Source organism: Shewanella sp. 3_MG-2023 (genome assembly GCF_030548765.1).
Taxonomy (GTDB): domain Bacteria; phylum Pseudomonadota; class Gammaproteobacteria; order Enterobacterales; family Shewanellaceae; genus Shewanella.
The window spans coordinates 1-55,465 of sequence record NZ_JAUOSH010000030.1; the positions used below are offsets into that span (position 1 = coordinate 1).

Consider the following 55,465-nt stretch of genomic DNA (forward strand, 5'->3'; position numbering starts at 1 on the left):
GGAGCGGTAGTTCAGTTGGTTAGAATACCGGCCTGTCACGCCGGGGGTCGCGGGTTCGAGTCCCGTCCGCTCCGCCAACATAAAGACGAAAGCCTCATCGAAAGATGAGGCTTTTTTCGTTGCGTCGAATAAATATCATCATTCTATGATGATATTTAGTTTTAATATTAAGCATTTATTCCAGATGTCAGCAATGATGATATTTTTTACTTTTTAGATTAATTAAAAAACTATGAAGTATTTTAAAATCATTAATTTGAGTGTTTATTGTTCACTTTGTTGATGTTACTACTGTTGTAAATTGTTATATTTCCTCTCACTTATGCTAAATCGTAAATTCTTAGCTGGTTTCTCAAACTCGAAGCGTTAGGTTTTAACGATATCTAAAGCCGTTTCACCTAAGCCGTTATGACCTATTAAAGACTTTAGTTCTAAACTGGTGAAGGGCAATAGCTCTATATGCAGTTCATATCACTTGTAAGTGTTTATAAGCGACTATTCGTTGCGATTGGTAATTGTGCTGCTTGTACTCAGCAAGTCATTTGTAAGTCTCCTTAAGCTCAGTTACGTAACTGTTTAAGTAGAGTATGTGATCCGACATCATGTAAATACCGTATGTAAGTGAGCTTCGCATTGCCAAAATAGCAAAGTAGATTATAAATTGCTTAATTTGGCTGAAAAACCCACAGTCAGTACGTTTGTGATAAATAATGCTTTACCTTTCGCAGTGGTTTTAGCATAATGCATTCCGTCAACAGGGGTATAGTTCCAATTGGTAGAACAGCGGTCTCCAAAACCGATGGTTGCGAGTTCGAGTCTTGCTACCCCTGCCAAATTTAGAAGGCCTAGCAGAAATGCTAGGCCTTTGTCTTTTCTGGCTTTTAATCAATTTAATTATTTTTGAATATTAACAAAAGTGATATGTTGATTGCTATTTAACGTTCAAAGTCCAACATCAATAAGTTAGTTTAAACATTTATTCGATTAACGTGTCAGCCTTCAATTTCAATTACCTTTCTTAATTAATATTTGCTATGAGTTAAGTTGCTTGATGCAGAAATACAATATATCTTGCTGCTTATGGTAGTCTGTTGAAAATTGCTTATACAATCCAAGCCTATGATAAATAACTTTTATAACATTAATGCTGAATCATTTTATAATGATACCGTCAATGTAGATTTATCCCTTTTGTACGAAATCTTCATTCCTCTATTAAAGCCGAATGGGCATATTATTGATGCTGGCTGCGGAAGCGGACGAGATAGCTTGTATTTTTTAAAGCAAGGCTTCGAAGTGAGTGCATTTGATGCAAGTGAGAGTTTAGTGCTAAAAGCATCTGAACTAACGGGGATTGATGTTGAACTAAACACTTTTGATTGTTTTAAAGCTTCATCATTGGCTGATGGTATTTGGGCTTGCGCCTCTTTATTACATGTAGCTAGTAATTTACTGCCAGCTTCATTCGCTAATTTATCTAGAAGTTTAAGGGATGGTGGTTATCTTTATTGTTCTTTTAAGTATGGTGTTAGTGATGTAGAGAGAGGCGGGCGTTATTTCACGAATGCAGATGAAAAAAGGCTTAACGATTTCATAGATGGAAGTGATTTTAATGTTGTAAAAAGTTGGATCACTGATGATGCTCGGCCTGACCGACAGGATGAAAAGTGGCTTAATGCAATTCTTATTAAAGGCGATCGCAATGGGGCTTGATGGGATTGCAGTTGATCAGGTTTTAGCTAGTTTTGGGTATAAGTTAGAAAATGTGGTTGATGTTGGCCGCTTATATACTTTTATCGGCAATAATGATTCTAATTTGCGGAATCAGCCTTCAGCAATTTTGGTCGATAATTCATTATATTCCCTTCAACCTTCTGATTTTCATTATGTTGATTACACTAGCTATCAGAATCAGCTGATGCACCATTATCAAGGGTTACTCCGTTTTTGTGCACTTGAAATACAGCAGTTAATTGATGATATAAGCCACTTTTTATCCTCCGAAATTGAGAGCATAGAACTAAAAAAGTTTGGCTCGAATCGTGAGGAACAACATATCGATCCTACTCCCCCCGAATTTAAGTTTGCAGAAATATTTGAGAGTGTGTTTGGGCCAGCATCTATACATGCTTTGCAAGCGGAAGCTCCTTATATTGATAGGCAAGGACATAAGCGATTTATTGATTACATTTTGCATCGTAAAACATCACCTATAGCGATAGAGCTAAATGGTGAAACCTATCATCATCCCTTATCTCGGATAGTCTCTCAGAAGCAATATCGATCGCAACTATTTAAACAAAACTCATTAGTAAATGATGGTTACCTTGTATATCGCTGGTCAGATAGGGGCATGAGTGATTCTTTTAAATTTGAAGACCAAATGAAAGATTATTTTGGCCAATCTGAACATTTCTTAAAATCTCCATTATATAGAGCTGAACGTTCCGTTGATTTTAGTTTATATGCCCATCAACAGGATGCTGTAAACACCCTAATTGAAAAAAGAAAAGCAGGCCAGAATAGATTTTTAGTAGTACTGCCTACTGGTTCGGGTAAAACAGAAGTGTTTATTGAAGATGTTAGGCAGCAATTACAGCAATCCAATGCCAAACAAGTGTTAGCTGTTGTGCCGACAGTTGCGCTAAAAATGCAGCTAATTAGAAGGTTAGAGGCACAAATTCCAGAGATAAGAGTTGGTGAGTTACTTAACAATTCACAACTCGATATTACAGTGCAAACTAGTGCCTATGTATTACGGCATTATCGTAAACTCGCTAGAAACCATTTCGATTATATTCTTATTGATGAAGCGCACAGAGCTGCTGCAGATGGTTTACGCCAAGTTTTAAATTACTTTTCTCCTAAGAGTCTTTTGGGCTTAACTGCTACGGATGAGCGTCTTGATAAGCGCTCTCTGAGCGATATTTTTGGTCATTACGAAGTTGAGATGACCTTAGAACAAGCTATTTTGAAAAAGTTAGTGCCGCAAATTCGAGCTTTCAGATTAGAATCAAATATTGATTTTTCGAAGGTAAGATTTAACGGCAAAGAATTCGTTAAAACCGATTTACAGAAAACTGTGATCATCCCTTCGCGTGACCAACTGATTGCAGATGTTTTACTTAAATACTTTTTTAATCAACAAGCACAATCTATCAGCACACAGCAGGGCATAGTGTTTTGTGTCGATATTAAACACACCCAAAGAGTGGCCAAGCTATTAAATCAATCAGGTATAAAAGCGGCTTCGGTAAGTGGTAAGGAACGTACTGGCCTAGATTTATATCATAGGGGTGAGGTTCAAATGCTATGTGCTTGCGATTTAATAAACGAAGGCTGGGATTCGCCTCAAACCAGTATTCTTGTTATGGCTAGGCCAACAATGTCGAAAGTACTTTATACCCAGCAATTAGGACGAGGAACACGAAATTATCCAGGCAAAGAAGCGCTATATGTAATTGATGTGGTTGATAGTTATGGAGCAGCTATTACACCTTGGTCATTACATGGCTTATTTAATTTGAGTCACTATCAACCTTTTGGTGATCTGGTAAAAGATGTTCAAGGGACATCTCAGAATGAATTAATTATTTTAGATGGATTATGGGAGTCGGAGCGAAGAATCGAACCGATTAATATCTTTAATTTTGAAAAAGAGTTTAGAGACCTACTAAATGAAGAGCAGCTAGCTAGAGAGCTATTTATTTCAACAGGTACAGTAAAAGCTTGGATGAAAAAAGGTGATTTGGTTGCCGATAAAACGATTCCATTTGGTAGTAAAAATCTTAATTACTTTAGCTTCGAACAGCTAGAAAAAATAAGAATCACCAAAAATATTCCACTTAGAACACAGGATACTCGAAAGGCTGACTTTATCGAGTTTATTGAAAAACGTGATTATACTTTCTCATACAAAATTATTTTGCTTATTGTCATGGCGAACCACTGTAATAAACAAGGCGAATTGGATTTAGATGTAGTTGCTGGTTTATATGCAGGTTTCTATGAATCTTTATTGAGTAAATATGGTAAAGCAGAGAAAGGCGGTAACCCACTTAATATCAGTGAAAATTTATTGGATTCGGCGTATATCAAGCGTAATATTCTTATCAATCCATTTGAAAAATTCGAACGTAAGCGTTTCTTTTATCAGTGCCAAGAGTTGAATTTGATCGCATTTGATACAGTGTTATGGGACAAACTCAAACAATCAGATTTGAGCGCGATTACCACTCAAATGCGGGAGGATCTTAGCCATTATTACAATAAGCTTGATATGACAATCACCAAAGAAGATATCGCTACTTTAAACCTGCCAAATCTTGAGGCAGAACTCGACAATCAAAACCTAGTTTCATTACCGTTTTTTGAAGATCTTAAAATTGCTTGCGGTCACTTTAAAACCAGTACGGCTGATAAGGTAAGTTTTATACAAATCCCCACAGAATACGGAAGAAATAACCCAGATAAACACTTCATTGCAAAAGCATCAGGTAACTCAATGAATGGTGGGAAATCCCCCATACTTGATGGTGACCTATTGCTATTTGAATGGATCACGCCAGTTAGTGCTGGCTCAATCTCAAATCAAATCCTAGCAATTGAGTTACTAGATGATATAGGGGAACCGCAGTATTTACTTAGAAAAGTAATTAAGCAATCACAAGGTAAATACACATTGATCGCAAATAATAAAGACTATCATCCCCTTAATGCGTCCGAACAAATGAATACTTTCGCGCGTTTTAAAGGAGTTATTAAGAATTAAACTTGCCTGTTTTGTTATATTTAACAAGATAAAAGCAGAGTGGTTTTATATCTATGAGGCTTTAATTTGAGGGCATTTTAAGGCTACAATTTTCTTTATTTCTCCTCCTCCCTCACTAACGCTGAATTGCACCTATACTCATTTGATGGTTTATTTTGCTCGCAAATGATATGTGATCAGCTAACAGCTATCAGCAAACATGCCCATCTCAACACCGGCCTTTGTGTATGACTCCTGTGCATGTGTGGCATGCAAAGTTTGCAGTGTATTCATGGTGGTTTTTACACTATGATAATTTTATCTAAAATGTAAGGAGCGCCACCATGTTTAACGCACTTGTATTAACCCAAAATGATAAGCAGACCCAAGCTGAGGTTCGCCAATTATCTGTTGCTGATCTTCCTGAAGGTGAAGTGTTAGTTGATGTAAGTTATTCATCGCTAAATTACAAAGATGGTCTAGCGGTCACTGGGTTAGGCAAAATTATTCGTAATTTCCCAATGGTACCAGGGATTGATTTTGCGGGTGTGGTAAGTGAATCTGCAGATCCGCGTTATAAAGCTGGTGATGAGGTAATCCTAACGGGTTGGGGCGTTGGTGAAAACCATTGGGGCGGTATGGCCCAGAAGGCTCGTGTTAAAGCTGATTGGTTAGTACCTATACCTCAAAATGCTGATGCTGCTAAAGCTATGATGGTTGGCACTGCAGGGTTAACTGCGATGTTGTGTGTGCAAGCATTACAGCAGGCTGGTGTTACACCTGAACAAGGTGAAGTGCTAGTAACGGGTGCCAGTGGCGGTGTTGGCTCTGTTGCTGTGACGTTACTGTCAGCGCTTGGCTATCGCGTTGTGGCAAGTTCTGGCCGTGTTGAGTCTAATGGTGAGCTACTTAAACAGCTTGGCGCTAGTGATGTTATCGACCGCAGCGAGTTTGAACAAGCGGGTCGCCCTTTAGATAAACAGCGCTGGGCAGGGGTGGTTGATACCGTCGGTAATCAAGTGTTGGCTACCGCGTTAACCCAAATCAATTATGGTGGTAGTGCCGCTATTTGTGGTTTAGCGGGTGGCTTTGCCTTACCAACCACAGTGATGCCGTTTATTTTACGTGGAGTTAACTTGTTGGGTGTTGACTCTGTTGCTTGCCCGTTTGAAAAGCGCGTGAAGGCATGGGAGCAAGTTATTGCCTTGTTGCCAGAGAGTTTTTACCAGCAAGCCTGTCAAACTGTTGCTCTTGAACAAGTACCAGAATTTGCACAGCAGATTGTTAAAGGTAAGGTGACGGGGCGGGTATTAGTTAATTGCCAATAATTTATTAGCTTGAAGCTATTCATTAAAGATTAATTTTTTAGCTCAAGCATTTATTTAAAAGATCGTAAAGCGGCTTTAATAGCCGCTTTTTAGTGTCTTTTTTTAGTGCTCATTATTGCCTGTTACTGATAAGCAAAGGCTTAATTAAGTCGACTATTTTATCCCTTAGCCAGCGCTGACCTTTATCTAATTCACAGCGTGCATGCCAAAATAAATTGTAGTTTAGTGGCGCTATTGCAAACGGCAGTGGCTTTACAATTAAACCGTGTTTGGCTGCGGCGATTTCAGCCATACCCTCTGGCAAGGTAATAATTAATGGATGCAGGTCAAGCAGTGCCAGTGCACTGTCTAAGTTTGGCGCCCTTAATAACTCTTTACGTTGTGGGAATTGCGCGATAGATGAGTCGACAATGGCTTTAACACCATCACTAATGGCAATGGTAGCGTGGGGAAAGTGTAGGTAATCTTCTAGAGATAGGGCTTTATCTGCAACAGGGTGGTTATTAGAAACTAAACAGCTAACGCCCACTAAACCTAACCTTGTTTGTTGTAATTGCTCTGTTTGATCTATGGCGCGGCAAATTGCCATGTCAGCGCCTTGTAAACTTAGTTGCGATTGAAGGTATTGATGCTGCACCGGAATGACCTCAATGCCAATATTGGGTGCTAGTTGATAGAGCTTAGGTAACACCAGTGGCAGCAGACCTTGTGCGGCAAAGTCAGTGGTAGCTATGGTGAATTTTTGTTGGCATTCTTTGGCAATAAATTCACTGGGGGTAAGCAGTTGTAGTAATTGACCTGTAGGGCCTTGCAGCTGTTGATAGCAATCTAGAGCATATTGGGTTGGTACTAATTGTTGGCCGACCCGTGAAAAGAGAGGGTCGTTGAGCATTTCCCGCAAGCGACTTAAGATTCGACTGGTGGCAGATTGACTCAAGTGCAGCCGTTTTGCTGCTTTTGTAACACTGCACTCTTCGACTAAGATTTGTAAGGCGATAAGTAAACTAAGGTCTTGTCGGTAAATTTCTTCAAGTTTCATAAGATTATTAGCAATTATTAGTCGATTTAGGTTTGATGGTTAAGCTATCACGTTAATGATTTACTGGTTTTGAAAGACTTCTATAGATAAGCAAGAAATAGCTTAATTTACGCCTAATGACGGCTTAATACATTGTATTACTATGTTTTGATTCAGCGGGTATTTGTTGAATAGAGTCCCAATGTTCGACTATCTTGCCTTGGTCATCAAATCGAAAGAAATCCATGGTGACATACTGATCGTTACCAGGCCACACTTGATGGGTATGCAGCGCCACTAAATCATCTTCTGCTATGGCCCTGACAAACTCAATCGTTTTTCCTTTATATTCAGCCATCTCAATGAAGTAATCGATGAAAGCCTGTTTACCATCTGCCACAATCGGATTGTGCTGAATGTATTCTGCGCCAACATATTTTTCAACGGCCTTAACAGGGTCGCCTAAATAAGCGCTGCGGTAAAATGCGATAGCATTGTGTTTATTGGCTTGAAGATCTTGGGGCATTGTTCGCTCCTGAGTTTGAATGGTTTTAAGTCTCTTTCATGCAAGGTATTAAATCGCCACTGCCACTGCCACTGCCAAAGCCTAGTTTGCCGCGGTTGTTATCGCAAGATGACGTCATAGTATTAAAATAGGGTGGTTACTTGTTAACTTGCCACAATGAATCAATGAAATAGTCGCGCTCATCTGAAAAGTGTTTAATGACCTCAAAACCGGTATGTTGGCTAATAAAGTCAATATCACTTTTGAGAAACTTAAAGGAGTACTCTAAATGAATCGGTTCAAAGGCGTCGAAATGAAATTGTCTTTTTAGCGCCGAAATATAGACATTTTGTGGCTTTGAGGCGATGACGTAGCTTTCCATAGCGCCCAGAAGGGGGCTGTAAATGCCAAAGTGCTGAAAATTATCCACTACAAAGTTAGCCCCAAGCTCGTTGTTGATCCGCGTTAATAAATTCAGGTTAAAGTCTTTGGTGAGTCCACTGGAGTCGTTATAAGCTCGGGTCAGTATATCGACATCTTTTTTTAGGTCAAAACCCACCAGTGCATAGTCGCCAGCATTCATGCTCATCCACAAACGACGTAAAAAGCCTTGGTTTTGAACTCGATCAAAATTGCCAATATTGGAGCCTAAAAACAATACCAGTTGTTTGTTGGTCGATTTTTCTCTCACCAGCCTTAAGCCTTCAAAGTATTCCGCTACTATGCCGTGACATTCAACATTAGGGTGATCGCAAATGTTGTCTTCTAACATCAGCATGGCTTCTTCTGAAATGTCGATGGGGTAGTAATTGACTTTACAGTTGTGATCCACGAACCCATCAATGATTAATTGGCTTTTATGACCGTCGCCTGCTCCGAGTTCGATAATATCAATTTCCTGTTCACCTATAAGCTCCGCCAGTTCATGTTTGATGGTGTTTAAAATTTCAAACTCAGTGCGAGTGGGGTAGTAATCTTCATGTTGGGTAATTTGCTGAAAAATCTTACTGCCAGTATCGTCGTAGAAGTATTTAGCTTGTAAGGTTTTTGGGCTAGCGCTAAGGCCAGTTAATACATCAATCGCAAATTGCTCTTTATTTATTGCGTCAATATTGTCACTTTTATAATCAATTTTAGAAATCTTCACACGATATCCTTTGCTAATCTGATCCCTGAAAACATCCATTGCTGGTGTGGTTGATAAAAATTTCTATAACTATGTCGATAGTGATGTGGCGGTGTGGCAATACAGCCGCCTCTAAGCACAAACTGATTACACATAAACTTGCCATTGTATTCTTCTAACTTGCCTTCAAAGGGCTTATAGCCGGGGTAGGCTGAATAATGGCTTTGGCTCCAACACCAGACTTGACCTGAAGTATCACCTGCATTGATGGGGTGTAACTGAGGTTGATGATAACTTGCTGGTGGCAGGCCTTGGGCTGAGATTAAGGCTTGATTGTCGCTACTGCGTAAATAATGCTCTAGCTCTTGCTCTGTGGGTAAGCGGCATTGGCGCCAATTGGCAAAGGCGTTGGCCTCAAAATAACTGACATGAACCACAGGGGCACTTAAGTCTAAAGGTGTTAGGCCATGAAGGGTGTATTCAAACCATTTTCCATCGAGATTTCGCCAATACAAAGGCGATGTAATACCGTTCTCGTTAAGCCAATCCCAGCCCATGCTTAACCAGTATTTTGGCGTTTGATAGCCTGCTGACTCAATAAACGCTAAATACTCACCATTAGTGATAAGAGTGTCAGAGATTGAGAAATCTGTCAGGTAAGTTTTATGAGGCGGTGATTCATTATCAAATGCGTAGCCTTCGCCACAATGACCAATTTCCACCAGTTGCTGAGTATAAGTGTGCCATGAGCCAGTGACCGCTTGTGCGCTCATTAACGGTGTTTTGCTGTAGCGAGGACTGCTGGGATTGCAATGCAGAATATACTTAATGTCCATATACAGAAGCTCTTGATGCTGCTGCTCATGATGAATACCAATTTCAATAATGGTAGCAATTTCTTCTGATATCCCAGCATTGAGTAAGCTTAGAATTAGCTCATCAATTTGCTGACGGTATTGGGCTATTTGCGCTACCGTAGGCCTAGACAAGTTACCGCGATCTTTTTGGGTCCAATGCAGGCCTGCTGATTTATAGTAAGAGTTAAAAATTAAGCTAAAATGCTCATCAAAGCGCTGATAACCTGCAACAAACTGGCGTAATATTAGCTCTTCAAAAAACCAAGTAGTATGTCCCAAATGCCATTTAGGTGGACTGACGTCGGCGCAGGGCTGAATACACAGATCTTCTATTTCTAACGGGGCGCATATTTCGGTTGTGGCGGCTCTGGTGGCAATATAGCGTTTAATTAACTGGTTACACTCTAAGCTCCCCTTGATATCCATCTATAAATCCCTTTCTGCAACGATATACTTAGAAGCACTATGACAATAATTTCTTTCAAGCTGATGACAGGCAACAGCAATAGGCATCTATAATTCATCTTTTGGCTTTTATGTGTCTTTTAAGACTTATCAACTGAGCTGGTTGTTTTTAATTTTTTCTAATTGGTTAAAATAACTACTAATGTTAAGCCTAGTCAAAATAAACCAAGATGAAAGTTTTTTATCATAAAATCATCTAGGTAGCATTTTACTAAGTGGTTAAGTTAAATCTGAAAATATTGGCTATAGGCTGTTGACGCGTGCACATTAAAAACTAAGGCTGAAGTTTTGCTACTAACACGACAAAGGTTTACTCCCTAATTAAAATAGCCTTAGCAATGGCTACTTTGCGATCTTATTCAGTGTAAAATAAGTCATCATATTTTTTTAAGGTTGTTGCATGCAGTTAATGAAGGTTGATAAGGCGCTATATCGTCAACGTTTGAATGTGGTTCTAGTGTCATTAGTGGCGAGTTTAACCCTATTATCCCTCGGTTTTGGTACCGTGCTAATTGAATTTTTTGGTAATAAAACGGTGGCCAGTGGTGAATCTACTGGGCACTTTCACCTAAACTTGTTAGGCGTTATCCTCGCGGTACTCACCTGCAGCTTAGTAATGAACTTTTATAAGAAGCATGAATACCTAAAAGAGATTTACTGGGTATGGAAGTTAAAACAACTGCATAATCGAATTTATCGCAAACTGGCTAAAATCAAACTGGCCGCTAGGGACAATGATCCAGATGCGTTAACGGTTTTATTGTTTTATTTGACGACTCAAAAGCAAGTGTTTGAGTTAGACAATAACACCCTGACACTGGCCACACTTCAAGCTGATATCAGTGCTATCGAATCAAAACTTGCCGATTTAAACCTTGAAATAACGACAGCGGACTTCTCTGAAAATTTACTCGAAAAGTTCTAAATCATTTAAACAAAAAGCCCCTAATTACGCTATAAATGAGTAATTTGGGGGCTTTTTGATCAGTGTTTAGAGCAATAGTCTCAACAGCTGTTTATGCTTAAACCAGTGACAGCTCAACGCGAATGTTACCGCGAGTTGCATTGGAATAAGGGCAAACTTGATGAGCTTTTTCGATTAAGGCTTGCGCTGCTACTTTATCCATTGCTGGTAAATCAATGCGAAGTGCCACCTCAATGGCAAACCCAGCGCCTTGGGTATTTGCGCCAATGCCCACGGTTGCTTCTACTGACAAATCAGCACTGAGTATTTTCTTATCTTGGGCCGCAACAAATTTCATCGCGCCAATAAAACAGGCTGAATAACCAGCAGCAAAAAGTTGTTCAGGGTTGGTTCCTTCTCCGCCTGCGCCACCTAATTCTTTTGGCGTGCTTAACTCAACAGAAAGTTTATTGTCTGAAGATACTGAGCGTCCATCACGACCGCCGGTAGTTTTTGCTGATGCTGAATAAATGATGTCCATTATTACTCCAAATTACATAATTAAAATCATTATCTTGATATGCACACTTGAATTTAGGTTGTGCGCAACTTAACTGGAAGTAACAATAAACTTAAATTAAATTGCGCGCAACCTAATTGTGGTTTGTTTATTTTTCCCAAGATTATTTTGAAAATGATATGGCGCTAAATAGCTGGCGCTAGATTTACTCACAGTGGGTGGATGACTTGAGTATGCTTGAGATAATTGATTCGAAAGTCGTTGAATCACGAGCTGGTTTCAAGTAGGTGGCTAACTCTTTCTAGGTATAGGGTAAATGTTGAAAGCCTATAATTTTATTGGTTTTTATTAAAACTGAACATTTCTACATGTTTGAATAAATGTAGCTTGCGTGTTAATGTTTTTAGGCTATCTTAAAGTATAAACATCAGGGAGGATTGACAATGACTTCAACATTAACCAAAGAAGAGTTAGCCTGTTTCAGTGAACTTTTTGCCAAGCAGTCTCCTATTGTTAGTAAAAGTGATACTGATTCCGTTGCTGTGACCACTGAAATGCCCGAGGCTTTAGCCAGCCTGTTAGGGAAAACTCAGATGACGTTACTAGCTGAAATTGGTCACTACCGTTTATGGTTTCCTTTCTCTTTAAAAATGGATGAACTGGGCCAATTTGTGTCTCAACTGGGGATCCCTGAAGTCGTGGATACCCGAGGTGCAGATAGAAGCTGGCGCATGAAAGAGCTAGATAATGTCAGAATTATTGATTTTGATACAAATTTAGCCATTGATGTGTTGTCGCTTTCAAGCACTGGCGTCACTTTAGATGCACCGCAGATTATCGAGTCAAGCAAACCTAGGCGTGGCACCTTGGTGCTTACCCATGAAATTAGTTTTGATATTGAATATAAAAAAGTTCGCTCAGACAATGGCGTTATTGCAGCAACAATTATTGTCGGAGAAGACTCAAGAGAAACCCTCAGACAATTTTTATTTTCGATGCATAAAGCTCAGCATTCTTCTCTTTATGAGCATGGTGAGACGCAAGCGGATGTTCAAGCCACAGTCGCCTCAACTAAAGACTTTAAATAGTCTCGCATCTATATAGCTGCTATTAACTTTCTACCTTAAAGTCTCTGCTAAGTAGTGCGGTTAAATCCTTTACAAAAGCACTATCAACCTTAGGATGAACCAATTGGCTGAGTTCATCTCCAATGGGGGTAAAACGGTAATAACTGAATAGTAAGTTATTGCTATTAGGCTCAATAGCTATTTTGTTGTCTATCATATTTAATTGAATTTTAACGCCTTTGTCTAAGGTGCCAGTTTCAAATTCACTGCTGTGAAGTATTCCCGCATCAATTAAGGTCAATATACTCGAATAGGGCAAACCATATTTCGATAGCCCGAAATTCATCAGAGTCGATTTTCTAAAATATTGTTTGATACCGCCATGTATACGGTAGCCACTGAGCAGTTTATAACGGCTTTCGTGATTAAGTTTTACTGACATTCCCAAGGCTTTTTCAAGAATATGGGCTTCTCTTTGGGTCAGTTGTTTAAGGGTTGCCAATGTTCTTAGGCTAAAATTACCCGGTTTAACTATTTCACTGGCTAAAATGCGTGCCCATAAATCTTGCATTCTGCGGCTATTAATTTGCTCAGCCATTTGAAAAAACTGGTAACTCCAATCAGGGTCTAAATCTTCTCCTGTCACATCTGTAGGCGTATAAGTGAGAGCCAATTTAAAGATGGTTTCCAGATTAAGCTGATGCTGAGAGTGTAGTTTTCGTAGTCGAAACTCAGCTCGCTCAGCAATGGATGCACTGGAAGGGCGATAATCTTCTTCACTGGCTAATCCCAGTACTTTACCCAGCAAAAGCGCTTTTTTACTTGCTGAAACCTTAGCGCCGTTGTCGTTTGCCTGTGCTGAGTTTAGCGGCTTAGTCGAAGCTTTAGTTGAGGCCTTAGTTGAGGCCTTAGTGGAGACTTGGGCTTCAGCGATTTGCGGTTGAATGTTTGCCATTTTTTTATTCTTATTGTTTATTCTTATTGTTTATTCTTATTGTTTTATGGTGTTTTGAGTTTTGATGTTTTTGTTACAAAACGCCAATTAGTTTCATTGCCAGCAGCAGGAGATGTCGGGATGTTTAATGCCAATATTAACGAGCATATAGCAAAGCCGACTCCAATCATAAATACCCATTGAGGCGAGCTTAACCATAATATGCCTAACAGTGCCGGAATAATCACTGCGGCAATATGATTAATGGTAAAGCTTACCGACATACTAGCGGCAATATCTTTAGGATCGGCAATTTTTTGAAAGTAGGTTTTCATGGCGATAGCCATAGCAAATAATAGATGGTCAAAAACATACAGCGCAGCAGCTATGGTGGCATGTTCAACTACGGCGTAGCTAGCAAAAACAATAATTAAGCCAAGGTACTCAATTACTAAGGCGTTACGTTCACCTATGCGGCTAATAAAGCGGCCGATAGCTGGGGCAAATAGCAAATTAACCACGTAATTGATTAAAAACAGTGAGGTGATTTGGGTGACTGAATAGCCAAACTTTTCCACCATCATAAAACCGGCAAAGACCATAAAGATTTGTCTTCTGGCGCCTGATAAAAACGTCAGTGCGTAGTAAAGCCAGTAACGCTGTCTAAAGATAAGCTTTTTGTGCTGCGGCTCAGCAATAGGGAAATGTGGGTAATACAGACTCATCATGATAACCGCAATTAAGCCTAAGCCGCCAATGATGGCATACATCCACACATAATCGAGTTTAAGCCAAGTCATTACCAGCCAAATACTGCCATAACCCATTAACGCAGCCGCAGATCGCCATGCTAATGCCTTACCTAAAAACTCTGCGGTGTGTTGTTTATCGACCCATTGTAGTGTCAGTGACTGATTGACGGTTTCAAAATAATGAAAGCCAATCGACATTAAAACTGTGGTGATATAAAGCCCTAATACACTGGGGAAAAAGCCAGTTATAGCAATGCCAATGGCTAATACCGCCAGTGACAACAGTGCGAAGGTTTGCTCTCTAATTAGCAGTAATACAAATATAGCGGTAAAGGCTAAAAAGCCGGGTACTTCACGCAAACTTTGCAGCATGCCAATTTCAGCCCCAGTAAATGCCGCTTTCTCGATAACAAAATTATTGAGTAAGGCTTGCCATACGGCAAACACCATCGACATGATGAAGGTCATCCACAATAATAATTGCTGCGGATTTTTGTCTGAAACTGCGGGCATTAAGGTCACTTTTCCTTGTCTCTCAATCTTAGCCACATAGTTACATAATTTGCCGTTTAGCGCTAAGTGTAAAATGCTCTCTATTAGGAAGCTATCGCTTGGGCTTTAGCGATATGCGTGCTTTAGGTGGTCAGTTTGAATAGGCGTCGTAGTGCTAATTGCAGCTAACTTCGATTTGTATTTTTTACAAATTAAAAAACATAAGTGAGTGAAGCTTAGACTTTATCCCGCATTTTGTGAGCCAGCCAAAAGTCTTGATTATTAATGGGTGTTGCGACTAATTTGTCGTGATCTGATCCATGTAATTGTTGCGCCAATTCAATTAAGATGAAGTTAATGACAGATAACACTTTTTAAAATTGAGGTTAACGTGAGTAGCATTTTAATTATTTATTCAACGGTTCACGGTCAAACCCGTAAGATTTGCGATTACATGCAGCAAAAGCTCATCGCTAAAGGCAACACAGTCACCTTAGCAGCGCTGCAAGATACGCCTGATATCAGTGCATTTGATAAAGTATTTATTGGTGCCAGTATTCGCCATGGTAAGCATAGAGCAGAGTTATATACGTTTACGGCGAACAATAAAGCGATACTAGATAGTAAACCTAATGGGTTTTTCTCAGTGAGTTTAGTGGCGAGAAAGCCAGGTAAAAACACCCCTGATACCAACATGTATATGCAAGCCTTTTTGAAACAAAGTGACTGGCAACCCAAAGTGCTGGAAGTGTTTGGGGGGAATTTAGATTATCAAGGTTATGGCCCAATGGATCGTAATATTATTCGCTTTATCATGTGGATGACCAAAGGGCCTACCGATCCGAATACCCAAGTTGAGTACACCGACTGGGAAAAAGTAGATGCCTATGTAGACCAAATTCATAGCGCTTAACGAGCTTAAGACTGAGAATAAGTTAAGTGCTTATCATTGCAAAAGGAAGGTAAATTCATGAGTCAAAAGTCATCTGCTTTGGTTAGTGCTATTGCCGAAAAACTGCATGTCATTGTGATAACCCTAAGCGTATTTTTGGTGGTAACTAGCCCATGGATCCTAATCGGTCGGCAATTAAGAGCCAATGCCAGTATTTGGGACAGTTTGCATGTGTATCTAGGCTTAGTGGCAGCTATATTTGGTTTGTTATTTATGCTGAAGAATCTGTTAAATGGCCACTGGCGTCAGTTCTTTCCGTGGTTAAGATTAGACTTTTCCCAATGTGTAGATGAAGTTAAACAGTTAAAAAAGGGCACTTTACCGAGTTCTGGTGGCAAAGGTATCTTCAGTATTGTTGAAGGAATAGGGCTGATTTTAATGGCGCTAGTGAGTATTACCGGCATCGCATGGTTTGCCACTCAAGGTAGCAGTGATGCGTTAATGTGGCGTAAATACCACATTCTTTTTGCCCAAGGCTTTGTGGGTTTCTTGATGGTACATATCGTGTTTGCCATGTTCCATATTATTGATATGGTCAGAAACTCTTAAGACTGTATAAATGCCATAATTTATTAAAGATAATAAAAAGCCCAAGCATGATTATCATGATTGGGCTTTTTAATACGCTAAATATCATACTTAGAAATGATACTTTTCTAGCTTATTTCTTTTCTAACGCTAGGTAATTCATCACGTCAATTAGATCGTCAAGAGTACGCATTTCATTCATGTTGATAGCATATTTATCGTTAACGATGAAAGTCGGTACGCTTTGAACGCGGTACATGATTTGCTGTTGGCGCCATTGAGACAATTTCTTATCTGTAGCTTCGCTGTCAGCAATCTTGTCATAAGCGGCGCTATCGATACCGTGAGCTGCAAACACTTGTTTGATATCGTCACGATTGTTGATTTCAGGCTCGTCATGGCTATGACCTGGAGCACTGTGGTCGTGGTGTCCACCTTCGCCTTGAATCGCTTGGAACATGGCTTTATTTAATACATCCGCATTACCCACTTCATGAATAACGGCTAAGGCGCGCATGACTTCAGTACCAATATCACTGTTCATAAAGTCAACGTGCTTTGTTTCAAAGTTAATCTCTTTATTCAAGTTACCTTTAATTTCTGGCAGGTACTGGGTTTCCATGTTGTAACAGTTATGGCAGTAAAAAGAGAAAAATTCAGAAATCTTAGGTTCACTTGATGCTGGTGCATCAGAAACTTGAGTGTAATGTTGACCTTCAACAAACCTAGATGGAGTTACAGCAGTTTTTTCAACAGTTTCTACAGCCGTTTCAACAGCAGTTTTTTCTGTAGTTGTAACCGTTGTATCAGCAGGTTTGCCACAGCCCGTTAGGGTTAATGTGAATGCAGCAACAGCCAGCGTGAATGCAATATGTTTAATCTTTACCATGTATGCCTCGACAAAGTGGGGTGATGTTGGCGATATATCGCGAGAGATAATTAAGCTTACGCAACTTAAATAACTCAAGCAACTTAAGCACTTGCTTAATTGCCATAAAGTTAGCTGCGATTATGACTGAATCCGTTAGCAGTGTCAGTGCTAAAACTGTGATGGCCTAGTGCTTTTTAGTAAAAAGCACTGCAATTTAAACTAGCTTTTATAACGACTCAGTACGCAGAATTTGCCAAGCTTCACAAACTTGCCGAAATCGCTCACTGTCGTCACTATTGTCTCTTTGCCACTTTTGCCACTATAGCCCGCTTAATTGTGACTATTTACACTGGCACTTTGATGAGTGGCAGTTGAGACTTATTCTATTTTGGTGATTTTATACCAAGTCGTCATTGTGCGGTTTGAGGCTTATTTGATAAATATTTCTCTTCCTCACAGACAAGTTACCTATAATTGGTATAAAATCCGCCGCAATAAAATAATAGGGGCCTTATCCAATGACAGAGAAACATTATATTAGCGCACAGCAGTTGCTTGAAGACTCATTCAAATTAGCAGCACAAGTGTACGATAGTGGCTTTAGACCGCAATTTATTGTGGGGATTTGGCGTGGCGGTGCTCCAATCGGTATTGCAGTGCAAGAATTTTATGATTTTAAGAATGTTGAAACCGATCATATCGCAGTAAGAACGTCATCTTATTACGGTATTGGCACTGATAAGCAAAGCAAGAAAATCAAAGTTCATGGCCTACATTACATCATTGAAAATGCAAATGCTGACGATGGGCTATTAATTGTGGATGATGTATTTGATTCTGGCCGCAGTGTTGATGCATTAATTGATAAATTGCAAAAATTTATGCGCAAAAATATCCCGACAGATATTCGAGTGGCTTGTCCTTATTACAAACCAAAAAATACCGCAGTTGATTTAAAGCCGGATTATTTTATCCATGAGTCTGAAGAATGGCTTGTTTTTCCTCATGAAGTGTCAGGTTTAAACCCGCAAGAAATCGCTGAAGGTAAAACAGATTTTAAGAATATTCAGCATTTGTTTAAGTAAAAGCATCGATATTGGTTATTTTTTGCTAAACTAGCAGCTCAACAGTGCGTCAAGAGAGTGCCTGACACGTGGTTATTGTCCGTGTTTAATTCACCTTCTTGATGCATTTTTTATTATTACCCTGAAAAGATACTGCCCATTATGAGCTCTGTTGAGATATTTTCCCCACAACAAACCACTGATAAGCCTCTAGATACTCAATCTCTAGGTTCTCAATCTTTAGCGAGCAAGTCGCAAGAGAAAAAGCAGCTTGAACTACTGGCACCCGCTAAAAATGCTGATTACGGCATTGAAGCTATTCGTCATGGTGCTGATGCTGTATATATTGGCGGACCTGCATTTGGTGCACGCCATAATGCCGGTAATAGTGTGGAAGACATTGCCAGACTGGCAGAGTTTGCTCATCGTTATCATGCTCAAGTGTTTGTAGCGTTAAATACCATTTTAATGGATGACGAAATTGCCAAAGCGCAGGCACTTATTTGGGAATTATACGAAGCAGGTGTGGATGCATTAATTATTCAAGATATGGGCTTGTTGCAGTTAGATTTACCGCCAATTGCACTGCACGCGAGTACCCAAATGGATAATCGCACCCCAGAAAAAGCAGTGTTTTTAGAACAGGTCGGTTTTTCACAGGTGGTATTAGCCCGTGAGCTGAATTTACCGCAAATTAAAGAAATTGCAGCCAGTACGCAACTTAAGCTTGAGTACTTTGTTCATGGCGCATTGTGCGTCAGTTATAGCGGCTTATGTAATATCAGTCATGCGTTTTCTAATCGCAGTGCTAACCGTGGTGAATGTTCACAAATGTGCCGTTTGCCTTGCGATTTATCCACCCGTGATGGTGAAGTGTTAGCTGAAAATCAGCATTTGTTGTCATTAAAAGACAACAACCAAACTGAGAATTTAGAAGCATTAATTGATGCAGGCGTAACATCATTTAAAGTGGAAGGCCGTTTAAAAGATATTAGTTATCTTAAAAACGTCACCGCCCATTATCGCCAGCAGTTAGATGCGATTATTGATCGCCGCAGCGATCTTGAGTCAATGTCTCATGGTCGAAGCGAATTTACTTTTACGCCAGATCCTGAAAAAAGCTTTAACCGCGGTAAGACAGATTACTTTATTAATCAACGTACTGAGCAAATTGAGCATTTTAGCTCGCCAAAGTACATTGGTGAAAAAGTGGGGGTTATCACCAGTGTTGGCCGCGATTTTATTAAAGTCGATAGCAGTAAAGCGGGTAAAGCCGTTGAGTTTAATAACGGTGATGGCTTGTGCTTCTTTATTGATGGTTATCAAAAGCAGCGTTTATCTGATAACAAAACCAAAGGCTTAAGGGTTAACCGCGCTGATGGTAATACTTTATATCTGACCGATGTGTCGAAAGACTTAAAAGTCGGTGTGGAGTTATTTAGAAACTTCGATCATCAATTTGATGCTTTGCTATCAAAAGACTCTGCTAGCCGTAACATTGCGGTTGATATGGTATTGGCTGATACGCCGCAAGGCATTTCACTGACCATCAGTGACAAGCATGCCCATAGCGTTACAGTAGAGCTTGAGTGGGTAAAAGAGCCGGCGAAAGATTACGCTAAAGCAGATGCAAGCCTGCGAACGCAGCTCGGCAAACTGGGTAACAGTGACTATCAGTTACAGCAGTTAACGATTGAATGTGCTAATCGTTGGTTTTTACCAGCGTCAGTGATTAATGGTTTAAGGCGAGATGCCATTGCCGCCTTTGATGACGCCAGAGTAAAAGGCTACCAGCGACCACAGCGAGCTGAGCATGATAAGTCAGCGCGTTTCCCGCAAAAGTATTTAAGTTTTTTATCTAATGTTGCAAACGATAAGTCTCGTGAATTTTATGAGCAACACGGTGTGGTTCAAATTGAAGACACTTACGAGAAAAACAAACTATTAACCGATGCACCATTAATGGTGACTAAGCATTGCTTACGTTACAGCTTTAATTTATGCCCTAAAGAAGTTGAAGGCATTAAAGCTGACCCAATGGTGCTCGATATTGGCAAAGACCGCTTAAAGCTGGTTTTCGATTGCCTAAAATGTGAAATGATGATCGTTGGATCAAATCAATTAGTAAAGTAATCAGGTGATGTCATCTTATTACTCAATAACCATTATCACGCGCGATGCGTGGCGATAAATTTGTAGGAAAAAGCCCAAAATGACTAAAGCAAAAAAATATGATTTTAGAGTAAAACAAGTTGGTACAACTTGGAAAACTGAAATCACTCGTCGTATGACTGCAACTAAGACTATTGTGTCTAAAAGTCATGACGGATTTGCATCAGAAGCCGAGGCTGAAGCTTGGGGTAAGCAAGAGCTTCCCGCTTTTTTAACCACGCAAGCTGAACGCAATAAACGTAAAACAGAAAAACAACTTAAGGCTAAATCAATTGCAGATGCAATTGCTGCAGAAGCATTAACCGATGAAGCAGATGCATTATCAGATGATGCTAAGCAAATAGATGCTGCCGATAGCGCAGATGTTGTTGAAGATTAAGCGTTAAAACATTACAGTAATGCAACAACTTGGTGACAAGGTTTGCCGTATTTATTTTTGAATAAACCAAACTTCACCTTTCAGCACCAATACCAAGGACGAATTAGGTATGAAAGCTTGCTTTACGACAATAATATTTTCAGGGCTGTTGTTATTAGGCCCTGGAAATAAAGTAATGGCCAAAGAGTCACAGTCTTACCTCAATAGCACCACCAATCAATCAGCAGATGCAACTAACGCTGCAAAAAGAGAGTTATCAATATTTTCCAAAAGTGTGTCTTTTGAGCTGCCTATTGGCTGGAATATGGCATTTAATTCTAGCAAAGGGAATATGTATAAAGCTGAGTTTGTTCCTGCTGGAGAAAGTTTAAATAATTGGTCTGATTTATTCTGTATTCAAGGCTTTGAGGGCTTGGCAGAAAATATCGAGCCTGAGCGATTTTTAAATAATTTTGCTAGCACCTACCAAGACAGCTGCCAAGGTGAGGTGGTTTATGAGCAACTTGGAAAAACCCAGATGGGTGGTCAAGAAGCGTATCACGGCATTATCGGCTGTACCGTTATGGCTAACTTTTTACAGCAAGGTGGCTCAGTTAAACAGCAAGGTGAAATAGGTTATTACGCCGTAATTAAAGGCGTTGAAGACTTGTACTTTATGCATAAGTCTATGCGCGGCGATGTTTTTAATAAAAACTCAGCGCCATTAAAATCGACCAATCATCGTCAATTTATGTCGAATTTTAAGCAGTTACGATTCTAGAAATTTTCTTTTTATCAATAATTGGTTTATCAACAATCCGCTTATCAGTAAGCGAGCTATTAATGAGTAATCATATTATTCAGACTATTTTTCAATAAGTTGAATAATATGATTGATTCATTTTCGTTATATCAAAAATCCCCATAAGCACGTTATACTATATCAGCTTGTTATATGGCTGCTTTAAGTCGTAGCAATCAAAAATTTATATAATTTATCGTCAATTTATAGTGGTGCCTGTGTATGACACGGGATAATCGGGAAACTAGTGAAAATCTAGTACTGCCCCCGCAACGGTAATGGTGAGGACTGAGTGCGATAAAGCTTGTAGCTGTGAAATTTAAGCTGCTATTTAACGTTAAAAATTCATGTTCGTCAGTAGCTTTGCTACTTTAACCTAAGTCCGGAGACCGGCCCTATAGATGATTTTGAGATTTCGGTGGGCAGATCTCGAAATGTAGCTCGTTGCTTGTAAATAATCATGGCTTATCGCTAACAGATAAATTTACGAGTACGATGCGCTGCGGCAAATATGCCCCATTTTTCCTTTCAGGAGTTAAAGGTAAATGGGTACAAATCTAACAAAAATCGCATCAGCATTAAGCCTAGTATTTGGTCTAGCTGCTTCAACAACCTCAGTTGTTTACGCTGACACCACAACAGACAATTCTGCCAATGCAGAGGTTGAAAAAATTGTGGTTATTGGTCGTCAAGATGCAAATCCTCTTAATATTGCAGCGAATGTAAATGTGATCGACCAAGCTGATATTCAGCTTAGTGGTGCGGTGAGCTTAACGGAGTTATTACGTTCTCAAGCGGGTATTCAAGTGTCTGATAACAACTCAGGTACGACTTTTGCCATGCGCGGTTTTTCAGCGTCTCAAGCCGCCAGCAATACCTTAATTTTGATTGATGGTCGCCGCTTAAACAATATTGATATTGCGGCTCCTAGCATTAATGCAGTGCCGTTAAATCAAGTTGAGCGGGTGGAAATATTATCAGGTAGTGCTGGGGTACTTTATGGCGATCAAGCTGTTGGCGGGGTGATTAACATCATCACTAAAGCGCCTAATAAAGACGGTGGCGGACTGCAATTAAGTGCTGGCAGCTTTGATACTTATGAAGCTAAAGGGGATATTTCAGGCAAAATTAATGACGCTTGGCATTATTACTTGGCCGGCAGTTACAATCAAAGTGATAACTATCGCGATAATAACGACAGTGAAACCGGCTCAATTCTAGGCCGTTTGCAATATCAAACTGATTTACAAAATTTCTTTGTTGAAGCCAGCTACTTCGATAATGATCGCCAGGCCCCTGGTGCGCTAACACTGGAGCAGTATCTGCAAGATCCAACTCAGGCCGCACCTTTTACCGATGATGATTATGTTCATGAAATGACCACAGCGCTGCGCAGTGGCTATGAGTACCAATTAACTAAAGAATGGGCTTTGGCCACTGATTTAACTTACTCTGATACTCTAACCACTAACTTTATTTGGGGCAGTGCTGGGCGTATCGAGCGAAGTTTATTAAGCTTTTCACCCAAAGCCACAGCAAATTATCAGCTAGATAATGGTGATTTAGACATTATTGCTGGGGTTGATTTAAGTATCGGTGAGGCCGATTTTGATACTGCTTACATTCAACGTAATAATGAACAGAAAGTGACCAGTGCTTATGTGCAAGCCTCAGTGCCATTAACGCAGTCATTATCCTATGTAGTTGGTGGGCGTTACAGTGAAGTGACAGATGACTTAACAGATCAATTATCATACGCAAATGGTGTTGAGCTTGATAATGATGCCCATGCATTTGAGTTAGGGTTAAATTATCGTCCAAGCCTTGCGCATCGTTTTTATATTCGCGCCAATGATAATTTCCGTTTTGCCAAAGTGGATGAGCAAGCCTATACCCCAATTACCACCCTTGGTCTTGATCCACAAACCGGCCGCTCATATGAAGCAGGTTGGGACTGGACCACTACAACACAAACCTTCAAATTAAACCTTTACCGTTTAGATTTGGAAGATGAAATTGTATATGACGCAGGGCGCACTGATGGTCCACAGGGCGGCGGTGCTAACGTTAATGCTGATGCTTCAACTCGTTTTGGCGTTAATGCCGCTTATGATGTGCAAATCGCTGCAGATTGGTTGCTGGGCGCATCATATGATTACATTGATGCTGAATTTACCGAAGGCGAGAACGAAGGCAAGGCGCTTTCTTGGGTTGCGGAGCATAATGCCCGTGCGTATGTGAGTTATGATATTGCCCAACAGTGGCAGGTTTTTGCTGAAGGTATTTATACTGGCGAGCGCTTTATTGAAGGTGATAATGCCAATGTTGACCCTAAGTTATCCAGTTATGTATTAGCTAACTTAGCCATTAACTATACCCGTAATGAGTGGAGTGCCAGTTTACGTGCTGACAACTTGTTAGATAAGCAATATGTCAGTGCTGGCTATTATGTTCCTGAGGAATGGGGCGGCAGCGGTTATTACTCGGGTAATGGTCGCTCAATTCGCTTAACCTTAGGTTATCGTTTTTAAAATCCCTTTGTAATGAACTAACAGATAATAAGCGAAGCGTCTGATTTTTAGACGATAATAACTTGTTATCTAGCTAATTACACTGAAGATACTAAAGCCGACAAAGCACTTGTCGGCTTTTTGTCTTAATCAGCATTAATCACTTGACCTTTGTAGGGTTTCTATGGATAAATTCGTTAATCGAGAACGAAGAATTATACAGGGAAGCATCGCTTTATGACCTACCTTGAGCAGCAGGTACTCACTCAAGTAAAAGCTATTATTGGCAACGAAGAACAAGTCATTGGGCGCCGTGGTATTTTGATCCCTTTAAAAAAGGCCTTAATTAATGAAGCAGATATCCGCATTATTATCGATATCATTGCCAGCGATCCCGCGCTTGCCGCTCATTTACTTTGGCGCAGTAATACCGCTCAAGCTGGTGGCGTAATCGCGACAAAAAATCGCAGTATAAAAGATGCGCTTATCCGTTTAGGCCAAGTCAATATTTACCGCTATAGCTTCTCATTTTATCTAAAAGAACGCTTAGATGAATTACCTGAACCATATTGTAAATTAGTTAAGGGCTATTGGGCGCTTACTGAAAATATCGCTACCGATGCAGTGCATTATTTACGTGAGCTTGAAGACAATAAACAAGCTATAGATATTGATGCAGATGAACTGCAAACCTTGGCGCTATTTAGTGTATTTGGTCAAGTGATTACCTTAAGTGCGTTTGCATTTTTAAATGCCGCCTCAGAAAAACCCATAGCATTACAGGTGATAAAAAAGCTCATTGATACCCAGCAACAAAGTTTATCTATAGAAGCATTTGAGGCTCTTGGGTTAGATGATGAGTTACGCAATGAATTTATGGTGGCCCATAATATTAACCAAACGAGCAATGTAAACTCTGCAGGCTTAGTGCTTAGAGCTGTGCTGAGCAAACGTAATGTATTGATAAACCCAATTAATGAATCTAATTAATGAAGCTAGTATAGCGAGTTGATTTAATCCCATGACATAAAAAATGCCACCTTAATCGTGGCATTTTTTATGGATTTTTCACAACTTGTTTATGCACATTCTAAGAGCGATTGGTGCTTTTGACTTAATCTTTGTAACTTTAGCCCTTCAGCAGCCACTAAGGTTAGCCATTTTTGAATTAAATGGGTATTGGATGTATTAAGGCGGTAGGCTGCAAATAACGGCCTTTTTAAGCCTTCGCTGCCAAGTTTTACAGAACTTAAGTTAAGTCCATGGCCTTCATTAATTGACCAGCTTGGCAGCGCCGCTACGCCATCATTACAGGCAATACGTTGAAGCAGCATCGCTGTTAAGTCACATTGCTTTTGTTCACCCACCTCAACACCAGCAGGTTCTAAAAAGTGCTTATAAATATCAAGGCGCTGCAATGGAACAGGGTAAGTGATCAGTGTTTGCTTGGCGAGCTGCTCAGGTTTAATGAATGGCTGTTTTGCTAGAGGATGCTCATTTGAAACGACTAACTTCACTTCAAAATCAAACAAATGTTGATAGGCAAGTGCATGCCCTGGTACTGGATCTGAAGTGAGTACAATATCCAACTCACCAAGCGCTAAGGCATTTAATGAATCAAATAAATGACGGCTAGATAAATCAATACGGCCATCTGGTGCGATTTGTTTAAAGGCCTCGGTCACCGGCATTAACCAGCGAAAGCAGCTATGGCATTCAATGCCCAATTTTAAAGATTGCGCCTCTCCATCAAGGCCTTTTTTCAGATCTGATTCTGTCACCATCACTTTAGGGAGAATTTCCTCCGCCAAATTAAGTAGTCGAGTGCCTTCTTGAGTAAAAGATAATGGTTTGCTCTTTCGAATAAAAATAGACGAATTAATGCGTGTTTCTAATTCTTTTATTTGATGAGATAGCGCTGATTGAGTTACGAAGCGTTTTTTCGCAGCACCAGCAAGGCTACCACTCTCTTTAAGTGCCATCAGAGTTCGAAGGTGTCTCAGCTCTATCATATAATCCTCACATGAATTTTGCTCAACTTACGGGTGAAATCAATTCGGTTGCTTGTATCAAGACTATCACAACAAACTTCTAGACGTCCAGACGCCTGTGTAATTTATTTACGAAAATGTAGTCTCATTGTTAACTTTTGTGATTGTTTTGACGTGAAAATTACAGCTTTTGATTTTATAAAAAGTGACTTTAATAAGTGATCACTAGTTTAAAGGTCATTGAGAGAGGGCTTTTTGAGGTTTTTAATCTGCGACTACGCAGTTTTGCTAGGCTTATCTATACTCAGACTGGTATTGCTTTACTGAATTTCTATGTTGATTGAGTTTAAAATGACTGGAGTCACAAATGAGCCACACTTATAAAATTATTGAGTTAACAGGATCGTCACCTATCAGCTCTGATGATGCGATAAAAAATGCAATTGCAGCAGCTAATGAATCGCTTAAACATTTACGTTGGTTTCAGGTTGTTGAGACCAGAGGTCACCTAGAAGAAGGTTTAATTGCTCACTGGCAAGTCACTATTAAAGTCGGTTTTACTTTAGATCAGAAATCACCTCATTGAAGACGTGGTGTCTGAAAGATGACAATAAGTAAAAGGTTTAAGCGTCTCTAGGTAAGCCTTTTTCAACACTGCGGATCACTCGCAAGGTTTTACGGCTTAAATGACTTTTAGGCGCCGTTTTTGTTTTATCGTCAGGGGTTAAATCTTGCTGTTTAAGTGCTTGTTGCGCTAGTGCCCAATCAATATGTTCTATGACCATTTCATCGACTTCATCGCTACATCTGCGTAGGTTAAGCGCATCAATAATTTGCTGATTAAACGGCGCGTTACCTAAGGCTATCGCAATGTTTCTTAACCAGCTTTTATGGCCAATTCGACGTATAGGGCTGCCTTCTGTAAGTGATAGAAATTGCTTTTCAGTCCAAGCAAACAAGCTTAGTAAATCAGGTTGGATCAGTTGTTTACGAATATGAAAATCAGTTTGCTGAGTTAGCGGCGCTTTACTGTTAACAGGGCACACTAATTGGCAATCATCACAACCATAAATGCGATTGCCAATGGCTTGGCGAAATTCTTCAGGTATCACGCCTTGTAATTCAATGGTGAGGTAAGAGATACAGCGGCGACCATCGACGACATTGTTGTCTAATATGGCATTAGTCGGGCATGATTTTATGCAGGCTACGCAGCTATTACAGCTTTGGTGGATAGGAATATCTACAGGCAAAGGTAAGTTAATTAACACTTCGCCTAAAAAGAACCAACTGCCAGCCTCAGGGTTTAGTAATAATGAATGTTTACCTGTCCAGCCAAGACCTGCTTTTTCCGCTAATGGCCGTTCAAGGATTGGGGCAGAGTCCACAAACGGTCTGAAATCAATGCCATCAAGCCCTAAGTTATGGCAGTGTGACACGATTTTATCACCGAGTTTTTTAAGCTGTTTACGAATCAGTTTATGGTAATCTCTGCCGCCTGCATAACGAGAAATATAACCTAAGTTTGGGTCTGATAAATTAGTGGCAAAGCCCGCTTGTGGCGGTAAATAGTCCATTCTGGTGCTGAGTACGCGAACGGTACCAGGGTGAAGCTCATGGGGGCGAGCGCGCATCATGCCGTGGCTGGCCATATAGCCCATTTCCCCGTGATAACCATTATCGAGCCATTGTTGTAACTTGCTCTCTTCACTTTTTAAATCGGTATCGGTGATCCCAAGCTGAGAAAACCCTAATTCAAACGCCCAGCTCTTTATTAAGTAAGCTAACTCCGCCATCTCAGTGGCTGAAAGCTTATGCGCTAATGGCTGTAATAGTCCTGAGGGGGTTGTGGCAGACTCCTTTTCCCTAGCATTAAGCGCTGTATTAGTATTAGCCGCTGGATTAGCATTAGGAGGTATATTTGAATTAGGCATGATGACAGCTATTTACGCTAGGTTAGTGATCCACTGTTTTATTATAACCTCTGTGAGTCATCATGGTAGTACGATAGCTGATTTCGGCCATTTCTTTTGGCTTGGTAAAGCGCCATGTCTGATTTTTTTATCAGTTCAGATAATGTTTGTTCATCATAATAAGTGCTCACCCCAGCACTGATGGTGACCTTTAGCTCGGGGTTAATTGCTGAGAAATCATGACTTGATACGTCCTCGATGATCGCTTGTGTTAGTGATATCGCAGCAGTGGAGCGAATTTGCGGTAATAACACTAAGAACTCTTCACCACCTACTCTACCAATGACTGCGTTTGCTGGTAATTTGCTAGTACAGATCTCTGCTAATGTTTTAAGGACAGTATCACCAGCGTCATGACCATAGGTGTCATTTACTTGCTTAAAATGATCGACATCAAAAGACACAATAGCCAAAGTTTGCTGATTGATTAAGGCATTATTAAATAATTGATTTGCCTGTTGATACAAGGCAAGGCGGTTTGGCAACTGGGTTAGTAAATCGGTCAATGCTAACTGTTTAAATTGTTTCGACTTCTTGTTTGAGTAGAGAGTAAATATAAACAGTAATATTAATGACGCACCGCCCAGTATTAGTGCAATAATTTGTAATCTTTTATTGTCTTGTTGGGTGACTAACTGTTGCTCTTTCAGTAATTGGAATGCGATCAATTTAGCATTTTCAGCTTCAATTTTTTCACTATCAAACTTGACTAGCATTTCAGTGCTGCTTTGATTTTCCATCGCCTTATCAATTAGCTGATGTATCTCATACAGGCTAATTTGTGCGTCATAGGCTTGCTGCCAATCTTGTAAGGATTCATATATCTCTATTTTTGATTTGAGTAGCATTTCATGGCCGCGCTTATTGTGATTGCGCTCAAACCCTGCGGTGGCCTTGTCTAAGTAAGGTATTGCTTGCTCTTCGAGCCCTAACCCATGTTTAGCTTGGGCAAAGAACAATTGCATAAAACTATAATGAGTATCTACATTAGGGCCGATGACATCTTCATATTCCTTGAGATAATCAAGGGCGAGTTGATATTTGCCTAGTTCAATAAGTGGGTAAGACATATCTACAGCTACCCGTGCAGGGTATGTAGGGTCGGTATAGATAGTCTGAAAATAGTCCAATACGGTTAAATAGTGGTCGGCAGCTTTTTGGTATTGGCGTAAATCTTCATAGGCATAGGCCATGTCCATTTTTACCATCATGGCTAAATCAAGCTGGTTGCTCTTGGTAAAGGCTTGCTCAAGCTGGAGATAATATTTTAGGGCGGTGTCCGTTTCGCCCATACGGCGATAAGTGACCGCTAAATCTAGTAGGCTGAGGTGCTGTCTAGTGGGTAAATCAAACTCTTTATACAGCTCATGAGCCAATAATAAGTTTTTCAGCGCCATCGCGAAATCAGCGGTATAGGAGGCGATTTGACCAAGCTGTGAATAGGCATCAGCCATTAAGCGGCGATTGTTAATCCCTTCTGCTGCTAACAAACTTTCACGAATAAGGGCATTTGCCGCTGAGGTATCGCCGCGGTAACGCATGATAGTTGCTTCACAGAGCTTTAACTCTATTCGAGTGCTTGCTGGCATTGCTGGATAAGTTTTTAAGGTATCAATAATGAACTGATCGGCTAATTTATTTTCATCGCCATGGAAAACATTATGACTAAGACACTGTTTAGGCAGTAACAAGTAAGTGCGTTCGATATCTTCTACATCGAGCAAGCTTTCAAGGTCTTTAACCATTTTCGGAAAACTAGGATCGTTAATATCGGTTTGATCGGCGGCGTTAAAGAGTGTATCAAACTCAGGGTTTTCTATTTTGGCAAAGCTTGAGAAACTCATACTGAGCATAGCTAAACCTAAGCTAATAATGAGCAATGGCTTACGAACTAGCATTTGGATAAACAGGTTTTTATTAATGCCGTGAAAAAGGCTTTTTTGATTGCCGCTGTGCATATATCAATGCTCTCCTTTAATGATGTTTGGGAGATATTGATAATGCCTATAGCAGTCTCTGCCGTCATTTTTTGCCTCATAGAGGGCAATATCAGCTTTTTTCAAAATAGTAGAAATACTGCTTTCATCAATCACGCTTGTAATGCCGATACTGACTGAAAATATCAAGTTATCGTTTAACTGCGGTGAGTTCACAAGTTTCATTTTATGATTAATTCGCTCAGCGAAAATCATCGATTGCTCGATATTTGTCTTTGGCATAATGATCAGAAACTCTTCACCACCAATACGCGCCACAGTATCTTCCTCGCGGCAATTTTGCTGACAAGTTTGAGCAATGAGTTGTAGTGCTATATCACCGATGTCATGGCCGAATCGGTCATTGACACTCTTAAAGTGATCTACGTCGATAAGTAAGATAGAAAATTGCACTTTTTGCTTTAGCAGCTTTTGCATGACCTCGTAGGCATGTAAGCGATTAGGGATGTTGGTGAGTGGATCTTTTAATGCTATTTGTCGATATTGTTGTGACTTTTTTTGCAGCTTAATAATTAAAATAACTAATATTAACAAGAAGATAAATGTCATTGCGAGGGCGGTGTATTGTAATTTTTGCTGAGTTTTTACGGCATTAAGCTGAATGTCTTTAAGCGCTTGGAACTCAATTAACTGTGCTTGTTTATCTTCTAGGTTATCTGAGTCAAACTTGAGTCTCATGTCGGAATTATAGGTGTCCAGCCTTAACTGATCGAGTTGTTTATGAATGCTTAAGAACTGATGGTGCCAGTAGTTAGCTGACTTATAATCAGCTTGGATAGCAAATAACTGACTGGCTAACTGATAACTAATAGCTAAACCTTTTTGCATATTATACTTTTGAAAGTTAGCTGTTGCTGCATTGAAATGCTCAAAGGCGCTAGCATAGTTGCCTTGTAACATGCGCAGCTCTAAATAATAACTATGCATGTAACCATAGTGAGAGTACATCTCGGGGGTCATGTAAGGTCGAGCTTGATTTAGCCACTTTTCTGCTTCTGCTAATCGGCCAAGTTTAATCAGCGGCGCTGACATATCAATCGCAACTCTAGCGGTGTAAAGCGGATCATTGATCCCCTCGATGACCTGATAGACTTTTTCAAAGTATTCCAGTGCTTGCTGATATTCACCGCGATCTAATTCTATATAAGCGAGTGAGTTTTCAACATTGGCAAGTAACATTAAGTCTTTGGTTTTATTAAGGTAACCCTTTATTCTGTTGTAGTAATAAAGTGCTTTTTCGTTATCGCCTGAGCGCCGGTAAATACCTGCTAAATTCAGTAAGTCTAAGCTAGCTGCATGCTGTAAGCCTATTTGTTGATTGAGCTCAAAAGACTGAGTGAAGCTATCAATCGCTTTGGAAAACTGACCTTGATAAAGTGCTTGTTTGGCAATGTTATTATGGGCTTTGGCGATGATATGCTTGTCATTTAGTGCTAAGGCTTGTTCAAGTGCAGCCTGATTTAGTTTAATCGCGCTGCTATGTTGGTCAAGGTATCTGAATGCTTTTGAACGACATAAATTCAGCAAAATTGGAATTTGTGGACTAAAAAAAGATTGCTGCTCAATGTTGTTTGTCGTGGTAATAAAGTTGTTGTTTTGCTCACTGTCACTGGAGATAAAGGTTTTACATTGCTCAGTAAGTAACAGCTGCTGGCGCTCAATATCGTTACTGGCAATAATGTTCTCGAGTTTGAGTAATGTTTGCTCTATGACAAGTAAATCTGTGATCTGTTCTGTTTTTAATTGATGGAACAAGTCATCAGCTGCCTTGTTATCAAAAGTAAAAGCAGTCACTGAAGCACTATTCAGTAAACCGACTAATACCAACAATAACAGCAGCTGATTGATGTAACGACTCACCTTGTGACAGTAAAGGCCGTTAAAAACGCTAATTGTTGAATTATAATTATTATGCAATTTTTTATACTTGCTTTACGCAGTTCCTTCATGCTGTTTTTGTTTGTTAACTAAGGCTGTAAACTGGCTTGTTAACTCGCAACAATCCTTTTAAGCACAACTTTTACAAAAGTGCTAATCAACTTGAGCAAAACAGTGCTCAGTGCTTTTTATTGTTAGGCTACAGGTTAAAAATTGGCCGCTTTGCTTAATATCGGCCATGCAACTTTTCCCTGAATTAATATTTTTGTATTTTATTATTTAGTATTTGATAACAATATAAAAAGTTCAATTAGCCACTAGGATCAATAATATCTTTTTTCTGCAGGTGAGTATCAATAAATTTACTTAACTTTACTAACTTATTGTTATCAGCTTGGTAACTATTGCTGGTGCAGCTATCTAGGTATGTCGAATTACGTAAAGCTGCATAAATCGTTAAGCAGGCATAAAAGTTAATAAAAAAAGAGATAAGATCTATATCAAAGATTGCTAATTTAACTTACTGGCTTCACAACATTATGACAGAAATTTTGGTTTGTTCAATCAAAGCTGAATAAGTAGCGCTGTTATGGCTAAGCTTCTGTTTAAAAGGGTAAATAAATAAGTATGTGTCACACAAAGAACACTTCAGCCTGTGCTTTTGTTAATATTTACTCGCGTTTTTTTGTTTAAATGCACTGTGAGGTAATCTGATTAATTGTTTATTTCATCTTTTAAAAATAGCTGTTGCTAATATAGTTCGTTAACTGTGTTTACCATAGTGAAAACACCTTAAAAAGAGTCGATAAATGTTAAAAGCATCATCATTCATGAGTCAAGTTGTTTGCATTCATTTTATGTGTTTAACGGGCCACTTTTAATCTAACTGGATAAGATCACATTATTGACTGGGTAGGTATTTGCAGCTTCACAAAAACAACCAATATATATGTCTATAACCTATAAAGGCGTTGATAATATCGTTTATACTAGTCTGTTGCTAAATAACATAAAGCTTAAAGGTTTAATGGCAGTATTTTCTGCGATAGAAACCTTATGCCTGTGCCATTTTAAGTGCTGTTAATGCGACTTAGTTACTCAAACTGCGTTAATCACATGAATTCATGGCGCTAACTTAATCATTGAAATAGAGAACAAACTAATGAGTCAACTAAGCGAAGAGTATAAAGCAACAGCAAAGCAGATTTCTTTTAATGTCGCTAATAAAGTGCTGCCGATGGATAAATTACCAGAGACTTTACTTGAGGCTTATGAAGGTTTGTTTAATGAGCTAATTGAAGACAAGGCTGAGTTATTTGCTAAAAGCTGGCAAGCAATGCCTGCGAGTGCACAAAAATTACTGCCCAAGGCGGAGTTTCATGGTTTTTATATTGCCAATGCGTGGATGCAGTTAAGCCGTGTTGCCCAAGAAATTGCAGATGAGGCTGAGTCAGAAAAAGAAATTGATGAAAAAGAATATGATGGTGTATTTGGCCGCTTGGCAGAGCAATCATTAAAAGAAAGTATTAGAAAATTAAAAAAAGCACGTACAGATCGCTCAATGCTTAATAGCTTTAAACAAGTTATGTCTGCTTAACGCTTGCTGAAATGTTTGACTGGAGAATAAATGACACTCGCGTTACGTAAACAAATAAACTGGCCCTGTGAATTGAGCGAAAGAACCAAAGCTGAGATCATGGATATTGCTGTCGATGATCAAGGCATTGAGAAATACAGTAACCTACTGGCTGATGACAGTGAACGGGGGTATTTTTACTGTATCGATGGTCTGGGTACATTTGCCACCACCAGTGCTGATAACCGCCCTTTAGCGAGTTTTATATTTGGTAAAGAAATGTGGGTTGGGGCTGTAGCGGTTGAGATTTTCCCTAAAATTAGTCTTTATACCAATGAACTGGAACCGATCAACAGCTTGTTTTTCCCTAAATGTGAACTCACTGAGTTAGCTAACATTAACCCTGAGATTTATAAGTTTATTTATAGCATTATGCGCCGTAATACCCCTAAACTGGTTCAAGGTATGCACTTGTCATTTTATGGTATTGAAGAACGTATCATTCATTTTTTATTAGAATTAGTACGTGCTAAACGCATGATTGATTTGCCCGTTATTGAACTAAAAATCACCCAGCAGCAACTGAGTGAAATTGCCAATGTAAGTCGCCCTCGAGTCAATGAAGTACTCAATAAGTTGGCTGAAGATGGCTATATTGATTTAGTCAGAGGCAAGATGATTATTTTAGATTATACAAGGTTGTCAGAATTATTAGCGCTACGAGTGACAATGTAATACGAGTGATTATGTAAAACGAATGACTATGTTATACGAGTGAATTGTCACAATCTCGACGGGTTTATAGCTGCTATTCGGGTTAGGTTGTGAGCTGGCGTTAAATGAAAAAAAAGGGCCTTCTTTGTAGAAGGCCCAAGCACTAGTTTGGAATGCTATCCTAGTGTAGTTTACGGCGACGTTTAGCGCCTAATGTGCCGAGTAATATCAGACTTAAGATCCCCATGCTAGCGCCTGTAACTGCAGCATGAAGATAAAAACGCTACTTCAATTCGATATTGCCGCTTATGGTATTAACGCTAAATTTACCTGTGGCATCGCCGGTTGTAAATTGGATGCTTTCTCTTGCTGAATACTTAGTTTTTAGCGGTTTATCATCGGTTAATTCGTTATTAATATCGCCACCTGGGCCACCATCAATCTCAAATGTCAGGTTAGGCATTTGAGTGAATTTGACTTCAACATCACCGCTAACCGTATCAAATGATGCCTTAGTGACTTTGGCGCTTAAACTGATGTCGATATCGCCACTGACACTGACAATTTTGATTTTTTCTACCGCGCTAAAGTTGCCTTCAATATCACCTGATACTTGATCGATACTAAGCTTAGTGACTTGGTTATCTTTAGACTCTAACTCGCCACTGACGAGGCGATACTGAGCTTTGCCTGCAGAGCTTTTATCCTTGATATCGCCAGAAACGGTTTCTAATTCAAGCTTGCCATTGAGCTTGTCTGACTCAATATTGCCTGACACTGTTTGTAGTTTTATGTCGCCATCCATGTGGTTAGCTTTTAAGTTACCACTGACTAATGCCAAGTCTATTTCGCCTGACAGATTTTCAATCTTGTAATCTGCTGAAACCCCTTCAGCTTCAAGCATTAGCTTTATGGGTAATTTGATGACTAAATTTGAGCCATCTTCATCATGACCCCGATAGCTGTTGGGTAGCTTATCTTCAATAGTGATTTGATTGCCTTTTTGCTCAAAGATAAACCCTTCAGACAATTCATCTAACTGACCGGATACTGTGATGAGGTCTTTGTCCCAGCCGATGATCTCTACTTTGCCGCGCTGCACTTTTAGCTCAATTTGTGGTTTCGCATTAACCGTCATTTCTTGTTCAACGGATTGTGCTGCAAAGGCCATTGTTGATGTCATGAGTGTTGTTGTGAATAGCAGGCTGCCGCCAATGATAAGTCGGCTGATAAACTGACTAGTTTGATTGTTCATATGGAATTTCCTTGAGTCGATGGAGTCGTGTTAATTGGGGTGCGTTGTTGCTGTTGTAACAGCTGTATTTCGCGCTTCATTACCCATAACCATAAATCCCACACTTGCTTGTTATTGGGATCGCTTTTAAGGGCTTTTTGGATCTCTTTTGATGCAAGCTGCAATTCGCTATAACCCTTATTGAATGGATTAGTAAGGTCATCAAGCTGCATGCCAACAGTATATTTGTTGTCATCAAAGCCATTAATTTGCTGTTGATGGGTCAGGGCTATTTGATCAACCAAGGCAATTAAATCTTCAGTAGACTGATTGCTAAGGGCATTTGTGACGGTGATAGGCTCAAGGCTTGGCTTTTGTGCTGTAGGGCTTGTTAATAGCCAGCCTAATACCAATACAAAACTAATACTGGCGGCAACGGCAAGATGTCGCCAGTATTGCGAGTTAGCGCTGCGGTACTGAGTTGCAGCATCAGTTTGCTTTGATGGCACTGAAGAATTTGTTGGGGCGCTTATTTTCGCCTCAATGTCTTGCCATAGATCTTTGTTTGGTGAGATCTCTTTTGGCAAGCTATCAATAAGCCTTGTTAATTGTTGCTGCTGATTGCTATTTTTCATGCCAACATCTCCTGTAGCATCTGCTTTGCTCTGTGGTATTGGGCTTTACTGGTGCCAACGGCAATATCCAAAATCTGCGCAACTTCATCATGTTGATAACCTTCAATTGCGCACAGTACAAACACCACGCGGGTGCGTTGTGGCAGTTGCATAATTAATTTATCAAGGCGGTGATACTCTTGATGGCCGTTTTGCGTTTGATGATTTTCGCTGAGACTTTGATGATGCTCACTCAAGCTCGATTCTGGTAAAAATCGATGCCAAAAGCTTTGCTTTGCTTTCATGCTGTTAATAGCTTGGTGGACACACAGCTTATATAACCAAGTCGTAAACTGACTATCGCCATTAAACTGATTTAGCTTTTGCCATAATCTGACAAAGCAGTCTTGGCAAATTTCATCGGCATGATCAGCGCTACCACTTAAACGCAAACAAATTGCATACACACGGCCTTGATGACGCTGATAAAGTAGCTTAAACGCTGCTTTATCGCCGCCCTTAGCTTTCGCCACTAAAGCGTCATCTAAGCAGGCATTATTGATTTCACCAGCTTCAGCAGCGCGAGTATTACTGCTGAGTTGATTATCAATGTCTGTGATATTGCTTGAGGTTAAGTTCACCAATTATTCCAATGTGATGTGAGTTACTAGATTAGACATTAGCAAGTTGCTAAAAGGTTTACTTGATTAAATAAAATATTTTTTTGATTACCATGGGGAGTCAAAATGCTGAAAAGCATCTGCTTGAGTAAGCTTAGGTGTGAAAGGTTAAAGTGAAAATTTTAAGTGGAAGCAAGTAGGATAGGGGCTTGGCACAACTTTAAGGGCTTTATGGTTATAAAAACAAAAATGCCCAATGGTGAATTGAGCATTTTATCAGTGCGATTAACTTTAATTACCGGACTTAAGCAACTAGCCTTTAGGACTATTTGGCGACAATCGTGTTAACGCCATCTGGGCTGCCAACCAGCAATACATCAGCACCGCGGTTAGCAAATAAACCATTAGTGACCACACCAACAATATCATTTAATTGCTTTTCTAAGGTTTTAGGATCAAGAATGCGGTAGTTGTACATATCCAAAATTACATTACCATTGTCAGTGACGACACCTTCACGGTAAACCGGATCGCCACCTAATTTTACTAATTCACGAGCAACGTAAGAGCGCGCCATTGGGATCACTTCAATAGGCAGTGGAAACTCACCTAAAATCTCAACTTGCTTGGTATTATCAACAATACAAACAAACTTTTTAGCCACAGCCGCGACAATTTTTTCACGGGTTAATGCCGCGCCGCCGCCTTTAATCATGTCCATATGGTCATTGATTTCATCAGCGCCATCAACGTACACAGATAGATCTGAGACACTATTGAGATCAAATACTTCAATGCCTAAACTTTTTAGTTTTTGGGTTGAGGCTTCAGAGCTTGATACGGCGCCTTCAATGTCATCTTTCATTGTCGCTAACGCATCAATAAAGTGATTAACCGTTGAACCTGTTCCAACACCAACAATTGAACCTTCTTCAACATATTTAAGTGCAGCCCATCCAGCGGCTTTTTTCATTTCGTCTTGGGTCATATCAACATCCTGAGGTGGCAATCTACCAATGGTAAGTAATAAATTTGGTTAAGTATAACAAATGCTAAGCCATAGCAGGTACGTTGTTGGCTGATTTATTAACTGGCAGTTACACGAATCGTTACACTCAAGAGTTATAAGTGTATTGCCATATGCGTCAGTAAATCCCTATATACTTAACTTCGGTAAATAATATAGCTAAGCCATATGGGCGAGAAAATCAGCTTTAAGGAGTGATGGAGCTTAATAGGCAAGAATAAGCTGCATTTTTTATCGCGATATTACACCTGTAAAAAGTCATTTGTATCAATATTGGCGCAGTGTTTGATACAAAAGGATGTGATCTACAGCAATCTTAATCGCTATTGGTGGTGTGCAGGTTTAATTTAATCGAATGGTTCGTTAACCTATCTTATTTTTAAAAATAAACAGTGACTTAAGCCGCATAAATAGAATTTGCGATTGCGATGGACTTAATCGGATTTTACCGTTTTAACCTAAGATATAGAACAATTAAGATGCTTGCCATTAAACCATACTATGAACAAGGTTATTTATTATGACTAAGCTGACCACCGTTGCTGTAATGCTAGCTTCGATTTTTTCTATTTCAACTTCTCAGGCCAGTGAGCCCATTGAAGTCATTAAGCCTGCGGTGATCACCGAGCCTGAAAAAGTTGAGCTAGGTAAAATGCTTTTCTTTGAGCCACGTCTATCAATGTCTGGTTTTATCTCATGTAACTCATGTCATAACTTGTCCCTTGGTGGTGTGGATGCACTGCCGACCTCAATTGGTCATGAGTGGCAACAAGGTCCAATAAACTCGCCTACAGTCTTAAACGCTGATTATATGCTGGCGCAATTTTGGGATGGCCGCGCTGCAACCTTAAAAGAGCAAGCTGCAGGTCCTATCGATAATCCAAAAGAAATGGGTTATACCCATGATTTAGCAGTAGATACTATCGCTTCAATGCCTGCATATGTTGCGCGTTTTAATGACATTTATGGTTCAAATGAAGTCAACATCGACCGTATTACAGATGCCATAGCGACATTCGAAAAAACCTTAGTGACCCCAAATAGCCCATTTGATAAATATTTAGAAGGCGATAAAAAAGCCATCTCTGCAGATGCACAAACGGGTTATCAGTTATTTAAAGACAAAGGGTGTGTCGCGTGTCATAACGGCCCAGCGGTTGGCGGCACTATGTACATGAAAATGGGCTTAATTAAACCATTCCACACAGACAATCCAGCGGAAGGGCGTAAAGGGGTTACCGGTAAAGAAGCTGATAAGTTCGTCTTTAAAGTACCAACCTTACGTAACATTGAGCTTACCTACCCATATTTCCATGATGGTAGCGTATGGAACCTAGATGAAGCGGTTAATACCATGGCCGACATTCAACTAGGGCAAAAAATGTCAGCTAAAGAAACTGCACAAATGGTTGAGTTTTTGAACAGTTTAACCGGTGAGCAGCCACAAATTATGTTGCCGATTTTACCGCCTTCAAATGCGAATACACCGCGTCCAGTGCCGTTTAAATAATAGTGCCGTTTAAATAATAATGCCGTTTAAATAATAGTGCCGTTTAAATAATAATGCCTTTTAATAATAGCGGCGTTTAAACAGTATTGAAGTCGCGATAACACTTCAGCTTAACTTTACGCCTAGCTGAACATTATCTGCAACTCCCTCAAAACCTGCGCTAGTAATAGTGCAGGTTTTTTATTTCCCCGCTATTTAAGTGTGCGCTATTCATTTAGTTTAAGTCCTATTACACTGATATAAAAAATAGCAGGAACTCATAATGCTTAACATGGATTTTTCTCAGCGGGTTGTAATTGATACCAATAAACTTCAATGGGACAAAAGCCCAGCTCAAGGAGTGTGGCGTAAACGATTGGCCAGAGAAGAAGCTGAACGTGGTCATGCGACCAGTGTGGTGAAGTATGACGCTGGAGCAAGTTTTTCATCGCACCCGCATCCATTAGGTGAAGAGATATTAGTGTTATCAGGGGTGTTTTCAGATGAAACTGGCGATTATCCTACAGGGACTTATATTCGTAATCCCGAAGGCTTTAGTCATGCGCCCTTTAGCGTTCAAGGCTGTGAATTACTAGTAAAGCTACATCAATTTCAAGCTAGCGATGGCGCTCAAGTTCGTATCGATACTAACAATACACCATGGTCTGCTGGGCAAGGTGATTTAAAGGTGATGCCGCTGCATCAACATCTTACCGAATCGACAGCCTTAGTTTTTTGGCCTGCAGGTTGCCAATTTCAGCCTCATCGTCATTTTGGTGGTGAAGAAATTTACGTTATTAGCGGTGAGTTTATTGATGAATTAGGTCGTTATCCTGCAGGCACTTGGATCCGCAGTCCACATTTAAGTCAGCATAATCCTTATGTTGAACAAGATACGCTTATTTGGGTGAAAGTGGGTCATTTGCTGCTGGATGAGTAAGTTACACATTTTATAAGGACGATTGGTTAATCTTTTTATATGATGTTTATAGGATTTTTCACACTGTTTATGACAGCAATACAGGATTTAAAAGATATGACTGCACTGACAAATACCCAAGCTGATGTTGTTAGCTTTATCGAAACACTGTCTCAATCAATTGCTGAACCCGTTCGCTTTGATGATACGATGGCAATCATCGATGCTCACTATGATTTCACCCCAAGCGCTTTTACTAATGGTAAACAAGCTAACGACGCTGGCGAAAACTCAGGTTCTTGTAAGCTGTTTTCGTTTGCGCAAATTCACCAGTTAACCCAGCCTCAAACACTGCAATTATTTGGTCAATATTATCGGGATGTATTAGCCATGCCTGAGGGAAAAGATCATCAAAACATTCGTCAATTTATGTTTAATGGTTGGCAAGGAATTGAGTTTAGCCAAGTCGCATTAGTGTTGAAAGCTTCACATATTGACTAAAGTGCTCGCTTAGCGAGCATAAGTTTAATGACTCTATAAAGCACCATAGAGTCATTAAATCAGCTGTGAAAATATTATAAATTCAATGTGCTGAGCTTAACTTGATACAAGTTGCCCTTACCATTTTCAATACGGGTAAAAAATAAATAGTTATTATCTGGTGACATGATTGGAGTAAATTCATGATCTGCCGTATTGACTTTATTACCGAGACTTTTCGCCACAGACCATTGTCCATCACGTAAATATGAAATATATAAATCACCTTTACCTTGACTATCACTGCGACCTTTTATGCTGAAGATGATGCTTTTCCCGTCTCTTGATACGGCTGAATCACCAATACTCCCATTGCTACCATGCATAGTGCTTGATAATGCTTGCGGCGCCATGAAACCTTCTCCTTGGGCTTTAGCGACGTACATCAATCGTTGATCATTACGAAATGAAGGAAAGTATAAGTCACCATTAGCGGTAATTGAAGGGTATAAGTCAGCGGCATTAGAGCTGATATCCGCTAAATATTCAGGTTGTTGCCAACCATTATTAGTCAGTGCAACACGCCACAAATTAAGTGAATCAGCTTCGAGATTATCACTGCTAATAGGGCGTTTAGAGATAAAATATAGTTGGCTGAAATCTTGATTATAGTAGGGGTCAGCATCAAGAAATTCACCAGAAAAAGGCAACGACTCAGCAGTTTGCCATTGACCCTGCTTATAACTTGATTCCATTAATGTGCAATGACTAAAGTCATCATTACAGCGAGAGAAAATGACTTTATCGCCTTGTGCATTAAAGACGGTATTAATTTCAAAATTCTCTGGTGTTGAAATTATCCCAGGCGCAAATTCGACGGCTTTAATTGCGGCTTCATCTGAATGGTATGGCGCAGCTTGGACACTGGCAGTCAATAATATAGTTGTAGTTACTTGGGAGATTAGCGTGAGTGTTATTGATTTTATGCTCATGAGCTTCCTGCTTTGTTTAATATAAAATCCGTAAGCACAGGTTTAAGCTTACCTTAAACGTTAGTGCTGATAATGATTACTCAGCTATATTAACATCCGAACCCTTTTATGTGAACTTAAGTTCGCATTGGTGGGGCGAGAATTAAGTCTCTAGTTTCTTTATTTTGAGATCTTAACGTATAGCATTCATGAAACGCGTGTTCGGGCGCGGCCTCGAGTAATCATTTAAGCTTTGCCTTATCGCAATTGGATGGGAGGATATTGTATTGCTAGCGAGTTGGCTATTTATGACTCATGTTGCGTTGTAGAGGTGCACATCTACTGTATTCATATAGCTAATTTCGCACTTATGCGGCTGAAATGAATCCAAGCCAGATATTACCACTGTGATATCTGGCCGCAGATAAGGCTGTTTTTTATCGCTGAATCATTAATTATCTTAAACACCATTTTGTTCCAGCTAAGTTAGCTGTGATAAAGCTTAATATCCTTTTATCATCGGCTTTTACAAGTCGTTAAGATATTTAATGAGTTTCTTGAATGGCATTTGTAAACTCTCTAAAGCACTCAGCTTAATGTTATCGCATTGAGCTTTATCATCTTCAATTTGCTTGACTATTTTCGAGTCAGATATGCAGACTCGGATGTAATAGCCTTCATTAATCATATTTGTTATGCAATTGTTGCTTTAATGGCGCCAACTCTTTAGATTTGGTCAAGCTCATTTCTGTTAGGCTTTCCTTTTAAAGGTTTTACAATGCAAAGCGATGTCTCTATAGCCCGTGTTAAGCAGTTTCCATTACTCATGTGGATATTGTTGTTTGGCTCGTTTATTACTCGTGGCAGCTATTATATGGTGTGGCCGTTTCTCGCGATCATTTTATATGACAGGTTTGCGTTAAGTGCCACAGAAGTGGGATTGATTTTATCCAGTGCAGCATTGGTGTCTGTATTCACCAGTTTTATCGGTAGTGCATTGTCAGACCGTATTGGTCGGCACAAATTGATGTACATGACTGGTGTGCTATATATCATTTCTTTTTCATTGCTAGCACAAGTCGACAGCGTTAATGGTTATGTGGTGGTGATGACCTTATGTTCAATCGCGACCTCGATATGGCGACCGCTCACCTCAGCCGTTATCGGTGACATAATACATGATAAGCAAACCCGTGAATTGGCGATGCAATCATGGTATTTCATCGTCAATGTCGGCTGCGCTGTTGGGCCTATGATTGGCATTTGGTTAGGACTAACGGGTGAGCAATCGAGTTTTTACATCACAGCCGGTGCATTTGTGGTGTTACTGATAATGCTTTATTGGGGGTTTAGTCATCAATCAAATATTGATTCCGCTAAAAATACCGCTGATAAAGAGGCTCATTCGGGTGTAACAAAGCCTGTTGCAAAAGAAACTCGCCAGCAAATTTTTGCCATTTTAAAACAAGATAAATTGTTTCAATGTTTAATATTAGCCAATACCTTATGCATGTTTATTTATGCGCAAATGGACAGTTCGCTCATTCAGTATTTAACCCGAGCACAAGCGCCTCAATTACTGACGTTGATATCGAGTATAATTTTTACCAATGCATTAGTGATCATTTCTACGCAGTTTATCTTATTAAAACTGATGGCTAAATATAGTTTAATTCAGCGAATTCAATTTGGATTGATCTTGCTCATGTGCTCCCAAGTGTGGCTGGCATTAAACCCAGTGGATATATTTTGGGGCTGGATAGGGGCCGTAGTGGTGATGAGTCTTGCTGAGACGATTTTATTTCCGACCATGAATGTGCATATTGATCGCTTAGCCCCGCAACATCTTCGAGGCGCTTATTTTGGCGCAGCTTCATTTAGTGAAATTGGTTTTGCCATGGCGCCGTTAGGAGGAGGGATCATTCTTGACCTACTCGGAGGCCCGTGGCTATTTATGATAGGGGCGGTTTTATGTGTTGTGGTTATCAATCTTTATCGGATATTAACCAGACTTTCTCGACCCAATATTGCCGAAATGAAACTGAGTTAGCCCCCTAAAGTGGGTTTGCTGTTTATCTATTTGTCGAGCATTTGTCGAGCATTTGTCGAGGTAGTGGCGTCGTGTTTAATTTGCGCTGCTCTATATGATTAACGGCAGTGATCACCTATATCCCAGTGTGTTTGGTGATATACCTTTGGTATACGGTGGTCATACATGTTCATCGTATCGCAATATATAACCGTCTTTGGAGGATAAAGTTACCAGCCTTCAACGCCTTCCATATCTGGTAACTGATGCGCTATGCCTTTATGGCAATCAATACAAGTTTGTTCGCCGCTCTCTAAATACTTTGAGTGCATATTAGCTGCCCTATCTGATTGGCGAGTGAAGTCCATATAATCGTATTCATGACAATTTCGACATTCAAGTGAGTTATTGGCTTTTAATCGACGCCATTCATGTCCAGCAAGCTCACGACGTTTTGCTTCAAATTTTTCAGGGGTATCAATGGTGCCGACTAAATGTGCCCATATTTCTTTAGACGCTTGCATTTTTCGGGCAATTTTATCGGTCCATTTATGGGGCACATGACAATCATGACAAGTCGCTCTTACACCACTGCGATTGGTGAAATGAATGGTAGGTTTCATTTCTTCGTAAACATTTTGATGACAACTACTACAGAATTCTTCAGTGCTCGACATTTCTAATGCAGTATTAAACGCCCCCCAAAATATGACACCCGCTATAAAGCCGCCGATAACTAAGAAGCCTAAACTGTAATGAACACTAGGCTTTTTAATTACTCGCCACACAGTACCTAATAATGCTTTTAATTTCTCCATTGAATCACCTTATTGGAATATCGGGGGCAAATTGAGTAGTGCAAATGATGTGGGGTAAATGAGTTAGAAGTATAAATATAGCTGAACAATACTAAGTGGTAGTTATTATTTACTTTCTATAGAAGTAAATGGGACCCAAATATGATGCATTATTAACGCTTAGTGTATGGTAGTTAACCTTGTCGTGACGATGAGTTCTTGTGAGGATTGATTTTTAGTATTGAGACGCTGTCACTCTGCTTTACTGCTTATTGAGTGTATTGCACAAAGCAATTACGGCCTTTTTCTTTGGCTTGATAAAGCGCTTTGTCGGCTTTTTTAACCATCGAGATCTTGTCTGAATCCGGGTTAATTTGTTCTAAATAGAATCCCACCGAGCAAGTCACATAATGTTGCCCTGCGACCTTACCATGGGGTTCTTTTAATTCTTGCCATTGGTTGATGATGTTATTGGCAAGCTCAAGGCATTGCTCTTGTGTCACTTGCGTTGAAACCACCACAAACTCCTCACCGCCATATCGGGCGACAATATCAGATGATCTACGGAAGACTTTAGTTAAGTTACTGGCTTGCAACTTAATAATATTGTCTCCTTTTACGTGGCCATAGCCATCGTTGTAACCTTTAAAATAATCAAGGTCGATAATAAATACACAAATACAATTTCCTGATCTGTTTTGCAAACTGAGTTGCTCTGAAAAGCGTGCTTCAAAAGTCCGGCGATTATAAATACCGGTTAAATGGTCTATCTGACTTAATCGATTCAATTTTTTATTAGCTTTTGACAGCTGTTTTAATGCCCGTTCTATTTGTAATACTCCTAGCAGGCCAACAATCAAGCCTACGACAACAAAACCTAAACTGACGGCCGTTTTATTACCATAAATAGGCTCTGTGAGTACGATGCTGGCAAAACCAATCAGCACTATTAATGAATAAGGTACAGAATATTTAAATGACATACGAAATACGAATAGGGTAAATAAGCTATACATAACAGTGCCTTCATAAGGAAAGGCAAAGGCTTCCATTTGCCAACACATTAGTATTAACCAATAGTTGATAAAGGTGAGCAACAGCATGGTGACGGCAAGCGCCATTTGGTAGAACTTCGAAAATTGCGGGTGAAAAGAGGCCAATAAAAAAGCAATACAGACAGGTAACTGCAGGTATAAACGAGAAGTGATGTATATATCGCTTACGGCATCAGGTACTAGGGCTAAATCTGCAATCATAAAGCTGCCAAGTAAAGCCGTGCCAATAATGACCAATAGCCTAAATTGAAAAAGGCTTAAAGACGTGTTGCCTATGGTGTTGGTATGTTTGTTACCCAAGCATATTGGCCTTTGTGTCATTAATTCGTTTAATATCAATATAAATAGTATGGTCATTTGATGTTAGCACAAATCGTTAATGGCGAAACAAGTCTTTATAGTCTCAATAATATCATCGACATAGCACAACTAGTGTAGCGGCGCTTTTTGTACTGGAGCTTGTTGTTTTAACAAGTCCTTGATTCAGAATTCACTTATCAAGCAATTTGGCAATGTAACGCTTAAGTATCTAAAACGTTACTGACATAATCACAGGGCGAGTATTGCACTATTATTAGTACAGGCCATTAATACAGGCAATTAGTACAGATAATTACTACAGAGAATTAGTTCAGAGATAGGCAGCGCTATTAGTGAGCGCAACCCATTAAGGTCATTATTACTACAATTATCACTGTCATGTTTAAAAGGTGCTTTATTACTAATGAGAAAGCCATTTGACTCATGCAGAATTCATTCAAGCTAAATATCTGAATGGTTGTATAAAATTAAATATATTTTAAAGGATGTTATATGAAACGCATGCTCATCGCTTTGTTAGCGAGTTACGCACCATTTGCAGCTGCCAATGACGTAGTGTTGTGGCAAGACAACAGTTTATCTTACCTTTATGGTGATGATTTTAAAGTCAATCCTGAGATTCAGCAAACGCTGACTTTTGAGCATGCCAGTGGCTGGAGTATTGGTGATTTATTTATGTTTGTCGATTTCACTAAATACAATGGTGAAGAGGACTTCTTAAATGGTAAAACCGCCTATTATGGTGAACTTAGCCCGCGCTTCAGCTTCAGTAAAATGCTTGGTAAGCCTGTTGAAATAGGGTTTGTGAAGGATGTATTACTGGCAACTACCATTGAGTTTGGTGAGGGCGATGTCGAGTCATTTTTGATTGGTGCAGGGTTTGATTTAGCCGTACCCGGTTTTGATTTTTTTCAACTTAATATGTATAGACGCATGCCTGATGGGCGCGATGGTGACACTTGGCAAATAACACCGACCTGGAAAGTTACTTGGCCAGTTGGTGAGTCCAATATCGTATTTGATGGTTTTATTGATTGGGTCGTTGATTCTGATGGCAGTTATGAAAAGAACTTTCATTTCAATCCACAGCTAAAATATGATTTAGGCAAGCAAGTCGGCATGCGAGACAGTGCGCTTTATGTGGGTCTTGAATATGACTATTGGAAAAATAAATACGGTATCAAGAGTCGCTCAGGCTTTAATACCAACCAAAATGTTACTAGTTTATTGGTAAAGTATCACTTCTAGGGTGCTTATTAGGCATTAGTAAATAGTCAGGGTATTCATAATAAGTGATGTTTACTCTGATTTTTTGTTTTTATAATGATATTACAATGTCCTTGTCGCAGTTAAACCATTGCTCTACAGCCTCAGACATATAGCTCCACTAATTGAGCCCAAAAAGTTTCTTTTTTATCGAACCATTAAACTGAAAAATAATAGCAGTCTTAAACAATATTCTGGCTAAAATGTCTATACTCAAAGTGTATTATTTTTGACTAATGAGTTGCTATGGCCTTAATAGCCCCCCCAATACCTTTCGATTTATTAGAATTTTTCAGCGCGGATAACCCTCTTTTGCAGTTTACGATTGATACGCTTCCGGTGCCGATTTTTTACAAAGATGTGAATGGGGTTTATTTGGGCTGTAATCGGGCTTTTGAAGACTTCATAAAAATATCGAGACAACAACTGGTGGGGTTTAGCGTATATCAATTGTTTGATAAAGCCTTGGCGGATAGTTACCAACAAGCGGATCAAGCCTTGTTTGATAATCCTGGGGTGCAAATTTATGAAAAAGAAATTCGCACCAATAGCGGAGATATTGTGTTTGTAAAATTTCACAAAACCAGCTTTTTTGATGCGGAAGGTAATGTGGCTGGTTTAATCGGAGTAATATTCGATGTAACCGAACAAAAAGCCTTAGAAGCCAAATTGACTCAACATGCCACTTTTGATTACTTAACAGGCTTTTATAATCGCCGTGAAGGCGCGGCTATCGCGTTAGAAAACATGGTATTAGCGGTAAATGGCGAAATTGAATTTGGGGTGATCATGCTGGATGTTGACCACTTTAAACGTGTAAATGATCAATTCGGTCATGGCGTTGTAGATCTGGCCTTGCAACATATCGCTGCCATTATTAAGCAATCAAATTCGCCTGAAACTACAGTAATTCGATGGGGCGGTGAAGAGTTTCTTCTATTAATCAAAGCGCCTCTTAGCGATACTGTTGCTAGCCGCTCTAATGATGAGCACGATTTTAAACATGACATGCTCGTCATTGCTAACGATATTCGTGAGGCTGTTGCTTCAACGCCAATTAAACTCGACTCGCAACTTGTTCATCTTAGCATTAGCTGTGGGGTGAGTTGTTATACGAAGCAAAGCTTACGCGCACTCATTAATGAAGCTGATGAACTTTTGTATCAAGCTAAAAATAACGGCCGTAATCAAGTTTGCGGTTAATTTAGTGCTATGACCGCAAACTTATAACAAGCAGGACGATAGCGTTTTCTGAGGTATTCTTTTCATACAATCGCTTTCGTATTTCGGGCTGAACAAACTTATTCCTCAATCTTTACTCCATAAACCTTAACCCACACACCTTACGCCATACTCCACATGCCATCGTTTTAGCAGACTAGCTTCAAAATTATTGAGTTCAAGGGAGGGTTACAGACTGTCTCGCAGATTAAGCTTTTTATCAATAACGCTAGTTGTTGCATAAAGGTTAAATGACGTTTACCTTAAAATATGTGATTAAAAAATAATAAAAATTTAGCTTAGCAGTTCTTGTGCTAACGAGAACTCGATAACAAAGTTGAACTTAAGACGGAGAAAGTCAGCTGCAACTGACTCATAAAATAATAATGGACTCAAACATGATTAAGGTAATACAGATTTATTTTATCCCCGCAGCGGTATTTCTGTCAGTGCTTATTGGTGGTGGTTATGGGACGGGCAGAGAGGTTATCGAGTTTTTTACCCAATACGGCCAAATGGGAGGCGTATTAGCCATATGCACGGCAACGGTAATTTTTGCAATAGTATTAGGAATAACCTTTGAATTTGCACGGGTGTTTAAGGTTTATGATTATCGCCATTTCTTTAAGAAATTAATTGGGCCTTTTTGGGTTGTATTTGAAATCTTATACATCTTACTGTTTTTGTTAGTGCTGGGGGTGGTGAGCGCCGCTGCGGGTAACACTTTGCAAGAGCGCTTTGATGTGCCTGCCACAATAGGGCTAATTTTAATGCCAATATTGGTGGCTTTGTTTGTGCTTTTTGGGCGACTGGTGGTTGAGAAGGCGTTAGCCTTGTGGTCAGTGCTGATGTACGGGGTATTTATTACTTATTTCGTCATTGTGGTTGGCCAATCTGATACGGATTTATTAGCCGCTACTGCGCTAACGGATATTGAGCCAAGCTGGTGGTTTGGCGGCGCATTGTATGCGATGTATAACTTGGCGATTGCCCCAGGGTTATTATTTTCTACCCGCGATATTGTAACTCGGCAGCAGGCTTTCGTGTCAGCTGCGATTGCCGCAGTTGCTATTATGATCCCGGCGTTGCTGTTCCACTTAAGTTACAGCGTTGGCTATCCTGATGTATTAGATAAACCGCTGCCCAATTATTGGATGATCCAGCAATTTGCCCCCGATTGGCTGTTAATGCTATTTATCATCGCTTTGTTTGGCACGCTTATCGAAACCGGTGTCGGCTTAGTGCAAAGTGTTATTGAACGTATCCCTGCCACCAGTGATGAGGCTAATGCAAAGCCTTGGTTAAGAGCGCTCATCGCCTTCGGTACAGTGTCATTGGCTGCATTGCTTGGCACCATAGGCATTGTCGATCTCATAGGTAAAGGTTACAGCTTGATGTCTTACGGATTTGCATGTGTTTATGTGCTGCCAATATGTACCCTTGGTGTTTATAAGGTGGTTAAAGCAGGCAATGGTGGGGCGCTAGAAATGCCACTGACTGAGGTTCAATAACAATAAAGTTTATTCTTCATCGCATGTGTCGAGTTAGATTCCTATATCGTCATTTTAGATGGCGTAACAGGCGCTATTAACACAGCGGGAACATTAATCAAAACGGACTGTTAAGCCTATTCAGTGCATCTTTCAGCATGAGGTTAAGAGCGAACTCTGTCGCTCTTGACTCTAGATTCTATCTCTTAATTCTTAATTCTTAATTCTTAATTCTTAATTCTTAATTCTTAATTCTTAATTCTTAACTCCTAGCACCTAACGCCGATATAGACTGTCACTCTAGTATTATTGCTTTATTTGACGAACTTGGGATTAACCTAAGTATCGTTTCATATACCTAAAGCTGGGCTAGCTTAACTGACGGCAGCATTATTGGCTGCAGCGCGAGCGGAGACAATACGCGCTCGAAGTTGGTCATAGCACCAATTGTATATAATCGCGTATATCAAGAAGAATACCACCACCCCAATGTTCATCATAAACACCGTCCAGAAATCTAACTGCAACACCCACATCATAAAGGGCTGTGTGGCAAAAATAAGACCAAACTCAAAACCTAGACCATGACCTAAGCGCATTTTAAGGGTGCGTTTAATACGGTTATGACCAAATATATGGTCAAAGCCTAAGTTGTATGCATAATTCCAACTCATTGCAATTAGCGATAAGCCTACCGCTAAGCCTGTAGCAGACTTTGGGCCCGCATCAGTAAATAAAGTTGCGGCGCCGATAACAAATGCTAAAGCAATCGCTTCAAATAATACGCTGTGAAAAATGCGCTCTTTGGTGTTCATGGTCATTCTCATTTCTGTTGGGTAGTGGTTCTTGGTTGCTAAAGTTATCATTAATGACAAAAGAATAAAGTGAGTGACTACCTTAAAAAGTGATAGATAAAATGTAAAACAGCTTGGAATATTGTTGTAGCAGCCCAGTAAGGGGGATTTTCAGCCTTTTGCAAAAGAAGTTTCACACTAAACCTATGAGAAATCCCCGGCGTTAATGTAGCTTAGCGATGTCATCGTTGACGTCTTAAATCATTAAAGCTCACGAGACTGTGGCATTATTAATAGGAAGCTATTCAATAGGATTTTATAAATCGAGTTTTATAAATAGGGAGCAATATGCAACTCCCTACTCATTTAGGAGGATAAGCTAGTTTTAGTTAAGCGGAGTACTGACTCGCTTTACGTGAGTAACGCTGCTGAAAACTAAATGGACTCATTTTCAAGGTGCGAATCGCATCAACCCAGCCAGCTACCATAGGCACCAGTGTCCAGCTAAACACTAAGTACAAGCTACCCTTGAGATACTGACCTAAATAGAATTTATGCAAACCTAAGCCTCCAAACAGCACACTAAACCATATTGCAAGCTTCTGATTTTTGATGCGAACATCTGGGTCGACGCCACCGAGGGCATCTAAACCTAGCGCGGCATGACATTGTGGGCAAGTCACTTGGTTAAGGTCGATTTTTTGGCTGCACTGTGGGCAATTAATCTGTTGCATCGCAAACTCCAATGGTCAATATCGCTGATAAGGCATTATGGGTACAAGTGTGCGCTGAACAAAGGTGCATAGTTCACAAAACGAAAATAAAGCCAAAATCTAATAAGCTTTTAAGGTATCTAGGCAAAGGCTAGCGGATTTACAAATGCTTTTTTGATAGGTGATTAACTTGACCACTTCACATCAGTCATCCTCAGGGCTGTGTGGCAAAAATAAGACCAAACTCAAAACCTAGACCATGGCCTAAGCGCATTTTAAAGGTGCGTTTAATGCGGTTATAATTAACATGGCCACCTAATTAACAGACATGTTAAGTGTTTACGGGGGAGTATTTAGCGTCAGACTTCATTTGAATTTGAATAGCCATATAAGTCATCGCAATCCAAGTATAAAGTCGTTACGTTACTTTTTAACAATGAGTGGCATGTTAAGTTCATGCTGCTTTTCCCGCCATCTCCAGTGAAACAAACTCTTTGGAAATAGCATTGATGCTTCTAAATTGGTACCACTGCAACCCGCATATCAACAACGAACACACAATAAAGCTGATAACGGGAAGCAGAAGCATTGTGGTTAATGGGTCTGCTAAATTAAGTAACATCATTAAATCCATTCATTAGTCCTCATTACTTACTAATGCTGTATCTGGCTCTGTTACTGATTCAGTCAACTCAAGAGAGGTACTTAGCTCAAATAGTTGCTCTGCGATTTTACTATGCAGATTCAAAGTAATTTCTTGTTTCGCAGTTTGTAGCATTTCTGTGGTTGCTTCAGTAAAACGTGTTTCTAATGCACTCACGACATCAGCACTACTCAATTCATTTGCTTGAGCGCCAATACTTGCTGTTGCAATAATGGCAATTAACGCTAATTTTTTAAATGTACGGTTAGTTTTTGTAGATGCTGAACGAGCTACTAAATTTGTATTTGAGGTTGAGTTAAACATGGTGTCTTCCTTTTCAATTATGGGGTACACCTAGGTTATTACAAGCTGCGTGCCAAGTTTTAAAATAGTCGTTTAAATGCCTGATTTAAAATGATTTTAAATAGTTTTAATCAAAAGCAAATCAAAACATATTCAATTTACACCTGTGTGATAAATGAACAGTTAGTCATTTTAACCACCTAAATAGTGAGTTTAGCTAACTCTTAATTAGCAAACCGCAAATACAAAAAAATAGCTTAATCAGTGGTGATATTATTAGGGTAGGAAGTGACATCTGAAATATGTTGGATCAGAGTAAACTAAATCCAAACACGTAGCAGTCTCCAATACTTTTTAATAATGGGTGGCATGTTTAGTTTTGCTGCTAATTCTAAGCCCAGCCCTAATCCTAACCCTGAACATTAGAAATTTAGCCTGAGTCGTTATGGTCAGGCTCTGATCCATTTATTCTCAAATTTTTACGGTATTAATGGCGGAGAAAGCCGTAGCGCTTTGCCCATACTAAACGAAAGGAAACCAAAAGCATTTCCCTTTTCGCTTCTTGCATCAAACGTCTTGCAGCCCCCATTGATACAGCATTCACCTCATGGGGTTAGACCTAATTTAAACTGATGAGTTTTAGATTAAGTTACTCTTGCCACTGACTCTACACACTGACTCTACCCACTTACTTTTAACCTATTTCCTTTAAAGTTTTCTTTATTAATTGGAAATAAAATCATTGCTTTAGGAGTTATTTTAGGTGCGGTAGTTAGCATTGGTTAGATTGAGAAACAAGGATTTAAAGGCTTTTGACTTGAATTAAGCCTTTCCACAACCAATATATATTTTAAGCATAAACAAACAGGTGGAAGTATGTTTAAAAGGGTTATGGAAAAACTGCAAAGGTCATCGATTGAATCCGACCTTAAACCGTTTAAGAAAACGTTGACACAAATAAACTCCTTTAGCGAGACATTGAAATCGCTTTGTGATGATGAACTCAAAGCACAGCTACAATCACTGTGTGCTTCTATTTCCCCGCCAATGAATATATCCACTCAAGTTAAAATTTTTGCTTCTGTGTCAGAAATATCAAACAGACTATTAGGCATGAGGCCCTTCGATAGCCAAATGTTGGCCGGGTTAGCATTACATGACGGTTATATTGTCGATATGAAAACCGGGGAAGGTAAAACATTGGCCGCAGCTGCCCCCGTTATTGTTAACGCATTAGCTGGCCGCAAAGTTCACGTACTCACCTTTAATGACTATCTGGCTAAACGAGACAGTCACTTTTTACAGCCCCTCTATCAATTTTTTGGTTTGAGCGTGGGAATGATCCAAGCTGACATGTCGTGTAAACAACGCAAAAAAGCTCATGCCTGCGACATTGTTTATGCCACAGCCCGAGAAGTTGGCTTTGATTATTTACGTGATCAATTGGTGCATTATAAACAGCAAAAAGTATTGTCGGGATTAGATGTTGCCATTGTTGATGAAGCCGATTCGATTCTAATTGACGAAGCCCGTATTCCTCTGGTTATTTCAGGTGATATCCACCAAAACAATGATCAACTGACGCACATTGCGACGGTAATTAAACAATTAGACAAAACAAACGATTATGCGGTCGATGAATTTAGCACCTCTGTTCACTTGACGGACAGCGGCAGTCGTAAAATAGAGCAACAATTTGGCTGTGAAAACCTATTTGATATCGATAATTTGCCCTTGCTGACCAGCGTCAATCTAGCACTGCACGTCGAGGTTTTGCTGGTCAAAGACATAGATTACATAGTTAAAGACAACAGCATCAAACTGGTTGATGAATTCACAGGTAGAATTGCCGAAAAGCACCGCTGGCCAGATGGTATGCAATCGGCATTGGAATCCAAAGAAGGTCTGCCAGTCAAAAAGGAAGGTCAAACCCTAGGTTCAATCACCTTGCAACATTTGATGTGTTTGTTTAAGAAAGTGAGCGGCATGACCGGCACCGCGGTGTTGGCAGCGCAAGAGTTTGAGCAGTTATACCAATTAAAAACCTGTGTTATTCCACCGCGTAAACCCTGCATTAGAATAGACAAGCCAGATCGGGTGTTCAGTACAAAAGCCGAAAAAACCATTGCCATTTGCAATGAAATATCCTTGATTCAACGTACAGGGCAACCTGTTTTGGTGGGCACGCCCAATGTCCGCGAGTCTGAAAACTTATATGCTTTGTTAGTTGAAAAAGGGATTGAGTGTTGTCTGCTCAATGCTAAAAATGATGAGCAGGAAGCCCAAATAATTGCTCAGGCAGGTGCTTGGGGGGCCGTCACCATCTGTACCAACTTGGCCGGACGCGGTACAGATATTTTACTGGGGGCAAAAGACACTGCAAGCAATATACAAGTAAAAAAGGCAGGTGGCCTGCATATTATCGGCACTAGCCGATTTGAGTCGAGACGGATAGATGATCAATTACGTGGACGGGCGGCAAGGCAAGGCGAGCCTGGGTCTTCGCAATATTTTGTCAGCCTTGAAGACAAATTGTTTAATCACTTGGGGCAGGATGGCTTGTTGTCTGGCAAAAGTGACACTGGGGAGTTGCTATCCAATGCCCGTATCAGCAAAAAAATTGCGCACGGCCAGCGAGTGCTAGAAGGCGCGAATCTTGATAGACGCAAAGCGTTATACAAATACAGTGATTTGGTTGAACAGCAAAGGCAAATGATCCACCAACTACGGAATGACATTTTACAGGGGGAAGGGGCTGAAGAGTTTAAAAGCAAAGTCACATCGCGTTGGCAAAATCTCAGTACAGTCGTGAGTGATGAAAAGCTCAATGAAGCCCTGAATATTGTAGTTATGCACGCCATCGACAAACTATGGGTCCAGCATTTGTCTGAGATTGACTATATCAAAGAAGGCATTAATTTAGTGGGGACAGCGGGCTCCAGTTTTATGTTAAGTGGTAACGAGCCTTACCATGTGTTTATCCATCAGGTGCAGCAAGTTTTTGAACAATTATTGGCAGAATTAAAAACTGCGGTGGTTGATTTGTTCAATAAGCTTGCCATAGACGAAAACGGGATTAATCCCAACAGTGAATTATTTGCAATGACAAAATCGACCTCATCATATGTGGTCGCTGATAATCCATTTGACGCTGTAGACAGACAGTTTATAGCCAGTATATGGAAGAAGTTGAAGTTAGAATAAAATTTATTGGAGGTAGAGAAACTAACTTCGATTGTAGGAACATGTTGGGGAAAATGAATATTTTACGTCGGAGTAGAGGGTGTAACAGATTCTGTGTAACTGCAATTTAGTTAATATGCTTCACAATTCTGTCTTCGAACTCAATAATAAATCGGCTCATCGCAGTACGCC

General features: G+C 39.9%; 47 protein-coding genes, 2 tRNA genes, 1 pseudogene and 1 riboswitch. Of the genes and pseudogenes, 26 read left to right on the plus strand and 24 right to left on the minus strand.

Going from position 1 to position 55,465, the window contains the following annotated elements:
• The 5 genes from Q4591_RS15775 (at window position 1) to Q4591_RS15795 (ending at window position 6,078) form a co-directional block, all read left to right on the plus strand.
• Window positions 1-77, plus strand: a tRNA-Asp gene (locus Q4591_RS15775).
• Window positions 78-756: 679 nt separating this feature from the next.
• Window positions 757-833, plus strand: a tRNA-Trp gene (locus tag Q4591_RS15780).
• Between the two features lie 286 nt (window positions 834-1,119).
• Window positions 1,120-1,713: a bifunctional 2-polyprenyl-6-hydroxyphenol methylase/3-demethylubiquinol 3-O-methyltransferase UbiG gene (locus Q4591_RS15785; protein WP_102520175.1), complete on the plus strand. Its 594-nt coding sequence runs from the start codon at window positions 1,120-1,122 to the stop codon at window positions 1,711-1,713.
• Window positions 1,637-4,771 (plus strand): DEAD/DEAH box helicase family protein, encoded by a 3,135-nt coding sequence (locus Q4591_RS15790; protein ID WP_303461854.1) that lies wholly within the window; start codon window positions 1,637-1,639, stop codon window positions 4,769-4,771. The genes Q4591_RS15785 and Q4591_RS15790 overlap by 77 nt, the downstream gene beginning before the upstream one ends.
• 323 nt (window positions 4,772-5,094) lie before the next feature.
• Window positions 5,095-6,078 carry an MDR family oxidoreductase gene (locus Q4591_RS15795; RefSeq protein ID WP_303461856.1) on the plus strand — a complete coding sequence of 328 codons (984 nt, stop codon included), beginning with the start codon at window positions 5,095-5,097 and terminating at the stop codon, window positions 6,076-6,078.
• Between the two features lie 112 nt (window positions 6,079-6,190).
• Here Q4591_RS15795 and Q4591_RS15800 read toward each other — a convergent pair whose 3' ends face one another.
• The 4 genes from Q4591_RS15800 to egtB all read right to left on the minus strand — a co-directional run bounded on the left by Q4591_RS15800 (window position 6,191) and on the right by egtB (window position 10,010).
• A complete protein-coding gene (locus Q4591_RS15800) occupies window positions 6,191-7,117 on the minus strand; it encodes a LysR family transcriptional regulator (protein ID WP_303461858.1) in 927 nt (308 codons plus the stop codon).
• A gap of 124 nt (window positions 7,118-7,241) precedes the next feature.
• The gene (locus tag Q4591_RS15805; protein WP_303411681.1) at window positions 7,242-7,622 is read right to left on the minus strand and encodes a nuclear transport factor 2 family protein; all 381 of its coding nucleotides are present in this window, start codon (window positions 7,620-7,622) and stop codon (window positions 7,242-7,244) included.
• A 136-nt stretch (window positions 7,623-7,758) separates the two neighbouring features.
• A complete protein-coding gene (locus Q4591_RS15810) occupies window positions 7,759-8,748 on the minus strand; it encodes an L-histidine N(alpha)-methyltransferase (RefSeq protein ID WP_241901044.1) in 990 nt (329 codons plus the stop codon).
• Window positions 8,745-10,010, minus strand: coding sequence for an ergothioneine biosynthesis protein EgtB (gene egtB / locus Q4591_RS15815; protein ID WP_303411677.1), 1,266 nt, complete (start codon window positions 10,008-10,010; stop codon window positions 8,745-8,747). The genes Q4591_RS15810 and egtB overlap by 4 nt, the downstream gene beginning before the upstream one ends.
• 439 nt (window positions 10,011-10,449) lie before the next feature.
• Here egtB and Q4591_RS15820 point away from each other — a divergent pair, with 439 nt between their 5' ends.
• Window positions 10,450-10,974 (plus strand): DUF3087 domain-containing protein, encoded by a 525-nt coding sequence (locus Q4591_RS15820; protein WP_102436152.1) that lies wholly within the window; start codon window positions 10,450-10,452, stop codon window positions 10,972-10,974.
• 97 nt (window positions 10,975-11,071) lie between these two features.
• Here Q4591_RS15820 and Q4591_RS15825 read toward each other — a convergent pair whose 3' ends face one another.
• A complete protein-coding gene (locus tag Q4591_RS15825) occupies window positions 11,072-11,494 on the minus strand; it encodes an organic hydroperoxide resistance protein (protein ID WP_102436154.1) in 423 nt (140 codons plus the stop codon).
• A 422-nt stretch (window positions 11,495-11,916) separates the two neighbouring features.
• Here Q4591_RS15825 and Q4591_RS15830 point away from each other — a divergent pair, with 422 nt between their 5' ends.
• The gene (locus Q4591_RS15830; RefSeq protein WP_102436156.1) at window positions 11,917-12,561 is read left to right on the plus strand and encodes a hypothetical protein; all 645 of its coding nucleotides are present in this window, start codon (window positions 11,917-11,919) and stop codon (window positions 12,559-12,561) included.
• A 22-nt stretch (window positions 12,562-12,583) separates the two neighbouring features.
• On the opposite strand, the gene Q4591_RS15835 is transcribed toward Q4591_RS15830, so the two are convergent.
• Both Q4591_RS15835 and Q4591_RS15840 read right to left on the minus strand, forming a co-directional pair.
• A complete protein-coding gene (locus Q4591_RS15835) occupies window positions 12,584-13,495 on the minus strand; it encodes a TIGR03899 family protein (RefSeq protein WP_303411673.1) in 912 nt (303 codons plus the stop codon).
• A gap of 44 nt (window positions 13,496-13,539) precedes the next feature.
• Window positions 13,540-14,739, minus strand: coding sequence for an MFS transporter (locus tag Q4591_RS15840; protein ID WP_303461861.1), 1,200 nt, complete (start codon window positions 14,737-14,739; stop codon window positions 13,540-13,542).
• A 370-nt stretch (window positions 14,740-15,109) separates the two neighbouring features.
• On the opposite strand from Q4591_RS15840, the gene hemG reads away from it, so the two are divergent.
• Complete coding sequence (gene hemG, locus Q4591_RS15845; RefSeq protein WP_303461863.1) at window positions 15,110-15,631, plus strand: menaquinone-dependent protoporphyrinogen IX dehydrogenase; 522 nt, start codon at window positions 15,110-15,112, stop codon at window positions 15,629-15,631.
• 57 nt (window positions 15,632-15,688) lie between these two features.
• Window positions 15,689-16,219 carry a cytochrome b/b6 domain-containing protein gene (locus tag Q4591_RS15850; RefSeq protein WP_303445725.1) on the plus strand — a complete coding sequence of 177 codons (531 nt, stop codon included), beginning with the start codon at window positions 15,689-15,691 and terminating at the stop codon, window positions 16,217-16,219.
• A 112-nt stretch (window positions 16,220-16,331) separates the two neighbouring features.
• Here Q4591_RS15850 and Q4591_RS15855 read toward each other — a convergent pair whose 3' ends face one another.
• On the minus strand, window positions 16,332-17,087 hold the full coding sequence (locus Q4591_RS15855) for a thiol:disulfide interchange protein DsbA/DsbL (protein WP_303461866.1): 756 nt from the start codon (window positions 17,085-17,087) through the stop codon (window positions 16,332-16,334).
• A 500-nt stretch (window positions 17,088-17,587) separates the two neighbouring features.
• Here Q4591_RS15855 and Q4591_RS15860 point away from each other — a divergent pair, with 500 nt between their 5' ends.
• The 6 genes from Q4591_RS15860 (at window position 17,588) to Q4591_RS15885 (ending at window position 24,965) form a co-directional block, all read left to right on the plus strand.
• A complete protein-coding gene (locus tag Q4591_RS15860) occupies window positions 17,588-18,154 on the plus strand; it encodes a phosphoribosyltransferase (protein ID WP_076541549.1) in 567 nt (188 codons plus the stop codon).
• Window positions 18,155-18,295: 141 nt separating this feature from the next.
• Window positions 18,296-20,266, plus strand: coding sequence for a U32 family peptidase (locus tag Q4591_RS15865; RefSeq protein WP_102476283.1), 1,971 nt, complete (start codon window positions 18,296-18,298; stop codon window positions 20,264-20,266).
• Between the two features lie 79 nt (window positions 20,267-20,345).
• Entirely contained in the window at window positions 20,346-20,684 is a 339-nt protein-coding gene (locus tag Q4591_RS15870; protein WP_102440458.1) for a DUF3622 domain-containing protein, read from the plus strand.
• Window positions 20,685-20,859: 175 nt separating this feature from the next.
• Entirely contained in the window at window positions 20,860-21,444 is a 585-nt protein-coding gene (locus Q4591_RS15875) for a hypothetical protein (RefSeq protein ID WP_133126429.1), read from the plus strand.
• 214 nt (window positions 21,445-21,658) lie between these two features.
• Window positions 21,659-21,878, plus strand: a riboswitch (cobalamin riboswitch).
• Between the two features lie 132 nt (window positions 21,879-22,010).
• The gene (locus Q4591_RS15880) at window positions 22,011-23,996 is read left to right on the plus strand and encodes a TonB-dependent receptor (RefSeq protein WP_102476284.1); all 1,986 of its coding nucleotides are present in this window, start codon (window positions 22,011-22,013) and stop codon (window positions 23,994-23,996) included.
• Window positions 23,997-24,212: 216 nt separating this feature from the next.
• A complete protein-coding gene (locus Q4591_RS15885) occupies window positions 24,213-24,965 on the plus strand; it encodes an HDOD domain-containing protein (protein WP_102476285.1) in 753 nt (250 codons plus the stop codon).
• An 89-nt stretch (window positions 24,966-25,054) separates the two neighbouring features.
• Here Q4591_RS15885 and Q4591_RS15890 read toward each other — a convergent pair whose 3' ends face one another.
• Window positions 25,055-25,987: a LysR family transcriptional regulator gene (locus tag Q4591_RS15890; protein ID WP_102440462.1), complete on the minus strand. Its 933-nt coding sequence runs from the start codon at window positions 25,985-25,987 to the stop codon at window positions 25,055-25,057.
• Between the two features lie 346 nt (window positions 25,988-26,333).
• Here Q4591_RS15890 and Q4591_RS15895 point away from each other — a divergent pair, with 346 nt between their 5' ends.
• Entirely contained in the window at window positions 26,334-26,552 is a 219-nt protein-coding gene (locus Q4591_RS15895; RefSeq protein WP_076541563.1) for a dodecin, read from the plus strand.
• A 37-nt stretch (window positions 26,553-26,589) separates the two neighbouring features.
• Here Q4591_RS15895 and queG read toward each other — a convergent pair whose 3' ends face one another.
• From queG to Q4591_RS15910, 3 genes are all read right to left on the minus strand, one after another.
• Window positions 26,590-27,762: a tRNA epoxyqueuosine(34) reductase QueG gene (gene queG / locus Q4591_RS15900; protein WP_241901051.1), complete on the minus strand. Its 1,173-nt coding sequence runs from the start codon at window positions 27,760-27,762 to the stop codon at window positions 26,590-26,592.
• Window positions 27,763-27,941: 179 nt separating this feature from the next.
• Complete coding sequence (locus Q4591_RS15905) at window positions 27,942-29,897, minus strand: tetratricopeptide repeat-containing diguanylate cyclase (protein WP_303461869.1); 1,956 nt, start codon at window positions 29,895-29,897, stop codon at window positions 27,942-27,944.
• Between the two features lie 3 nt (window positions 29,898-29,900).
• Window positions 29,901-31,796 (minus strand): tetratricopeptide repeat-containing diguanylate cyclase, encoded by a 1,896-nt coding sequence (locus Q4591_RS15910; protein WP_303461871.1) that lies wholly within the window; start codon window positions 31,794-31,796, stop codon window positions 29,901-29,903.
• Window positions 31,797-32,976: 1,180 nt separating this feature from the next.
• Here Q4591_RS15910 and Q4591_RS15915 point away from each other — a divergent pair.
• Both Q4591_RS15915 and Q4591_RS15920 read left to right on the plus strand, forming a co-directional pair.
• On the plus strand, window positions 32,977-33,411 hold the full coding sequence (locus Q4591_RS15915) for a DUF3069 domain-containing protein (protein ID WP_102440466.1): 435 nt from the start codon (window positions 32,977-32,979) through the stop codon (window positions 33,409-33,411).
• 30 nt (window positions 33,412-33,441) lie between these two features.
• Window positions 33,442-34,125 (plus strand): Crp/Fnr family transcriptional regulator, encoded by a 684-nt coding sequence (locus Q4591_RS15920; RefSeq protein WP_102440467.1) that lies wholly within the window; start codon window positions 33,442-33,444, stop codon window positions 34,123-34,125.
• A gap of 160 nt (window positions 34,126-34,285) precedes the next feature.
• Here Q4591_RS15920 and Q4591_RS20180 read toward each other — a convergent pair.
• The 5 genes and pseudogenes from Q4591_RS20180 to rpiA all read right to left on the minus strand — a co-directional run.
• Window positions 34,286-34,357, minus strand: a pseudogene (locus Q4591_RS20180) (GlyGly-CTERM sorting domain-containing protein); the annotation flags it as partial.
• Between the two features lie 30 nt (window positions 34,358-34,387).
• A complete protein-coding gene (locus Q4591_RS15925) occupies window positions 34,388-35,359 on the minus strand; it encodes a DUF4097 family beta strand repeat-containing protein (protein WP_241903591.1) in 972 nt (323 codons plus the stop codon).
• Window positions 35,356-35,973, minus strand: a complete 618-nt coding sequence (locus tag Q4591_RS15930) for a hypothetical protein (protein WP_303461873.1) — start codon at window positions 35,971-35,973, stop codon at window positions 35,356-35,358. Before Q4591_RS15930 ends, Q4591_RS15925 begins: the two co-directional genes overlap by 4 nt.
• Window positions 35,970-36,515: an RNA polymerase sigma factor gene (locus Q4591_RS15935; RefSeq protein WP_102440488.1), complete on the minus strand. Its 546-nt coding sequence runs from the start codon at window positions 36,513-36,515 to the stop codon at window positions 35,970-35,972. The genes Q4591_RS15930 and Q4591_RS15935 overlap by 4 nt, the downstream gene beginning before the upstream one ends.
• Before the next feature lie 382 nt (window positions 36,516-36,897).
• The gene (gene rpiA / locus Q4591_RS15940; protein WP_102440469.1) at window positions 36,898-37,560 is read right to left on the minus strand and encodes a ribose-5-phosphate isomerase RpiA; all 663 of its coding nucleotides are present in this window, start codon (window positions 37,558-37,560) and stop codon (window positions 36,898-36,900) included.
• A 559-nt stretch (window positions 37,561-38,119) separates the two neighbouring features.
• On the opposite strand from rpiA, the gene Q4591_RS15945 reads away from it, so the two are divergent.
• The 3 genes from Q4591_RS15945 (at window position 38,120) to Q4591_RS15955 (ending at window position 40,508) form a co-directional block, all read left to right on the plus strand.
• Window positions 38,120-39,109 (plus strand): cytochrome-c peroxidase, encoded by a 990-nt coding sequence (locus Q4591_RS15945; protein WP_102476288.1) that lies wholly within the window; start codon window positions 38,120-38,122, stop codon window positions 39,107-39,109.
• A gap of 262 nt (window positions 39,110-39,371) precedes the next feature.
• Window positions 39,372-40,028: a cupin domain-containing protein gene (locus Q4591_RS15950; RefSeq protein WP_102520157.1), complete on the plus strand. Its 657-nt coding sequence runs from the start codon at window positions 39,372-39,374 to the stop codon at window positions 40,026-40,028.
• A gap of 69 nt (window positions 40,029-40,097) precedes the next feature.
• A complete protein-coding gene (locus Q4591_RS15955) occupies window positions 40,098-40,508 on the plus strand; it encodes a HopJ type III effector protein (RefSeq protein WP_303461876.1) in 411 nt (136 codons plus the stop codon).
• Window positions 40,509-40,582: 74 nt separating this feature from the next.
• Here Q4591_RS15955 and Q4591_RS15960 read toward each other — a convergent pair whose 3' ends face one another.
• Window positions 40,583-41,479, minus strand: a complete 897-nt coding sequence (locus Q4591_RS15960) for a PD40 domain-containing protein (RefSeq protein WP_102531035.1) — start codon at window positions 41,477-41,479, stop codon at window positions 40,583-40,585.
• A 757-nt stretch (window positions 41,480-42,236) separates the two neighbouring features.
• On the opposite strand from Q4591_RS15960, the gene Q4591_RS15965 reads away from it, so the two are divergent.
• Window positions 42,237-43,508: an MFS transporter gene (locus Q4591_RS15965; RefSeq protein ID WP_303461879.1), complete on the plus strand. Its 1,272-nt coding sequence runs from the start codon at window positions 42,237-42,239 to the stop codon at window positions 43,506-43,508.
• 209 nt (window positions 43,509-43,717) lie between these two features.
• Here Q4591_RS15965 and Q4591_RS15970 read toward each other — a convergent pair whose 3' ends face one another.
• Window positions 43,718-44,305, minus strand: a complete 588-nt coding sequence (locus Q4591_RS15970; RefSeq protein WP_303461881.1) for a NapC/NirT family cytochrome c — start codon at window positions 44,303-44,305, stop codon at window positions 43,718-43,720.
• Between the two features lie 248 nt (window positions 44,306-44,553).
• On the minus strand, window positions 44,554-45,639 hold the full coding sequence (locus Q4591_RS15975) for a GGDEF domain-containing protein (RefSeq protein WP_303461883.1): 1,086 nt from the start codon (window positions 45,637-45,639) through the stop codon (window positions 44,554-44,556).
• 513 nt (window positions 45,640-46,152) lie between these two features.
• On the opposite strand from Q4591_RS15975, the gene Q4591_RS15980 reads away from it, so the two are divergent.
• The 3 genes from Q4591_RS15980 (at window position 46,153) to Q4591_RS15990 (ending at window position 49,658) form a co-directional block, all read left to right on the plus strand.
• Window positions 46,153-46,908 carry an outer membrane protein OmpK gene (locus Q4591_RS15980; protein ID WP_303461885.1) on the plus strand — a complete coding sequence of 252 codons (756 nt, stop codon included), beginning with the start codon at window positions 46,153-46,155 and terminating at the stop codon, window positions 46,906-46,908.
• Between the two features lie 264 nt (window positions 46,909-47,172).
• Window positions 47,173-48,129: a GGDEF domain-containing protein gene (locus Q4591_RS15985; protein ID WP_303461887.1), complete on the plus strand. Its 957-nt coding sequence runs from the start codon at window positions 47,173-47,175 to the stop codon at window positions 48,127-48,129.
• A gap of 416 nt (window positions 48,130-48,545) precedes the next feature.
• Window positions 48,546-49,658 (plus strand): hypothetical protein, encoded by a 1,113-nt coding sequence (locus tag Q4591_RS15990; RefSeq protein WP_102440479.1) that lies wholly within the window; start codon window positions 48,546-48,548, stop codon window positions 49,656-49,658.
• A 353-nt stretch (window positions 49,659-50,011) separates the two neighbouring features.
• Here the strand turns inward: Q4591_RS15990 and Q4591_RS15995 are convergent, their stop codons facing one another.
• The 4 genes from Q4591_RS15995 to Q4591_RS16010 all read right to left on the minus strand — a co-directional run bounded on the left by Q4591_RS15995 (window position 50,012) and on the right by Q4591_RS16010 (window position 52,111).
• On the minus strand, window positions 50,012-50,452 hold the full coding sequence (locus Q4591_RS15995) for a PACE efflux transporter (RefSeq protein ID WP_102440480.1): 441 nt from the start codon (window positions 50,450-50,452) through the stop codon (window positions 50,012-50,014).
• 368 nt (window positions 50,453-50,820) lie between these two features.
• Window positions 50,821-51,165 carry a TM2 domain-containing protein gene (locus Q4591_RS16000; RefSeq protein ID WP_102440481.1) on the minus strand — a complete coding sequence of 115 codons (345 nt, stop codon included), beginning with the start codon at window positions 51,163-51,165 and terminating at the stop codon, window positions 50,821-50,823.
• A gap of 433 nt (window positions 51,166-51,598) precedes the next feature.
• Window positions 51,599-51,778: a hypothetical protein gene (locus tag Q4591_RS16005; protein WP_303461890.1), complete on the minus strand. Its 180-nt coding sequence runs from the start codon at window positions 51,776-51,778 to the stop codon at window positions 51,599-51,601.
• A gap of 3 nt (window positions 51,779-51,781) precedes the next feature.
• Window positions 51,782-52,111: a hypothetical protein gene (locus tag Q4591_RS16010; RefSeq protein ID WP_102476295.1), complete on the minus strand. Its 330-nt coding sequence runs from the start codon at window positions 52,109-52,111 to the stop codon at window positions 51,782-51,784.
• Window positions 52,112-52,981: 870 nt separating this feature from the next.
• Between Q4591_RS16010 and secA2 the strand changes: the two genes are divergently transcribed.
• Window positions 52,982-55,294, plus strand: a complete 2,313-nt coding sequence (gene secA2, locus Q4591_RS16015) for an accessory Sec system translocase SecA2 (protein ID WP_303461892.1) — start codon at window positions 52,982-52,984, stop codon at window positions 55,292-55,294.
• The last annotated feature ends 171 nt before the right edge of the window (window positions 55,295-55,465 follow it).

Coding starts and splice junctions, on each gene's coding strand:
- Q4591_RS15785 (WP_102520175.1), top strand. CDS start 1,120: ATGATAAATAACTTTTATAACATTAATGCTGAATCATTTTATAATGAT.
- Q4591_RS15790 (WP_303461854.1), top strand. CDS start 1,637: ATGATGCTCGGCCTGACCGACAGGATGAAAAGTGGCTTAATGCAATTC.
- Q4591_RS15795 (WP_303461856.1), top strand. CDS start 5,095: ATGTTTAACGCACTTGTATTAACCCAAAATGATAAGCAGACCCAAGCT.
- Q4591_RS15800 (WP_303461858.1), bottom strand. CDS start 7,117: ATGAAACTTGAAGAAATTTACCGACAAGACCTTAGTTTACTTATCGCC.
- Q4591_RS15805 (WP_303411681.1), bottom strand. CDS start 7,622: ATGCCCCAAGATCTTCAAGCCAATAAACACAATGCTATCGCATTTTAC.
- egtB (WP_303411677.1), bottom strand. CDS start 10,010: ATGGATATCAAGGGGAGCTTAGAGTGTAACCAGTTAATTAAACGCTAT.
- Q4591_RS15820 (WP_102436152.1), top strand. CDS start 10,450: ATGCAGTTAATGAAGGTTGATAAGGCGCTATATCGTCAACGTTTGAAT.
- Q4591_RS15825 (WP_102436154.1), bottom strand. CDS start 11,494: ATGGACATCATTTATTCAGCATCAGCAAAAACTACCGGCGGTCGTGAT.
- Q4591_RS15830 (WP_102436156.1), top strand. CDS start 11,917: ATGACTTCAACATTAACCAAAGAAGAGTTAGCCTGTTTCAGTGAACTT.
- Q4591_RS15835 (WP_303411673.1), bottom strand. CDS start 13,495: ATGGCAAACATTCAACCGCAAATCGCTGAAGCCCAAGTCTCCACTAAG.
- Q4591_RS15840 (WP_303461861.1), bottom strand. CDS start 14,739: ATGCCCGCAGTTTCAGACAAAAATCCGCAGCAATTATTATTGTGGATG.
- Q4591_RS15850 (WP_303445725.1), top strand. CDS start 15,689: ATGAGTCAAAAGTCATCTGCTTTGGTTAGTGCTATTGCCGAAAAACTG.
- Q4591_RS15855 (WP_303461866.1), bottom strand. CDS start 17,087: ATGGTAAAGATTAAACATATTGCATTCACGCTGGCTGTTGCTGCATTC.
- Q4591_RS15860 (WP_076541549.1), top strand. CDS start 17,588: ATGACAGAGAAACATTATATTAGCGCACAGCAGTTGCTTGAAGACTCA.
- Q4591_RS15865 (WP_102476283.1), top strand. CDS start 18,296: ATGAGCTCTGTTGAGATATTTTCCCCACAACAAACCACTGATAAGCCT.
- Q4591_RS15870 (WP_102440458.1), top strand. CDS start 20,346: ATGACTAAAGCAAAAAAATATGATTTTAGAGTAAAACAAGTTGGTACA.
- Q4591_RS15875 (WP_133126429.1), top strand. CDS start 20,860: ATGGCCAAAGAGTCACAGTCTTACCTCAATAGCACCACCAATCAATCA.
- Q4591_RS15880 (WP_102476284.1), top strand. CDS start 22,011: ATGGGTACAAATCTAACAAAAATCGCATCAGCATTAAGCCTAGTATTT.
- Q4591_RS15885 (WP_102476285.1), top strand. CDS start 24,213: ATGACCTACCTTGAGCAGCAGGTACTCACTCAAGTAAAAGCTATTATT.
- Q4591_RS15890 (WP_102440462.1), bottom strand. CDS start 25,987: ATGATAGAGCTGAGACACCTTCGAACTCTGATGGCACTTAAAGAGAGT.
- Q4591_RS15895 (WP_076541563.1), top strand. CDS start 26,334: ATGAGCCACACTTATAAAATTATTGAGTTAACAGGATCGTCACCTATC.
- queG (WP_241901051.1), bottom strand. CDS start 27,762: ATGGCGGAGTTAGCTTACTTAATAAAGAGCTGGGCGTTTGAATTAGGG.
- Q4591_RS15905 (WP_303461869.1), bottom strand. CDS start 29,897: ATGCACAGCGGCAATCAAAAAAGCCTTTTTCACGGCATTAATAAAAAC.
- Q4591_RS15915 (WP_102440466.1), top strand. CDS start 32,977: ATGAGTCAACTAAGCGAAGAGTATAAAGCAACAGCAAAGCAGATTTCT.
- Q4591_RS15920 (WP_102440467.1), top strand. CDS start 33,442: ATGACACTCGCGTTACGTAAACAAATAAACTGGCCCTGTGAATTGAGC.
- Q4591_RS15925 (WP_241903591.1), bottom strand. CDS start 35,359: ATGAACAATCAAACTAGTCAGTTTATCAGCCGACTTATCATTGGCGGC.
- Q4591_RS15930 (WP_303461873.1), bottom strand. CDS start 35,973: ATGAAAAATAGCAATCAGCAGCAACAATTAACAAGGCTTATTGATAGC.
- rpiA (WP_102440469.1), bottom strand. CDS start 37,560: ATGACCCAAGACGAAATGAAAAAAGCCGCTGGATGGGCTGCACTTAAA.
- Q4591_RS15945 (WP_102476288.1), top strand. CDS start 38,120: ATGACTAAGCTGACCACCGTTGCTGTAATGCTAGCTTCGATTTTTTCT.
- Q4591_RS15950 (WP_102520157.1), top strand. CDS start 39,372: ATGCTTAACATGGATTTTTCTCAGCGGGTTGTAATTGATACCAATAAA.
- Q4591_RS15955 (WP_303461876.1), top strand. CDS start 40,098: ATGACAGCAATACAGGATTTAAAAGATATGACTGCACTGACAAATACC.
- Q4591_RS15960 (WP_102531035.1), bottom strand. CDS start 41,479: ATGAGCATAAAATCAATAACACTCACGCTAATCTCCCAAGTAACTACA.
- Q4591_RS15965 (WP_303461879.1), top strand. CDS start 42,237: ATGCAAAGCGATGTCTCTATAGCCCGTGTTAAGCAGTTTCCATTACTC.
- Q4591_RS15970 (WP_303461881.1), bottom strand. CDS start 44,305: ATGGAGAAATTAAAAGCATTATTAGGTACTGTGTGGCGAGTAATTAAA.
- Q4591_RS15980 (WP_303461885.1), top strand. CDS start 46,153: ATGAAACGCATGCTCATCGCTTTGTTAGCGAGTTACGCACCATTTGCA.
- Q4591_RS15985 (WP_303461887.1), top strand. CDS start 47,173: ATGGCCTTAATAGCCCCCCCAATACCTTTCGATTTATTAGAATTTTTC.
- Q4591_RS15990 (WP_102440479.1), top strand. CDS start 48,546: ATGATTAAGGTAATACAGATTTATTTTATCCCCGCAGCGGTATTTCTG.
- Q4591_RS15995 (WP_102440480.1), bottom strand. CDS start 50,452: ATGAACACCAAAGAGCGCATTTTTCACAGCGTATTATTTGAAGCGATT.
- Q4591_RS16000 (WP_102440481.1), bottom strand. CDS start 51,165: ATGCAACAGATTAATTGCCCACAGTGCAGCCAAAAAATCGACCTTAAC.
- Q4591_RS16005 (WP_303461890.1), bottom strand. CDS start 51,778: ATGGATTTAATGATGTTACTTAATTTAGCAGACCCATTAACCACAATG.
- Q4591_RS16010 (WP_102476295.1), bottom strand. CDS start 52,111: ATGTTTAACTCAACCTCAAATACAAATTTAGTAGCTCGTTCAGCATCT.
- secA2 (WP_303461892.1), top strand. CDS start 52,982: ATGGAAAAACTGCAAAGGTCATCGATTGAATCCGACCTTAAACCGTTT.